We start from the raw sequence: 55,917 nt of genomic DNA, 5'->3' as shown, positions 1-55,917 counted from the left end.
GATCATCACCCTTGTGCGGCACAGGACCGCCCCCGAGGACGAGGACCCGTCCGAGACCCCGGACGTCATCGAGTACATGACGATGTGGATCGGCGTGGTGTACGCCATCGTCCTGGGTCTGGCCATCGCGGGCGTCTGGGAGGGCCGCAGCGCCGCCCAGGACCACGTCCAGGCGGAGGCCGTGGCGCTGCACGAGATCACGGAACGCGTCCGGGTCTATCCGCCCGAGGTCCGCGACCGCATTCGGGAGGATGTCAACGCCTATGTCGGACACGTCGTCACCACCGAGTGGAGGTCCATGGCGGACGACGGCGAACTCACCGACCGCGGCACCGCGCTGCTCCAGCGCCTCCGTGAGGACGTCACCGACTACGAGCCGAGGACCGACTTCGAGGCCCAGGCGTACCAGCCGCTCGTCGACCAGGTGACCGCGGCCGACCAGGCGCGGATCGCCCGCGGCGACTCCACCGGCGCGACCATGCCGGGCGTGGTGTGGTTCGGCCTGCTGGCGGGGGCGGTGATCACCATCGGCATGGTGTTCGCCCTGCAGATCCGGCGCACCCCGCGTGAGCTGATCCTCGCCGGGCTGTTCTCCGCGCTGATCGCGTTCCTGCTCTTCCTCATCTGGGACTTCGACTCGCCCTACGGCCACGGGGCCGCCGAGGCGGCGCAGCCGTTCCTCGACCTGTTCCCGCGCGCCAAGGGCTGACCGCGCCCCCATCCCGCCGCAGCGCCGGGGGACGTACGCCGCCGCACCGGCCGCGTCGCCCGGCCGCAGCAACGCGTTCCCCTGGGCGGCCCACACGGTTGCCCCATTCGTACGACAGCGATCGCGTAGGTGTGCGCACGTTCCTAGCGTTCCGGACATCGAGGTGCGTGTCCGGCGCAGGCGGCGCAAGGTCCGCCGCCGCTCCTCGGAGACCGGGAGGAACACCATGCGAGCGATACGCGTCGCGTCGGCCGCGCTGCTGGGCGTCAGCGCCCTCGCCGCGACCGCGCCGGCCGCCCACGCGCGCGGCGACGACTCGGGCTTCTGGGCCAGGGTGGTCCCCTCCGCCGTGGAGCCCGGCGGACGGGTGAGGCTGCACGCCAACGGCTGCGAGCAGAGCGTGACCGTCTCGTCCGGGGTCTTCGACACGGTCGTGATCCCCCGGTGGCGGACCACGGCACGGGTCACCGTCGACCCGGACGCGAAGCGGGGCGCGGTGTACGAGGTGTCGTTCTACTGCGGCACGTTCTGGCAGAGCGCCGACCTCCGGATCGCCGGCGGCCGGCCCGAGCCGCGGGCCCGTCCCGCACACCTGGACAAGGGCGTCAAGGCCGGTGCGGGCGGGACCCTCGCCGGGTTCGATCTCAAGGAGATCGGTCTGGGCGCCGCACTGGTCACCGGCGTGATCGGCACCGCGTACCACCTCTCCCGGCGGCGCGCCGACGAGAGCGACGCCTGACACCGCTCCCCCCTCCACGGACCTTCGCCCCGGCTTCCCCACAAGGGGGCCGGGGGCGAAGGTCCGTGGAGGGGCGTACGACGGACGAAGGGATGGCCGGTCAGATCTGCCTCTCCGCCCGGCGCCGCATCCAGAACACGCCGCCGCCCGCGAGGGCCACGGCGATGAGGCCGCCGCCGATGGCCATGTCGGTCGTCGTCGCCCCCGTCGACGTGCTGCCGCCGAGGCCGCCGCGGACACCGCCGACGACGGTGAAGGCGGCGGGGTTCGTCAGGGTCCGGCCGCCGCAGTTGACGGTGATGCTGTGCGAGCCCGGACGGGCCTTGTGGTCGACGGTGGCGGTGCCCCGGGCGCTGCCGCCGCCGGTCGGCGACAGCGTCGTGGGCCGGAACGCGTCCGAGGTCGCGGTGCCTCCCGAAGGGCAGCCGTCGACGGTGATGGTGAGCTGTCCGCCGCGGGCGATGACGCTGGGCAGCGCCACGATGTTGCTGGGGCCGGGCATGCCGTCCCGCGCGACGGCCGCCGGGGCGGCGACGCCGAGAGCGGCAACCGCGGTGGCAGCGGCCGCCAGGGTACGAGTGGTACGCATGTGATCCTCCGCGGAAGACGCCCCGGGTCCCGTCCCCGGTCCGATCGGCGAGAAAGCGCCTCCCAGAAAGACCCTCAGATGCCCTGCCCGGGGCCGCATTTCGACGCTGGTCCGTCCTGGTGAGGGGACACGCCGGGCGATGCCCCCGCGAGATGGATCACCGCAGGTCACGCACCGTCAGAATTTCTCGGCACCCGGCACCCCGTATGGCGCACCGAAAAATGCCGGGCCACCCGTTCGTATCCGCCCCGTCGCCGGTCCGCCGCCGGGGACTTAGCGTGCCGTTATGCGCGAAGGACGCGGCGACGGCCGGGTCGAGAGGGGTTGCCGAATGTGTGGGTCCGAGCTGGAGCGAGCGGAGGAGCGGCGCAGGACGCGCGCTCCCTGGGGCGTGATAGCGCTGGTGCTGCTGACCGGTCTCGCGCTCATCCGCAACGGGTCCGGCGAATTCGACGTCGGGCCGCCCCAGCCGGCGTCGGCGGCGGCGGCCGACAGCCACCTGCCCGGCCGGCTCGCGCGGGCCGTGCGGCCCCTGCCGTACGCCATGCCGAACCGGGTGCGGATTCCCGGCATCCAGGTGGACGCGCCGATCATCCCCGTCGGGCTGGACGCGGACGGCTGGGTCGCCGCGCCGCCGCCGGAGGACCCGAACCTCGCGGGCTGGTTCACCGGTTCCGTGACACCGGGCGAGAAGGGCACCGCGGTGATCGTCGGTCACGTCGACAACACCCAGGGGCCCGCGGTGTTCTACGGGCTGGGGTCGCTGGAGAAGGGCAAGCGCGTCGAGATCGCCCGCGAGGACGGCAAGACGGCCGTCTTCCAGATCTACGGCATCGAGGTGTTCGAGAAGAACGACTTCCCCGGCGACCGGGTGTACGCCTCGAAGGGCACCGCCGAGCTGCGGGTCATCACCTGCGGCGGCGGCTTCTCCAAGCAGACCGGCTACGACGGGAACGTGGTCGTCTTCGCCGGCCTGGTCGAGGTCCGCTGAGGGGTCCCGGCCGGCCGGCGGACCGGCCGCGTCAGAGGAGCCGCCGGTCGGGGACCGTCAGGTGGTACCCGGCGTCCAGCAGTCGCGGCAGATAGGTCCGCAGGGCCGCGACGCTCTGCGAACGGTCGCCCCCGGCGTCGTGCGAGAGCACCACGACGCCGGGGCCGGCGCCGTCCCACACTGCTTGAACGATTCTGCGGGTGCCCGGCGTGGTCCAGTCGAGGGTGTCCACGGTCCACGCCAGGGGCTCCATGCCCAGGTCGGCGCCGAGCTGGAAGGCGGTCCGGTTCCAGGCGCCGTAGGGGGCGCGGAACCAGACGGGGCGCACCCCGCAGGCGTCCTCGACGACGTCGCTGGTACGTTCCATCTCCTCGCGCATCCGGCGGCGGCTGAGCCGGGTCAGCAGCGGGTGCGACCAGGTGTGGTTGCCGACGACGTGGCCCTCGTCGGCCATGCGGGCCACGAGGTCCTTGTTGTAGTCGGCCATCTCGCCGCACACGAAGAACGTGGCGCGTACGTCGTATGCGCGCAGGGTGTCCAGGACGCGCGGGGTGTAGCGGCGGTCGGGGCCGTCGTCGAAGGTCAGCAGCATGACACGGCCGCGGCCCGGCATCCGCAGCAGGGGCGCGTGCCGCACGAGGGTCCGGTGGGGGGCGGCGCGCGGCGGGCCGTATCCGGTCAGAGGCTGCAGGCGGTAGGAGCTCGGCTTCCGGGCGGGGTGGGCCTGGGGGCCCGCGGGCGGGGCGGCGGCCCGGACCGGCTCGTCGTCGCCCGCGACCGCCGCGAGGACTCCGGCCGTGCCGGCGGCCGAGACGGCGGCCGCTCCGGCGACCAGCAGACGGCGGCGGGTGAGCAGACGCGGGGGCAGCTGATCCTTCGTCATGACTCATCAGTCGCCCGGTCACGGACCGGCGCACCAGTGCGGCACCGGGACGGCGGCATCGAAGCACCCGGGCGGCCGAGCCCCGGTCGTGGTCAGCGGCGCCGGACGAGCGGGAAGAGCAGGGTCTCCCGGATCGTCAGGCCGGTGAGGAACATGACGAGCCGGTCCACGCCGATGCCGAGCCCTCCGGTGGGCGGCATGGCGTACTCCAGGGCGTCGAGGAACTCCTCGTCGAGCTCCATGGCCTCCGGGTCGCCGCCGGCGGCCAGCAGCGACTGGGCGGTGAGGCGGCGGCGCTGTTCGACGGGGTCGGTGAGCTCGGAGTAGGCGGTGCCGAGTTCGGTGCCGAAGGCGACGAGGTCCCAGCGTTCGGCGAGCCGGGGGTCCTCGCGGTGCCGGCGGGTGAGCGGGGAGACGTCGGTCGGGAAGTCCTTGTAGAAGGTGGGCAGCCGGGTCCTCTCCTCGACCAGCCGTTCGTACATCTCCAGGACGACGTCGCCGTGGCCGTCGTCGGCGGTGTAGGGCACGCCCACGCGGTCGCAGTGCCGGTGCAGCCGCAGCAGTTCGGTGCCGGGGCCGATCTCCTCGCCGAGCACCTCGGAGATCGCGCCGTACACCGTCTTGACCGGCCAGCGCCCGGAGATGTCGTACTCCTCGCCGTCCTTGCGGGCGATCTCCGCGCCGAAGGCCGCCCGGGCGCAGCCCTGGACGAGGTCGCGGACGAGGTCGAGCATCACGTCGTAGTCGGCGTACGCCTGGTAGGCCTCCAGGATGGTGAACTCGGGGTTGTGCTTGTAGTCGACGCCCTCGTTGCGGAAGGTGCGGCCCATCTCGAAGACCTTCTCGACGCCGCCGACGCACAGCCGCTTCAGGTACAGCTCGGGGGCGATGCGCAGATAGAGGTCGAGGTCGTAGGCGTTGATGTGGGTGGTGAAGGGCCGGGCGTTGGCGCCGCCGTGGATCTGCTGGAGGACCGGGGTCTCGACCTCCAGGTATCCGCGGTCCAGCAGGCCCTGGCGCAGGGCCTGGACGGCGGTGGAGCGGGCCCGGACGGTGTCGCGGGCGGCGGGGCTGGAGACCAGGTCGAGGTAGCGCATGCGGATCTTGGTCTCGGGGTCGGCGAGGCCGCGGCGTTTGTCGGGCAGCGGGCGCAGGCATTTGCCGATGAGCTGCCAGGAGGTGACGAAGACGGTGGGTTCGCCCTTGTCGCTGACGCCGGCCCGGCCGGTGGCGCTGACGAGGTCGCCCATGTCGCAGTCGGCGGTGAAACGGTCGAGGGCGGCGCCGGACTCGGCGCGGGTGAGGGCGAGCTGGTGGTCGCCGGACCAGTCGCGCAGCACGGCGAAGACGAGTCCGCCGAAGTCGCGGACGAGCATGACGCGGCCGGCGACGGTGACCCGCTGGCCGGCGGGGACGTCGGCGAGGGCGTGGGTGCGCGCGGGGATGCCGACCGGGTAGGGGTCGACGCCCGCCTCGCGGAGCCGGTCGAGGGTGCGGTGCCGGACGCGGACCTGTTCGGGGAGTCCGGCGTCCGATGCGGCCGCCGCGGCCTCGTCCCCTCCGTCGAGGCCGAGGGCCGCGAGCGAGGGCAGGCCTTCGGTGGTCGCGGGGCGGGGCTCGTTGCGCGGGCGCCCCTTGCGGTGCAGCTTGTGGAGCGACGGTACGGGGACGAAGCCCTCGGCGATGCCGGAGGCCAGGCCGATGCGGGCGAGGGACGCGGCCTCGCCGTAGCACAGGAAGCGCGGGTACCACTGGGGCCGGTACTTGGCGTTGGAGCGGTACAGCGCCTCCAGCTGCCACCACCGGGAGAAGAACAGCAGCAGGCGCCGCCACATCCGCAGCACCGGCCCGGCGCCGATACGGGCGCCCTCCTCGAAGACGGAGCGGAAGGCGGCGAAGTTCAGCGAGATCCGGCGGATGCCGAGTTTGGGGGCGGCCGCGCACAGTTCGGCGACCATGAACTCCATGACGCCGTTGGGGGCGCGGCGGCGGTCGCGGCGCATCAGGTCCAGGGAGACGCCGTCGCGGCCCCAGGGCACGAAGGAGAGCAGCGCGATCAGGCCGCCGTCCTCGTCCCGGGCCTCCACGAGGAGGCAGCCGCCGTCGGCCGGGTCGCCGAGGCGGTCCAAGGCCATGGAGAAGCCGCGTTCGGTCTCGGTGTCCCGCCAGGCGTCGGCCCGGCCGGTGATGTCGGCCATCTCGGCCGCGCCGAGGGTGGAGTGGCGGCGGACCCGGCAGTGGGCGCCGGTGCGCCGGACCCGGTGGACGGCCTGCCGGGTGACGCGCATGTCGCGGCCGTCGAGGTCGAAGTCCTGGACGCGCAGGATCGCCTCGTCGCCGAGCTGGAGGGCGCCGAGCCCGGCGCGGGCGTAGGCGGTGGCGCCGTCCTCGGAGGCGCCCATCACGGCGGGCGCCCAGGCGTGGCGGCGGGCCAGGTCCTGCCAGGCGGCGATGGCGTGCGGCCACGCCTCCCGGTCTCCGACGGGGTCCCCGCTGGCCAGGCAGACGCCGGCCTCGACGCGGTAGGTGACGGCGGCCTTGCCGCTGGGCGAGAAGACGACGGCCTTGTCGCGGCGGGTGGCGAAGTAGCCGAGGGAGTCCTGGTCGCCGTAGGCGCGCAGCAGGGCGCGGATGCGGTCCTCCTCGTCGCCGTGCAGGGCGGCCTCCATGCGCTGCGAACGGAACAGGGTCGCGGCGGCGTTGAGAAGGGCGAGCGCGCCGAACAGGCCGAGCACGAAGTACAGCGGCCGGGGCGGGCGGCCGTCGTAGCTGGTGCCGGAGACGAGGCCGCCGCAGACCCGGTCGGCGGCCCAGGCGAGCCGCTGGCCCTGCGGCAGGGTGCCGGGGAACAGCTCGACGAGGCCCCAGCCGATCAGGATGCCGGCGGCGAGACCGGCGACGAGGACGCCGAGGGCCCGGCGTACGGCGGCCCGGCGGGACGCGGCGTAGAACTCCCCGCGGGCGACGATCAGCAGCACCAGGGCGAGCGCGCACACGACGAGGGAGGGGACGGAGTCGGCGTGGTCGCCGACGACCGTGCCGACGATGTCGGAGAGGACGAGCAGGCCCAGGTAGATCACGACCAGCCACCAGGCGACCTTCTTGCGGGCGGCGGTCGCGGCGGCGAGCAGGAAGAGGAAGACGGCGTAGGCCAGGTTCGCGCTGACGGGGACGACGATCTGGTCGAGTGCGCGGACGACGGGGCGCAGCCCCGTGCGCAGCGGCGGGACGAGGGCCAGCAGCACGCAGAACAGTCCGAGGGCGCCGAAGAAGGCCGCGAAACCCTGGGGGACCTTGCTGAGGACCCCGTTTCCGGGCGGCCTCGCCGAGCCCGTGGCGCCCTTCCTGCGGACGGTCTCCACGGTGGCAGTCATTCTTCGACTCTAGGAAGGCGGCCGCCTCCCCGCCCGTCGAGCGGCCTGCCCGGTCGGCCGGGGCCGGGGCTTCCGATAACCTCCGTGCCGTGACGGAACAGGACGCGCACCGGTTCGAGCGGGGTACCGACGGGCCCAAGGTCATCGTGGTCGGCGTGGACGGCTCGGACTCGTCGCTGCGTGCGGCGGCCTACGCCGCGGGGCTGGCCCGCCGGCAGCGGGCGCTGCTCGCCCTCGTGTACGTGCAGCCGGTGGTGACGGCGGGGGTCGCGCTCGGGGCGCCGGTCGCGGAGACGACGGACGAGATCGCCGAGGAGCTGATCGCCTATCTGCGGGAGGCGACCGAGCGGGTGAAGGGGATATTCGATCTGCGCTGGGAGTTCCACACCTTCCGCGGCGACCCCTACAGCGGCCTGGTGAAGGCGGCGGACGAACTGAAGGCGGACGCCGTGGTGGTGGGCGCCTCGGAGCAGGCCGGGCACCGGATCGTCGGCTCGGTGGCGGTACGGCTGGTCAAGGCCGGGCGCTGGCCGGTGACCGTGGTGCCGTAGCCCCGGGCCGGGGCGCGGTCAGAGGGTGCGCAGGAAGTCGAGCACGACCGCGTTGAAGTCGTCCGGCTTCTCCATGTTGAGGTAGTGGCCCACGCCGTCGACGGTGGCGGTGCGGCCGCGCGGGACGGCCCGCGCGAGCCGTTCGGCGGCGTCGAGCATGTCGGCGGGTTCCAGGGAGCCGTTGAGGGCCAGGAGCGGCACGTCGAGCTGGGGCAGCCGGGCCCAGGAGCCGGTCACCCGCACGAGCCGGTCCTTCTCGTCCGGGGTGTGCTTGGAGAGGGTGTGCAGGGCCATCTCGCGCAGGCGCCGGGCGATCTCCGGGTCGATGTCGGCGGCGTCGCGGTGTTCGCCGGGGATCACCCGCAGGAAGGCCCGCAGCCAGCCCTCGATGTCGCCGGCGCCGAGGGTGCGCGCGTATTCGGCCTGGATGCCCCTGGTCCACGGGTCGGTGTAGGTGAAGTCGCCGGTGGCGGCGCCGCAGGTGACCACGGCGCGGACCAGTTCCGGGTGTTCCAGCGCGGTGTCGGTGGCGATGACGCCGCCCATGGAGACGCCGACGAGGACGGCGGGGCCGGTGCCGAGGTGGCGCAGCAGGGCGGCGAGGTCGTCGGCCCAGCGGAAGGGCTTCGTGGCGTTGGCGGAGAGGCCGTGGCCGCGCACGTCGGGGGCGATCACCCGGTGGTGGGCGGCGAGCGCCGGTATCTGCCCGGCGAAGACGCGGTGGTCGACGTAGCCGGAGTGGAGGAGGACCACGGGGTCGCCGGAGCCGGTGTCGAGGTAGGCGAGGTCGCCGTCGGCCGAGGCGAAGTAGCTGGGTTCCGCAGCAACTGTCATGACAACCAAGGTGTCATCTTCTCGCCGTTTTGACAACCGAGGTGTCATGATGGCCGGGTGAACGACACCGGCAAGCCCCTTCCCCCCGACGAGCTGGCCCACCGGCTGACCGAGGTCTTCGACCTGGTGGGCCCGCTGTACCGGCTCACCCAGCACAGCGTCGAGCGGGGCGCGGCCGCCGAGGGCCTGTCCGTCACGGTCCGGGCGGTCCTGGACCTGCTCCACGGGCGTGGGCCGCTGACCGTGCCGGCGATGGGCCGCGCCCTGGCCGTGAGCCGTCAGTTCGTGCAGCGCACGGTGAACGAGGCCGCGGCGCGGGGGCTGGTGGAGAGCGTCCCGAACCCGGCCCACCAGCGGTCCGCCCTGATCCGGCTCACGGACCCGGGACGGCGGGCGATCACGGCCGTGCTCGCGCGCGAGCACCGCGCGCTGCGCGAGACGGACGGCGCCCTCACGGACGCGGACGTGACGGCGTGCGTGCGGGTGCTCGGCGAGCTGCTGCGGCTGATGGAGCGCGCCGACGGCGGCTGACCGCGGCTACTTCGCCATCTGCAGGCCGTCCTCCGCCGCGCCCCGGCTGAGGACGACGTCCCGGATGCGGTCGCGCACGCCCCGCAGGTCCGCGCCGCCGGCGATGGCCCGGTTGAGGTCGACCACCCGGCCGGCGTCGACGTCGAAGAGCTGCGGAAGGAACTCCGCCTTGGTCACCTCCCAGCGTCCGCCCTTCTCGGCGGGCGGCGCGAAGGTGAAGCGGCCGAGGGTGGACTCGTTGCCGCGCGGGTCCTGCACGCCCTGGTCGTTGTACATGGCGCCGGCGATCTGGTCGCCCATGCCGTAGACCACCCAGGTGCCGTTGACCTTCTCGTAGGCCTGCGGGACATGGGCGTGGGTGCCGAGGATCAGGTCGATGTCGGGACGGTCGCCGGTGCGCGCGGCGGTGAGGTCGCGGGCCAGGGTCAGCTGCTCGTCGTCCGGGGCGTCCTGCCACTCGGTGCCCCAGTGCAGGGACACCACCACGACGTCGGCGCCGGCCTTCCGGGCGGCGCGGGCGTCCGCCACGATCTTCTTCTGGTCGATCAGGTTGACCGCCCACGGCTGGCCGGGAGGCAGCGGGAGGTCGTTGACGCCGTAGGTGTAGGACAGGTGCGCCACCCTGGCCGGTCCCGCCCGCAGCACGGTCGCGGTGCGTGACTCGCCCTCCGCCCGCGCGGTGCCGGCGTGCTTCACCTTCGCCCGGTCGAGGGCGTTCAGCGTGCGCAGGATGCCGGCGGCGCCGTCGTCGAGGCTGTGGTTGGAGGCCGTGGAGCAGCCGTCGTAGCCGGTGGCGGCGAGACCGCGGGCGACCTCGGGCGGCGACTTGAACAGGGGGTAGCCGGTGTACTCGCCGTTCTCGCCGTAGACGGTCTCCATGTGACACAGCGCCAGGTCGGCGGCGGAGACGACGGGCTTGGCCCCGGCGAGCATCGGACGGAAGTCGTACCCCTTGCCCCCGGCGTCGAAGCGCGCGCGGTCGATGACGGACGTGTGCGGCAGCACGTCGCCGGAGGCGACGAGCGTGAAGCCGCGGGGACCGTCGGACGAACCCGACCGGCCCGCGACCTCACGGTTGTGGGCCTGGCAGGCGGCGCCTGCGGCGAGGACGGCTGTGACAGCGATGGCCACAAGCCGACTGCGTGCGATCATCAGCTCACCCCTTGTGGTCGTATATACGCATCAAATAGGTACGAAGCAGGACACCATCGCAAACAATTCGGCCACTCCGATTAGCCCGTCCGCGCACCCGCCGCAGGCGGAAGGGACCGTTCACCGCACCGTTCGCCGACGCGATCGACCGTCCGCCGCAGGCAGTTGCGCGCGCCCTGTCCCCCGATCCGGGCTTGCGCTGCGATACGGCCATGACGGCCGGAACCACCCTCACGAACAGGACGACCGCCGAGCACGAGCTCGCCGCACTGCAGCGCGAGCACGGCCGGCCCCTCTTCGCGCTCCTCCTCCGGCTCTGCGACGGAGACCGGCAGCGGGCCGAGGATCTGGCACAGGAGACGCTGGTGCGCGCCTGGCAGCACCCCGAGGCCCTGCGCGCCGACGACTTCGACTCCGTGCGCCCGTGGCTGATGACCGTCGCCCGGCGGCTCGCGATCGACGCGCGGCGGGCCCGGCAGGCACGTCCGGCCGAGGTCGGGGACGCGATACTGGAGAACGCCCGCGTCATGTCCGATCACGCCGAGCGGGCCGCCGAGGCGCTCGACGTCCGCGAGGCTGTGAAGACTCTCACTCCCGAGCACCGTGACGTCCTGGTACTGGTGTACTTCCAGGGGGCGAGCGTGGCGGAAGCGGCCCGGACCCTCGGGATTCCGCCCGGTACGGTGAAGTCGCGCGCCTACTACGCGCTCCGCGCCCTGCGCAGGGTGCTTCCGGGATACGCGCCCGACCTGCGGTGAAACCGACGGCCGAGTCAAACCTCCGTAAAGCGCCTTGCTGAACACCCCGGTTGAGTAATCGGCTGTCCCCATCCGTGTTCCGGATAGGGCAAGAGCCCACGACCCCGGGGTGGGGCGACGCACCCACCGGAGGAAGGCAGGAAGGGATGCTGCACACAGGTCAGGAGAGCACGGACGGCACAGGCGGCGGCGAACTCACCGTCCCGATGGCGTGGTTGTACGCCGAGTACATCGCCGACGAGCTGCTGCGCACCGGTGATCTGATGCCACCGACGTCCTTCGAGTTCCGCGCCGGCCGAGACGCGCTGGCGCTGACCATCTTCCTGTCGGACACCGACGGCGAGCTGTCCGGCATCCGGGTCGTCACCCAGCTGGAGACCTGGCTGTCCCTGACCGCCTACGACCAGCCGTGGCAGCACTGGGTGCGCGAGACGATGGCCGCGCTCGCGGCGCGGGCCGCCGAGTCGGGCGGGCCGGACCCCGATCTGCGGCTCGCCGAGGCGGCCTGGCGCTGGCTGCGGGAGACCGAGCTGCTCGCCCCCGACCTGAACGCGGTGCCGGGGGGCGGCACCTCGGCCGGCGAGGACGAGGGACCCAAGGTCTGGACCCCCGCGTGGCAGCTCGGGCTGCCCCTCGGACACCTGGCCATCCACCTTTTCTGAGAATTTCTCCCCCAGGACCAATCCTCGGCGCCGACCGCTCCGAATCCCCTGGTTGCGATTCTGTGTGCGGCTTGAGTGATTCGGCGGCCCGGTGCGTACCAATGGGCGCACGGAGTAACACACCCCACACCCAACGGCACGAGGATTCGGCATGAGGTCCCTGGAGAGGCATCGCGACGTCGCCGCGTACGCGCTCGGCGTGCTCAGCGAGGCGGAGGCGTTCCGCTTCGAGGACCACCTCATGGAGTGCGCGCGGTGCAGCGCACACGTGACCGAGTTCGGGCCCGTCACCCGCCAGTTGATGCTGTACCGGCGGTCCACGCCGCGCTTCGTGCACCCCATGACACAGCCGGGCCCGCAGATGCTGAACCGGCTGCTCGACACGGTGGCCGCACGGCACCGCGCCGGCCGCCGGCGCACCCTGTACACCCTGGCCGCCTCGGTGGTGATCGCCCTCGTCGGCCCCGGGGTGGCGCTCATGGCGACCGGTGAGGAGCACACCCGCCAGGTCGTCGAGGCCACGGACGCGCGCTCGGGGGTGTGGGCGCAGGTCAGAACGGAGAACGAGGCCTACGGCACCCAGGTCGAGCTCAAGGTCAAGGACGGCGCCGGGCCGCGCGCCTGCCACCTGATCGCCGTCGGCCGGGACGGCGCCGAGGAGACGGTGACCAGCTGGTCGGCCACCCGCGACGACGCCCGCGAGAACACCATGAAGGGCGCCTCGGCGATGCACACCGACGAGATCGCGCGCTACGAGGTGCGGACCTCGGACGGCGAGCACCTGGTGACGATCAAGCCCGGATGACACGGCATTCTCCTCAGCGACGCGGAAGCCGGCCCCGAACGGGGGCGGAGCCGACCGGTTGTCTGCTCCGGGAACAGCTCGACGTGGACCGGGTGACGGCCGTCCCGGGGAGCCGGCACCGCCCGGCGCGCGGGCCGTGGACCCCGCCCACGCCGGGCCCGGCCTGAGGGGCTACTTCAGGAGCCGTGACAGCCTGCGGTCCGCCAGTGGTTTTCCGCCCGTCTGGCAGGTCGGGCAGTACTGGAGCGAGGAGTCGCTGAAGGAGACCTCGCGGATGGTGTCGCCGCACACCGGGCAGGGCTCACCCGTGCGGCCGTGCACGCGCAGGCCGCTCTTCTTCTCCGCCTTCAGGCGCCCGGCCGCGATCCCGCGCGAGCGCTCGACCGCCCCGGTGAGCGTCGTCCGCAGCGCCTCGTACAGGCGGGTGACGTCCTCGGGACGCAGCGACGCCGCCAGCTTGAACGGCGACATCTTCGCGGCGTGCAGGATCTCGTCGCTGTAGGCGTTGCCCACCCCGGCGATCAGGCTCTGGTCGCGCAGGGCGCCCTTGATCTGGCGGCGTTCGTCCTTCAGCAGGGCGGCGAACCGCGCCTCGTCGAAGTCGTCCGCGAGCGGATCGGGGCCGAGACGGCTGACGCCGGGCACCTCCTGCGCGTCCGCCACCACGTACACCGCGAGCCGCTTCTGGGTGCCGGCCTCCGTCAGGTCGAAGCCGGCCCCGGTCTCCAGGGCCACCCGCAGCGCGAGGGGCCCCTTGCCGGGGCGGGGCAGGCCGCTGGGCAGCTGGTCCTTCCAGTGGAGCCAGCCCGCCCGCGCCAGGTGGGTCACGAGACGGGGCCCGCCGTCCGTCTCCAGGTCGAGGAACTTGCCGTAGCGGTGCACGGCGGTGACCCGGTGGCCCTCCAGCGCGCCGAGGGGCGGGTCGTACGTCTTCAGGACGCTGATCGCGACGGGCAGCGCCCGGACGATCTCGTGTCCGACCAGGTGTTCGGTGAGGAAGTCCTTGAGCGCTTCCACCTCGGGGAGTTCCGGCATACGTCAAGAGTGCCATCCGCCACCGGCAACGCCATCAGGCCCGCTCCGGCACCACGAACTCGCACCACACGGCCTTGCCGCCGCCGCGCGCCTCCACGCCCCACACGTCGGTCAGCAGGTCGACCAGGAGCAGGCCCCGGCCGGACACCCCGGACTCCCCCGCCTCGCGGCGCCGCGGCAAAGCGCTGGAGGAGTCCTCCACCTCGACGCGCAGCCGGCGGTCGTTGCCGACGAGGACCCGCAGGGTGACCACGGCGGCACCCTCGGTGTGCATGAGGGCGTTGGTGATCAGCTCGTCGGCGACCAGTTCGATCTCGTCGGCGCGGTCACCGGCGCTCCAGGCGCGCACGGCGGCGCGGATCATGTGCCGGGCGCCGGTCAGCGCCTCCGGGTCGCCGGGGGCGACGTGCTGCTGGAGCCGGCCGCCGGCCTGCGGGGTGTCGAGGACGCGGCGGCGCAGCAGAAGCAGGGCCACGTCGTCGTCGCCGCCGCGCTCCTCGGCGACGTCGATGAGCCGGTCGGCGAGTTCCCGGACGTCCAGGGGGCCGGCGCCGATGAGCCCGGTGAGGGTGCGCATGCCCTCGTCGAGGTCGGCGCCCGGCAGTTCGACCAGGCCGTCGGTGCACAGCAGGAGCGTGTGGCCGGCGTCGAGCTCCAGCGTGCCGACCGGGTACTCGAGGCTGCCGAACTCGGCGGACAGCCCGAGCGGCAGCCCGCCCTCGACGGGGACGCGGCGGCAGGCGCCGCCGGGCTCGCGCAGCATCGGGTCGATGTGGCCGGCGCGGACGACCTGGACGACCCCGGTGGACAGGTCGGCCTCGGCGTACAGGCAGGTCGCGAAGCGGTCGGTGTCGAGTTCGTGCAGGAAGACGGAGGCGCGGGCCATCACGGTGGCCGGGGTGTGGCCCTCGGCGGCGTAGGCGCGCAGCACGATGCGGAGCTGGCCCATGACGGCGGCGGCGTGCGTGTCGTGGCCCTGGACGTCGCCGATGACGGCGCCGACCCGGCCCCCGGGCAGCGGGATCAGGTCGTACCAGTCGCCGCCGATGTCCCGTCCGAGGGTGCCCGCGGCCCCGGCGGCGCGGTAGCGGACGGCGACCTCGGCGCCGGGCACGCTGGGGATGGTGCGCGGCAGCATGGCCTGCTGGAGGCCGGTGGCCAGGTCCTTCTCCTGTTCGTAGAGCATGGCCCGCTGGAGACTCTGGGCGATGCTGCTGCCGAGGGCGACAAGGACGTTGCGGTCCTCCGCGGAGAACGCGCCCCGGTCGCTGTAGAGGAGGCCGATGGCGCCGATCGGGCGGGCCTGCGCGATCAGCGGCATGTAGGCGGCGGCGGTGATGTGCAGGCCGGTGATGTGCGGCCAGAGGATCGGGTAGTTCTCGGCGAACTCCTCCGGCGACTCGATGAAGCGGGGGCTGAGGGTCCGGACGACCTCGCTCATCGGGTACGGGTCGTCGATCCGGGTGACCAGGGTGCCGGGGACGAAGCTGCCCGCGGGACCCTCGGCGACGAGCCGGATGCGGCTGCCGGCCTCGACGAGGCCCATGACGAGGCTCTTGGCGCCGAGGAGGGTGAGGCCCTGGGTGTCCTTGAGGATGTCGATGACGTCCTGGACGGTGCGGGCGTGCGCGAGAGCCGCCGTGGTGAGCTGCACGACGTTGGTCTGCCGGCGCCGCGCCTCGTCCTCGGCGGCCTGTTCGAGCCGTTCCTCGCTCTCGGCGAGTTCGTCGGTGGCGTCGCGGACGATGCCGATGATGCGGCGCGGCCGGCCGGTCTCGTCCCGCCGGATGTAGCCCTGGGTGTGCGTCCAGCGCAGCGTGCCGGCGCGGGTGCGGATGCGGAAGTAGGCGCCGTAGTTCTCGCTGCCGTCCTTCAGGGCCTGGGAGACCAGGCCGTCGAGGCGGAAGGCCTCGGCCCGCGGGACCCGCGCGGACAGGCTCTCGGGGCGGCCGTCGTACTCGTCGGGGCGCAGGTCGAAGACCTCGTGGGCCTGGGCGTCCATGTGGAACAGCCCGCTGTCCAGGTCCCAGTCGAAGCTGCCCATGCGGTTGAGCGCCAGGATCGGTTCCGGGTGGGTGGGCCAGTCGTCCGGGAGTGACAGGGCGCTCGCTCCCCGATCAACCATGGAGCCACCTTGCCAGCATTTACCCGATTCTTCGACTGGGACGGCGGGAGGGATCGCGTGCGACGCGCGAAGGAGTGACAGGCGGGGCGGCAGGTGTGCCCGGGGCGCGACCATGGCAGGGCGAGAGCATGGCGAGGCACCGGCACCGGGAGAGGAGGGCGCGGCTGTGGACTGGTTCGTCGCACCGGGATACGAGACGAGCCGGCTGGTGTTCCAGCGGGCGCTGGCCGGTGTCTACCTGGTCGCGTTCCTGACGGCGGCCCTGCAGTTCCGGGCGCTGATGGGGTCGCGCGGCCTGCTGCCCGTGCCGCGTTTCGTGGCGCGGGTGCCGTTCAAGGCCGCGCCGAGCGTGTTCCAACTGCACTACTCGGACCGCTTCTTCGCCGTCTGCGCCTGGTCGGGCTGCGCGGTGTCCGCCGCGCTGCTGGCCGGTGCGGACTCCCTGGTGCCGCTGTGGGCGGCCCTGCTGCTGTGGCTGGTGCCGTGGGCGCTGTACCTGTCGATCGTGAACGTCGGCCAGACCTGGTACTCGTTCGGCTGGGAGTCCCTGCTCCTGGAGGTCGGCTTCGCGGCGGTCTGGCTGGGCAACGACGAGGTGGCTCCGCCGGTCGTGATGCTGTTCCTGCTGCGCTGGATCCTGTTCCGCGTGGAGTTCGGCGCCGGGCTGATCAAGATGCGCGGCGACGCCTGCTGGCGGAAGCTGACCTGCCTGGACCACCATCACGAGACGCAGCCGATGCCGGGGCCGCTGAGCTGGTTCTTCCACCATCTGCCGAAGCCGCTGCACCGGGTCGAGGTGGCCGCCAACCACGTCACCCAGCTGGTGGTGCCGTTCCTGCTCTTCGCCCCCCAGCCGGTCGCGACGGCCGCGGCGGCCCTGATGATCGCCACCCAGCTGTGGCTGGTGCTGTCCGGCAACTTCGCCTGGCTGAACTGGATCACCATCGTGCTGGCCCTGTCGGCGGTCGCGTTCCCGGCCGATCCGCCGGACCGGCCGGACGCACCGCTGTGGTACGAGGTCACGGTGCTCGCGGTCGCCGCCGTCCTGGTCGGCCTCAGCTACCGACCGGTCGCCAACATGATCTCCCGCCGCCAGGTCATGAACCGGTCCTTCGACCCGCTGCACCTGGTCAACACCTACGGCGCCTTCGGCAGTGTCAGCCGGGTCCGCTACGAGGTCGTGATCGAGGGCACCGCGGACGGGACGCCGCGCGAGGACTCGGACTGGCGGGAGTACGAGTTCAAGGGCAAGCCCGGTGATCCCCGGCGCTGGCCCCGCCAGTTCGCCCCCTACCATCTGCGGCTGGACTGGCTGATGTGGTTCGCCGCGCTGTCGCCCTCGTACGCCGGGTCGTGGTTCGGGACGCTGGTGGAGCGGCTCCTGGAGAACGACCGCGCGACGCTGAGACTGCTGCGCCGCTCGCCGTTCCCGGCCCACGAGCCGCCGCGCTTCGTGCGGGCCCGTCTCTTCCGCTACCGGTACACGACGTGGCGCGAGCTGCGGGAGACGGGCGCGTGCTGGGAGCGGACGTATGTGCGCGAGTACCTGCCGCCGACCCGGCTCGCGGGCGGCTCCCGGAGGCCGTAGACGCGGACGGCCGTGCGCTCGAAGATCCGCCGGTGGCCGACGCGGTCGGTGAGTTCACGTGCCGCGTCGGGCACCTGCCCGTACGGGGTCGGCGGCGTGCACACCGGCCGGTCCCGACGTGGTGGTGGGCGTCGACGACCGTCACGGCAGCTCCCACACCACCGGGAGGCCGGCGTCGGCGCCGTCGCGGGAGTAGTCGTGCACCATGTCGAGCAACTGGGCCATGCGGGCCTGCCAGGCCACGTCGACGGGCGGTTCCTCCAGCTCGGCGAGGAGACGGCCGTAGTCCTCGCACTCCAGGACGTGGAAGAGGTCGAGGCCGCTGCGCCAGATCGTCCAGGAGGTCGCCCCGGCCGCGCGGATGGCGTCGGTGAGCTCCTTCGGGACGTCCCGGTGGGCGGCTTCGTACGCGTCGACACGGTCGGCGCGGACTGTGGTGTGCAGGGCGACTCTCATGGCGATGCCTCCTCGGACAGCAGACCGGACTCGAGCAGTTCCTGCCAGAACCCCGCCGGCACGGGCGCCGCGAACTGCTGGGCGCAGTCCGTGACTTCGGCGGCGGACCGGGCGCCCACGAGCACGCTGGCGACGGCGGGGTGGGCGGCGCAGAACGCGAGGGCGGCGGCCCGCACGGTGGTGCCGTGGCGTTCGGCGAGTGCCTTGACGCGCAGGGCCCGCTCCACCAGGTGCGTCGGCGCCTGGGCGTAGTCGTAGGTCGCGCCGGGCCGCGGGTCGGCCAGCAGGCCGGAGTTGAAGGCGCCGCCGACGACGACGGACGTGCGGCACTCGACGGCCAGGGGCAGCAGGTCGTCCAGGGCGCTCTGGTCCAGCAGCGTGTAGCGGCCCGCGCACAGCACCACGTCGACGTCGGTGTCCATGACGAAGCGGGTCAGCATGGCGGTCTGGTTCATCCCGGCGCCGATGGCGCCCACGACGCCCTCGGAGCGCAGCTTCTCCAGCGCGGGATAGCCCTCGCGGAAGGCCTGTTCGCCGTGGTCGTCGGGGTCGTGGAGGTAGACGACGTCGACCCGGTCGAGGCCCAGCCGTTCCAGGCTGGCCTCCAGGGTGCGGCGTACGCCGTCCGCGCTGAAGTCCCACACGCGGCGCCGGTCGGCGGGGACGGCGAACCCGTCGGCCAGGTCGTCGCCCGTGGCACCGGGCACCGGTTCCAGCCGGCGGCCGACCTTGGTGGAGATCGTGTACGCGTCGCGCGGGTACTGCCGAAGGGCGGCGCCGAGGCGGCGTTCGGACAGGCCCAGTCCGTAGTGGGGGGCGGTGTCGAAGTAGCGGACGCCCGCCTGCCAGGCGGCGGCCACCGCCTGGTGCGCCTGCTCCTCGCCGACCTCGCGGTAGAGGTTGCCGATGGCGGCCCCGCCGAAGCCGAGGGGGCTGACCTGGACGCCGGTGCGGCCGAGCCGGTTCACCGGGCGACCGGCCTGTGGCGCGGTCCCTGCGTGCCGCCGTCGACGGCGAGGGCGGTTGCGGTGGTGGCGCCGGACAGCGGGCACCGCGGATGCGGGTGCGCGGAGCGGGCCATGCCGACGACGTCGACGTCCAGGACCCGGTGCCGCTCGGTGTCGTCGTTGTGCCCGGCGGTGCCCTGGGCGCCGACGCCGGCGTTGTCGATGAGCACGTCGAGTCCGCCGAGCTCCGCCACGGCGTCAGCGCCGGCCGCGCGCACCGAGGCGTCGTCGGTGACGTCGGCGCGGTACGCGAGCAGCGGCTTGGCCAGGTCGGACGGGCCGGGGTCGAGGACGGCGACGCGGGCGCCGCGAACGGCGAGGAGGCCGGCCGTGGCCCGGCCGCTGCCGGAGGCGCCTCCCGTCACCAGCGCCGTGAGTCCGTCGAAGTCGGTCATTCCGCTTGCTCCTTCCGCTGCGTCCGGAGGTCGGCGGCCCGGAAGGCGCCGACCGGGTCCGTGGCCGCGATCCTGGAGGGCCTGTCGTCGCGCACCTTCGCGCCCGGGTGTGGCGCGGCTACCAGGAGGGTGCCTTCGAGCGCACCCGCCCCGAGCACGCCGCGATCCACCGCGCCCTGGCCGCCCACGCCCGGAGGCGGCCCGCCCCGCCGCCGCCTCACGTCCGCCGCAGCCGCAGCGTCACCAGCTCGAACGGCCGCAGCCGCAGCGCGACGTCCCGGCCGGTGTGCTCCGGCGTCTCCGGCAGGGGGCGTTCCAGCAGGTCGGTCGCCGTCACGTCCGCCACCTCGAAGCCGGCCCTCAGCGTGGCCCGCACCCGGCCGCCGTGCGCCTCGTGCAGACGGACCACCACGTCCCCGCTGCCGTCGTCCGCCAGCTTCACGGCGGTGACGACCACGGCGTCCCGGTCGACGGTCACCAGCGGGGCCACCTCGCGACCGCCGGTCAGCCGCCGCTCGGGCAGGTTGATCCGCCAGCCCTCCCGCACCGCGTCCCCGATCCCCGCGCCCGGCACCAGCGCGTGCCGGAAGCGGTGCACGCCCTGGTCGGTCTCCGGGTCCGGGAAGCGCGGGGCGCGCAGCAGCGAGACGCGGACCGTGGTGGTCGTGCCCCGGTCCCCGTCGGTGCGCACGGTCCGGGTCACGTCGTGGCCGTACGTCGAGTCGTTGACGACGGCGACGCCCCAGCCGGGCTCCTCCACGTGCACGAACCGGTGGTTGCACGCCTCGAACTTGGCGACCTCCCAGCTGGTGTTGGTGTGGGTGGGCCGGTGGAAGTGCCCGAACTGCGTCTCGGACGCATAGCGTTCGGCGTGCACGTCGAGCGGGAACGCCAGCTTCAGGAACTTCTCCGTCTCGTGCCAGTCGACCTCGGTGTCGAACAGCACCCGCCGCTCCCCCGGGGCCAGCGACAGCACCTGGACGACCCGGGACTCCCCGAAGGACCGCACGATCCGCACCGAGGTGCCGTCGGTGCCGGGCGCGATCTCGTCCGCGTCGGTGAGGTCGGTGACGGTGTGCCGGTAGAAGGCGTCGACGTCCCAGGCGTCCCACATGTTCGGGAAGTCCGGGTGCAGCTGGAGGAGGCCGGCGGCCCCGCCCGGCGCGACCGTCTCGCGCTCGGCCTCGACGTCGTACGCGGACACGACGAGTCCGCGCGCGTCGATCTCCACGCGCAGCAGGCCGTTGTCGAGGACGAAGCCGCCGTCCGGGCGCGGGGCGAGAGCCGTGCGGCCGTCGATGACCGGTGTGCGCGCGCCGCCCGCCGGCACCCCCAGGCGGGCGTGCGGCGCGGCGTTGAAGACGAGTTCGGTCCTCCCCTCCCCCGCCAGGGCGCGCTGGGCGGCGTCGACGATCGCCTCCAGCTCATGGGCCAGCCGGGCGTACGTGGCGCGGGCCTCGCGGTGCACCCAGGCGATGGAGGAGCCGGGCAGGATGTCGTGGAACTGGTGCAGCAGCACCGTCTTCCAGATCCGGTCCAGCTCCTCGTGGGGGTAGGGGAAGCCGGCGCGCACCGCGGCCGTCGCCGCCCACAGCTCCGCCTCGCGCAGCAGGTGCTCGCTGCGCCGGTTGCCCTGCTTGGTCTGCGCCTGACTGGTGAGGGTGGCCCGGTGCAGCTCCAGGTACAGCTCGCCGACCCAGACCGGGGCGTCCGGGTACTCGGCCTCGGCCTTGCGGAAGAAGGCGTCCGGGGTCTCCCAGACCACGGTCGCCGAGCCCTCCAGGTCGCGCAGCCGGGCCGCCTTGGCGATCACCTCGCGGGTCGTGCCGCCGCCTCCGTCGCCCCAGCCGGTCGGGGCCAGCGAGTGCCGGGCGCGGCCCTTGTCCTTGAAGTTGCGGGCCGCGTGCGCGATCTCGCTGCCCTTCATCGAGCAGTTGTAGGTGTCGACGGGCGGGAAGTGGGTGAGGATCCGGGTGCCGTCGATCCCCTCCCACCAGAAGGTGTGGTGGGGGAACTTGTTGGTCTGGCTCCAGGAGATCTTCTGCGTCAGCAGCCACTTGGAGCCGGCGGCCCTGATGATCTGGGGCAGTCCGGCGGCGAAGCCGAAGGTGTCGGGCAGCCACGCCTCGTCGTTCTCGATGCCGAACTCGTCGAGGAAGAACCGCTTGCCGTGCACGAACTGCCGGGCCATCGCCTCGGAGCCGGGCATGTTGGTGTCGGACTCCACCCACATGCCGCCCGCCGGGACGAACCGCCCGTCGGCAACGGCCTTCTTCACCCGGGCCCACACCTCGGGCCGGTGCTCCTTCACCCACGCCCACTGCTGCGCCTGGGACATGGCGAAGACGAAGTCGGGTTCGTCCTCGATGAGGGCGGTCATGTTGGAGGTGGTGCGGGCCACCTTGCGCACGGTCTCGCGCAGCGGCCACAGCCACGCCGAGTCGATGTGCGCGTGCCCGACGGCGCTGAGGCGGTGGGCGGACGGTACGGCGGGCGCCGCGAGGACGTCGGTGAGGCGGGCGCGGGCCGCGGCCGCGCTGCCGTTGACGTCCTGGAGGTCGACGGCGTCCAGGGCCCGTTCCACCGCCCGCAGGAGGTCCCAGCGCCGGGCCGAGTCGACCGGCAGTTCGGCCATCAGCTCGCCGAGCACCTCCAGGTCGACGACCAGCTGCCAGACCTCCTCGTCGAGGACGGCGAGGTCCATCCGGGTCAGGGTGTACTGCGGTGCGCTGCCCGCGGTCTCCTGGTCGCCCAGCCGCGTGGGCAGGAAGGGGTGGTAGTCGAGGATAACGGGGTTGGAGGCCGCCTCGATGTGCAGCCGCACCTCCTCGCCGCCCTCGGCGGGCGCGGCCACGCGCACCCACTGGTTGCGGGGGTTGAGCCCCTTCACCGGGGTGCCGTCGGGCCGGTACACCAGGCCCTCGCACTGGAAGCCGGGCATGTTCTCGTCGAAGCCGAGGTCGAGCAGCGCCTCGACGGTCCGCCCGGCCCACGCCTCGGGGACGGTCCCGGTGACCCGGAACCAGCTGGTGCCCCAGGGAGCGCCCCAGCGGGCGGAGACCTCGATCGGCTCGGGCGTGGCGGCGAGCCCTTCCGCGACCGGCACCGGCTCGCCCGGCGCGTGCCACACGGCCACGTCCAGCGGCACGGACTCCGGGTACACGGCGGGGCGGATGCGTTCGTCGAGGACGCGCTTCAGGCGGGCTTCGACCAGGTTGCGGTCGTCATGCATGCGGGATGCTCCATCGGTAGGTCGTCCGGGGGGTCACCAGCGGTAGGTCACGGTCACGGGGGCCGACGTGCTGTACAGCTCCCCTACGGCGCGCAGTTCGAACCGTGCCGCCGTCTCACCCGGTTCGGGCCGCAGCCCTCCGGTGAAGAAGGCGTGCTGGCAGGTGCCGCCGAGGAAGCGCCGGGTGCCGTCGGGCAGCACGCGGTGCAGCGTGTGGTGGCGTGTCGCGCCGGGCGCGGGGGTCCAGGCGAAGCGCAGGTCGCCGCCGGACGCGCCGGTGACGCGGAAACCCGAGGGCGCGGCGGGCGTGGGGGCCGCGTCGTGCACGGCGATGCCGCCGAGCCGCCAGCGCACGGGACCGCCGCCGGCCGGGGTGAGCCGCACCCCGAGGGCGTGCACGGTGCCGGTGAGGCCGGTGAGCCGTACGGTCGTGGTCGTCCAGCCGTCGCCGGTGGTCACGGGGTGGTAGGTGTACGGCGGGGCCTCCCCCGGCCCGCCCGGGTCGGCGGTGGCGACGGCGAGCTCCACGTCGACGCGTCCGGCGTCGGTGCGGTGGGTCAGCTCGACGACCGTGTCCCGGGTGAGCGGCAGCCGGGTCGCGTACAGGTCCAGGACGGCGGGCCGGTCGAGTTCCCCGGCGGCGAGCACGCTGGACCCGCCGTGCCAGGCGTCCTCGAAGTCGAAGGCCACCGTGGGCCGTTGCCCGTCGGTGCGGACGACCCAGCGGCGGGAGGGCAGCCGGTCCTGGAGTCCCAGGTGGTTCCAGGGCGTGTCCGAGGTCACCACCCCCTTCTCGTACCAGCGCAGCCCGTGCCCGGTGTTGAAGACGCTGGCGAACGGCAGCCGGGTCACCGTGGACCGGTCGGCGACGGAGACGGCCGGGGCCCGCCAGCCGTCGGTGGCGTCCGGGCGTGACGGGTCGAGGGACCGCCCGGTCCAGAAGCGGTCGTCGGCCCGGTGGAAGTCGCCGGGCGTCCTGCGGTCGGCGGGCAGGTGGTTGCGGGTCCACTCGGGCCGGTAGAAGCCGAGCGACACCACGTGGGAGCGGTCGCGGGGCACGATGGCGTCCCAGTCGACGGACGTGTTCCAGCCGTTGGACTCGACGTCGACGCCCGCCCACAACTCGTGCCGGTCCCGGCCCAGTCGCTCCGCCCGCTGCCCGGAGGAGGCCAGCTTCGCCGCGGTCCAGCGGAAGTCCACGAACAGGTCGTCGGCGGACTGGAAGAAGGGCTCGTTGTGTGCGTTCAGCGCGCCCTGCCAGCTCACGGAGCCGTTCACGGTCATCGCGTCGTACCAGGTGACCCGCTGCCCCTCGGCGCGGGCGCGGGTCCTCAGCTCCCCGAGGAAGCCGAGCATGTCGGCGCCGAGCGCGGCGTCGCCGCCTCCGGTCTCGGCGTTCACGAACCAGCCGTCGAAGCCGTACGCCTTCGCCACCTCGACCAGCTTCGCGGCCAGCGGATACCGCCCCGCCGCGTCCCGCTGCACCAGGTCCCGGGTCCACCGCAGCTGCCCGCCGTAGGCGACGGGCGGCAGGAAGACATTGCCGAGGACGGGCACGCCGTGCCGGTGGGCCGCGTCCACGATCGGCGCGTTCGGCGCGAGGATCAGGCCCTCGCCGGAGGAACCGCCCCAGAACACCAGCTCGTCGAGGTACGCCCAGTGGGTGAGGGCGTAGTGGTCGGCGGTGGCCGACCCCTGCGACGGGTTGCCCGCGGTGGGCCCGAAGGACACCAGGGACTGGATGCGGGCCTGGCCCGCGCGTGCGGTCGGGTTGGCCGGGGCCGGCGTGAAGCGGGGGGCGAGCGGGACGGTGGACGCGTTGAAGGCGAGGTCGGTGTCGTCGGCCGGGCGCCAGGACTTCAGGCCGCGCCAGGTGATGCCGGGGCCCGGCGTCCCGGCGGGCAGGGAGTCCGGGTACCAGTAGGACGCGTACGGCGGGCCCGCCGGGGCCTTGGAAGCGGCGTGCGCGGGGAGCGACGGCAGGAGCGCGGCCGTGGCGCCGGCGATGAGGACGGTGCGTCTGGTGGGGTTCACGAGCGGGTGCCTCCTTGGGGGGTGGGGAGTACCTGATCGGGAGCGACGACCTCGGTGATGCCTCGTGCGCGGAGGTGGGCGCGGTCGTCCGCGCGGGTGTCGAGGACGGTGGTGGGGCGGGCGCCGTCGGCGGTGAGCCGGAAGAAGGCGTCGAAGACGGGGCCGCCCGGGGCGCAGAGCGAGCGGCGGGCCGGATCGGCGGGGACGATCAGGGCCGTCGTGCGGGGCGCGGGCGTGCGGGGTGTCCCGCGGGCCGCCCGCTCCAGCACCCGGGCGGTGTCCTTCGGGGTGCGGTCGTTGGCCAGCAGGCCGAGCCCGTACTCGAGTTCGGGGAAGTCGGCGAGGTCCCGGGACACGTCGTGGGAGCACCACCAGGTGACGCCCCACAGGCCGGGGCAGTCCAGGGCGTTCGCGACGGTCGCCTCGGTGAACGCGGCGGCGTGCTCGGGCGGTACGAGGGGCGCGGGCGCGCCGACCTCCTGGAGCCACACCGGGCGGTGCGGGTCGTCGGCCCACGCCTTGCTGAGCTCGATCAGGTAGGCGGCGTGGTGCTCGGAGGGGACGGAGGAGCGGCCGTGGCGCTGGGCGGTGCCGTTGAACACCCAGGAGTGGACGGCGGTGACGGCGCCGTGCCGGGCGGCCTGGGCGGGGGTGAACGGCTGGTCGTCCTGGTACCAGGTGGCGTCGTACTCGGCGTGCAGGTGCAGCCGGCCGGGGGCGCCCTCCTCGCAGGCGGCGAGCATGCGGGTGAGCCAGCGGTCGATGTCGTCCTCGGTGGCCCGGTCGGGGTCGGGGTGGGGGCCGGCGGAGAACTGGTTGACCTCGTTGCCGAGCGTCATGCCGAGGAAGTTCGGCCGGCCGGCGAGGGCGGCGGCGAGGGTGCGGAGGTAGGCGGCCTGGCCGTCGAGGACGTCCGGGTCGGTGAAGAGGTTGCGGCGGTGCCAGGTGCGGGTCCAGGCCGGCAGGAAGTCGAAGCTGCTCAAGTGGCCCTGCAGACCGTCCACGTTGACGTCGAGACCGCGTTCGGCGGCGGCGTCGACGAGCTGCAGCAGATGCTCGACGGCCCGTCCCCGGATCAGGGTGCGGTTGGGCTGGAAGTAGGGCCACAGCGGGAAGACCCGGATGTGGTCCAGGCCCAGCGCGGCGATGGAGTCGAGGTCGGCGCGCACGGAGTCCAGGTCGAAGTCCAGCCAGTGGTGGAACCACCCTTCGCTCGGGGTGTAGTTGACGCCGAAGCGCACGGCAGGAGGCATGCGGGTCCTTGTGACGGAGGTGCGAGGAACGTCGTGGTCAGCCCTTGACGGCGCCCTCGCCGACCCCGCGGAAGAAGTACCGCTGGAGGCAGGCGAACAGGGCGATCAGCGGGGCGACGGCGATGATCGTGCCGGCGGCGACGAGGCGTTCGTCGTTGGCGAAGGTGCCGTGCAGATAGTTGAGGCCGATGGTCAGGGTGAACTTGGACGGGTCGCTGAGGACGATGAGCGGCCACAGGAAGTCGTCCCAGGCGCCCATGAAGGCGAAGATCGCGACGACCGCGAGGGTGCCCTTCACGGACGGCACGGCGACGCGCAGGAAGCGCTGCCAGACATTCGCGCCGTCGACGAAGGCCGCCTCCTCGATCTCGTACGGCAGATTGAGGAAGGCGTTGCGCATCAGCAGCACGTTGAGGGCGCTGACGCAGCCGGGCAGGACGACCCCGATCAGGGTGTTGTTCAGGCCGAGCTCCCGCATGGTGGTGAACTGGGCGATGATGATGCCCTCCACCGGGACGAGCATCGCGAGGACGAAGACGAGCGTGGCGGCCGTGCGGCCCCGGTAGCGCAGCCGGGCGAGCGCGTAGCCGGCGAGGGCCGCGCCGACGCAGTTGGTGACGACGTTGGCGGCGGCGACCTTGAGCGAGTTGAGGGCGTAGTCCCAGACCGGGATGGTGTCGGCGACCCGTTCGTAGTTGTGCGGGGTGGGGTCGGCGGGCAGGAAGCGGGGCGGGGAGCTGAAGATGTCCTCGGTGGGTCCCTTGAGGGACGTCGACAGCTGCCACAGGAACGGGCCGACGGTGAGGGCGAGCACCCCGAGCAGGAGCAGGTAGCGCAGGGCGAGTTCCCAGACGCGCACGCTGCGGCCGTGTTCGTCGGTGATCCGGGGTTCGCGCGGGGCGGCCGGCCGCGCGGGGGCGGGCGGCGCCTTGTCGATGACGCTCATGACGCGTCCTTCCGGTCGGCCCGCAGCACGAGCAGCATCAGGGCGACGGTGACGGCGAAGACGACGACCGAGATCGCGGAGGCGTAGCCGACCCGGCCGGTCAGTCCGGTGCCGGTGCGCTGGACGAGCATGACGAGGGTGGTGTCCTCGCCCGCCGGGCCGCCGCTCGGGCCGGCCATCAGGTACACCTCGGAGAACACCTTGAAGGCGGCGACCGAGGACAGCGCGCCGACCAGGACCATGGTGGAGCGGACGGCGGGCACGGTGACGGTGAGGAAGCGCCGGACGGCGCCCGCCCCGTCCACGGCGGCGGCCTCGTGCAGTTCGCGGGGCACGTTGGCGAGCGCGGCCAGGTAGATGATCATGTAGTAGCCGAGGCCCTTCCAGACCGTCACGGCCATGGCGCTCAGCAGGAGCAGCCACTGGTCGCTGAGGAAGCCGACCCTGCCCACACCGACCGCCTCCAGCAGGGAGTTCACCAGGCCGCGTTCGTCGAGCAGCCACACCCAGATCAGTCCCACGACGACGATCGAGGCGACGACCGGGGTGTAGAAGGCGGACCGGAAGAAGGTGATGCCGGGGATGTTCTTCTGCACGAGCAGCGCGAGCAGCAGGGGCAGGACGACGAGGGCGGGGACGACGACGAGGACGTACAGCGTGCTGTTGCGCAGTCCGATCCAGAACATGTCGTCGTGGAGCAGTTCCCGGAAGTTCGCGAGGCCCACGAAGCGGCCCGGGATCAGGGTGCGGCGGTCGGTGAAGGCGTTGACCAGGGTGGAGACGAACGGGTAGAGGATGAACGCGCCGGTGATCAGCAGGCCCGGGGCGGCGAACAGCCAGGGGCTGGACGGCAGTTGGCGCCGCACCCGGGACACGGTCGGGCTGGCCATGGTCGGCTAGCCCTGCTGCTGGAGGAGCCGGTCGCAGGCCGCGACAGCGTTGTCGAGCGCTTCCTTCGGGCTCTCCTTGCCCTGGAGCGCCTTGGCGACCTCGTTGCGCAGCGCCGTCTTCATCTGCTCGCTGAACAGCACGGGCGTGTAGTTCACCGCGTTCTTCAGCGACTTGGCGGCGGCGACCCGCACGCGGGTCTCGTCGGTGCCGTCCTCCTTGGTGAAGTACGGGTCGTCGAGGGAGCCGGCGGTGCTGGGGAAGATGGCGACCTTCTTGGCGAAGGACATCTGGTGCTCGGCGTCGGTGACGTAGTGCGCGAAGGCGACGGCGGCGGGGGTGCGCTTGGTCTGCGCGTTGACCATCACGCCCATCACGTACATGTTGACGTGTCCGGTGCTGGTGATCTGGTCGGTGATCCCGATGTTCTTGTACAGGTTCGGCGCCTGCTTCTTGAAGTTGCCGAGGTCGAGCGCGCTGCCGGGGTTCATGGCGACGGCACCGGTGAGGAACTTCTTGCCGGAGGACTCGGGGGTGGCGGTGAGCGCCTGCGGGTCGAGCGCCTTGGCGTCGTACAACTCCTTGTACTTGGTGAGGAGTTCCACGCCCTTGGCGCCGTTGAAGGCGAAGGCGGTGCCCTCCTTGTTCATCAGCGGGACGCCGTAGCGGCCGAAGTCCTCGATGGTGGGGACGTTGGCGAGGGTGGCGACCTTGCCGTCCGTCTTCTCCGCCATGGTGAGGGCGGCGTCGAAGACCTCGTCGTAGGTCTTCGGCGGCTGCTCGGGGTCGAGGCCGGCCTTCTCGAAGAGCGTCTTGTTGAACTCGGTTTCTCGGTGCCGGCGGACGTCTCGGTGGTCTCCTGGGAGGACTCGGCCCTGTGCCGCATGGTCAAGCCCTGGCTGTCGGCCCTGTCCAGGGACAGCGGGGAGTTCGGCCGTACGGCGGCCCGCGAACTGATCGCCCTGCTGGACGGGGGGTCGGCGCGGGCGGTGGGGGTGCCGGTGCCGCGGCTGATCGAGCGCGGGAGCACGGGGGTGGCGCGGAACGTGTGACGGACCGGCCACACGGCGCCCCCGTCGCACCGCTCAGCGGCCCAGTCCCTGAAGCCCTTCGTACGCCGCCGTCACGATCTCCATCCCCCGGGTGTCCTCGGCGGGCTCACGCATCTGGTGGGTCACGTAGGCCACCACCAGCCGGCTGTCGGGATCGATCACCACCAGCGACCCGCCCCAGCCGCCCCAGCCGCACGCGCCGCCGAACAGGCCGTACCCGAGACCCCACCGCGTCGGCATCCCCAGCACCCGGTCGTCACCGTCGAACTGCTCCTCACGGGCGCGGTCGCAGCCGGCCGGTGACAGCAGGCGTACGCCGTTCACCTCTCCCCCGCAGGCCAGGACCGACTGCGTCAGCGCGACCGAGCGGGCGTTGCCGTATCCGCTCGCCGCGGGGATCTGCGCGCGGCGCCAGGCCAGGCTGTTGCCGTCCCGGACGCGCATTCCGTTCCCCGCCTCGGAGTTCGCCGGATCGCCGGGCGCGCTCGACGCGTAGTCCTCGTCCCGGCCCGCCGGAGGAATCGCCGGGGCGACCCGGTGGTCGTGCTCGGCCGGCAGCCCGATGTGGAAGTCGGCGCCCAGCGGCCCGGTCACCTCTTCGGCGAGGAACTCCCCCACCTCGCGGCCGGTGATCCGGCGCAGCACCTCGCCGACGAGGAAGCCCTGGGTGAGTGAGTGGTATCCGGCGGCGGTGCCCGGCTCCCACCGGGGCGCCCGCGCCGCCAGCCGGACGGTGACGGCGGGCCAGTCGTACAGGTCCTCGACCGACCCGTCCCAGTCGGGCAGTCCCGCGGTGTGCGCCAGCAGATGCCGTACGAGCACCTTGTCCTTGCCCGCCGCCGCGAACTCCGGCCAGTACCTGGCCACGGGTGCGTCCGGGTCGAGTTCGCCCCGGTCGATCAGGACGAGGGCACACAGGGCCGTCATCGTCTTGGTCACGGACCAGACGTTGACGAGGGTGTCCCGCTCCCAGGGGGCGGTCCGTTCCGCGTTCGCGTACCCGCCCCAGACGTCCACCACCGGCTCGCCGTCCACGAAGACGGCGGCGGAGCCTCCCGCGTCACCGGCGTCCAGCATGCCGGCGAGTGCGTTCGGGACGGCGAGGAAGAGGGTGTCGTACGAGCCCTGAATGTCGGCCATGTGCCCATCCAGCCCCCACTGCACCCCTCCGGTCAACCGGATTTCGCGGCCGGCGGCCACACCCGGGCATGACCCGGCCGCCGGCACCCGGCGCCGCCCTGAGAAGTCCCACCGGACACTCCCGGACATCCAAGCCCGGCGCCCCCTCGACTCGGGGCCCGGAGAGGGGCAGAGTTCTCCTGCATACCCGTCAGTACGCAGAAGGAGCGCCCGTGACCAGCTGGGTCGGCCGGACCGCCGCCGAGATCGCCGCCGCCGTACGCGAGAAGCGGGCCACGCCCCGGGAGGTGGTGGCCGAGCACCTGTCGAGGATCGAGCGGCTCGACGGGCGCGTGGGCGCCTTCCGGGTGGTCCGTGCCGAGGCGGCGCTCGCCGAGGCCGACGAGGTGGCCTCGCGTGCCGATCTCGCCGAACTGCCCCTGGCCGGTGTGCCGGTGGCCGTCAAGGACAACCTCGCGGTGCGCGGCGAGTCGATGCGGGTCGGCTCGGCGGCGACGCCGGACGCCCCGGCCGCCGAGGACCACGTCACGGTGGCCCGGCTGCGCGCCGCCGGCGCGGTGGTGGTGGGCCTGACGAACGTGCCGGAGCTGTGCGTCTTCGGCACCACCGAGGGCGTCCACGGCACGGCCCGCAATCCCTGGGACACCTCGCGGACGGCGGGCGGTTCGTCCGGCGGCAGCGCGGCCGCGGTCGCCGCGGGCCTGGTGCCGCTGGCCCTCGGCAACGACGGCATGGGGTCCCTGCGCATCCCCGCGGCCAACTGCGGCCTGGTCACGATCAAGCCCGGCAGCGGGGTGGTCCCGGCCGGCATCGGCGACGGCGACTGGTTCGGGATGTCGGAGAACGGCCCCCTCGCCACGACCGTCGAGGACACCCGGCTGATGCTGTCGGTCCTCGCCGGCACCGAGGTGGCGGCGCCGGCGGCGCCGGAGACGTACCGGATCGCGGTGTCGCTGCGCAGTCCCATCGCCGGCGTCACCATCAGCAAGCCGTACGCGAGCGCCGCCCGGGAGGCGGCGGCGCTGCTGATGAAGGCCGGTCACCAGGTGCGCAGGGCCGATCCGCCGTACCCGATGTCGCTGGGCGTCACCTCGCTGACGCACTGGACGGCGGGCACGTCGGTGGACGCCCGGGGCGTGGACACCGCGCTCCTCACCCGCCGGACGCGGGTGCACGCGGCCGTGGGCCGGCGGTTCGTCGGCCGGGCGCGGACCGGCGAGGACCGGGAGCGGCTGCGCACCCGGCTGGAGCCGTTCTTCGCCGAGCACGACGTGCTGCTCACCCCGGCCCTCGCACGCCGCTCGCCCCGGTCCGTGCCCTGGCACGAGCGGGGCTGGCTGCGCAACGTGCTGGCCAACACCAACTACTCGCCGCTGACCCCGCCGTGGAACCTGACCGGATGGCCGGCGATGGCGGTGCCGTTCGGGACCCTGCCGTCCGGAGCGCCCACCGCCGTGCAGCTCGTGGGGCGCCCCGGCTCCGAGGCGGCGCTGCTGGCCCTCGCGGAGACCGTCGAGCAGCTGCGTCCGTGGCGCAGGACGGCGCCGCTGGACTGAGCGGGCCGGCCCGTCCGGCTCACACCTCCGGTGCGAAGGGCCCGTCGACGCCGAAGACCAGCTTCGCGAACCGCTCACCCATCCGGCGGTGGGTCGTCGGGTCGGGGTGCAGGTCGTCGGGGAGCGGGAGCTCCTCGAAGTCGGCCTCGCCGTAGAGCTCGCGGCCGTCGAGGTAGTGCAGGTGCGGGTCGTCGGCGGCCCGCTCCCGCACGATCCGGGACAGCTCGTCGCGGATGACGTTCAGTGTCAGTTTGCCGGCCGCGCGCTCCGCCGGGTCGCCCATCGCCGCGAACCGCAGCCGGCCCTCGCGCAGACCCGTGAGGTCCGGGGCGCAGGGCCCGGGGGTGTCCTCGTGGATCGGGCACAGGATGGGCGAGACCACCAGCAGCGGTGTCGTGGGGTGCCCTTCGCGGACGGTGTCGAGGAAGCCGTGGACGGCGGGCCCGAAGGCACGCAGCCGCATGAGGTCCAGGTTGACCAGGTTGATGCCGATCTTGAGGCTGATGAAGTCGGCGGCGGTGTCGCGCAGGGCGCGGGCGGTGAACGGGTCGAGCAGGGCGCTGCCGGCCAGACCCAGATTGATCAGCTCCACGTCGCCGAGGGCGGCCGCGGCGGCGGGCCAGATGCCGGTGGGACTCGCGGCGTCGGAGCCGTGGCTGATGGAACTGCCGTGGTGCAGCCACACCTTGCGGCCGGGGTCACGGGCGGGCGCGACGGGCGCGTCGGTGCGCAGGGCGATCAGCTCGGTCGTCTCGTTGTGCGGCAGCCAGATCTCGACGTCCTTGTCGCCCTCGGGCAGCCCGTCGAAGCGCACGGTGCCGGGCGGTCCCGAGCGGTGCTCGTCGGTGCCCGCCGCCATGTCGACGGTCACGACGTTGCCGCCGCCGACGCTGCCCTGGGCCACCAGGTGTCCGTCGACGAGCAGGTCGTACACGCCGTCGGGGCGCTCGGGCACGCCGACGTAGCTGCGCCGGGTGCGCAGGGCGTCGAGCTCGACCCTGGTCGCCCGGGTGCGGAAGGCGAGCCGTACGCCGGACGGGTGCGACTCGGCCATGGCCAGCTGCCCGTCGGTGTTCTGCGCACGGGCCCGGGCGGGCAGCCGGTGCGGCAGCAGCCCGACCTCGGTCCGCTCGGTGTCGAGGGCGCCGCGCAGCAGGTCCGCGGTGACCGTCGTGGTGATCCAGTCGTGCTCGGTGTTCATGTCCTCAGCCTGTCGATCAGGAGGTGGGCTCGGTGGGCCAGTTGCGCAGCAAGGAGTCCAGGGCGTCCAGGATCCGGTTCCAGGTCTCCTCGGAGTCGGGCGCGCTGTGCCGGAAGCCGCCCGCCGACTCCAGGCTGGAGTACCCGTGGAAGACGCTTCCGAGCAGCCGGACCGCGTGGGTGGCGTCCGGTTCGGCCAGGTCGTAGCCGCGCAGGATCGCCCGGGTCATCTGCGCGTGCCGCGGCCCCGCACTGGCGGCGGCCGTATCGGGGTCGAGCGGCATGCGCGCGGCGGCGGCCCGGCCGGGGTGCTCGCGCTCGTAGTCGCGGTAGACGTTGGCGAAGGCGACCAGGGCGTCCTTGCCGGCCCGTCCGGCGACGGCGTCGGCGGCCCGGTCGGCCATCTCCTCCAGCGCGAACAGGGCGATCCTCGTCCGCAGGTCCTGGGTGTTCCTCACGTGCGAGTACAGGGACGCGACCTTGACGCCGAAGCGCCGCGCCAGTTCCGACGCGGTGACCTGCTCGAAGCCGATCTCGTCGGCCAGCTCGGCGCCGGCGCGGACCAGCCGGTCCTGGGTGAGTCCTACGCGTGCCACAACCATCCTCCCGCTTGCCATAACCGAGTATGCGTTCACCTAAAACCTTTAGGCAAATGCGTACGCGATCAAGGGAGGGGTCACGTGGGGGGGGACGGACAGGCGGTGACGATCCGGGGCGGGAAAAGCGGGAGCCGCGGCCGTGTCCCGGCCGCGGCTTCTCCCGTCGGCATGGGCGCGTGTCCGGCACGTCCATGCGGTCGGCGAGGTGAGGGGTCCGCCCGTCAGTCGACGCTGGGCAGGATGTGGGGCTCGGCGAGGTCCTCCTCGTAGCCCGCAAGCCGGATGGGGGCGGACCGGGCCCACACGTCGAGACTGCCGATCTCCTTCGGCCTGCGGCCCACACGCTCCGTGCGTTCCTTGGGGCGTTGTTCGGCGTTCGTCTTCTCAGGTGTCACCGCGCACTCCTTCTGTGTCGGATCACCCTCGGGGGGCGCAGCCGGTCGCTCTGCGGTCCGGTGCCTGACACCCCTTCGGGTCCAGCTCAACGTCGATTCGGACGCGGTGGCGTCAGTGACAGGTGTGCAAGCAGGCCGTTGTGCACCGGCTTGTCCCGGGACGGACCATGGGTGTGGGTTGGGACCCTTGGCGCTGTCCGTCCACTCCAGATTAACCAAATGAGCGCATGCCTGCTCGATGGGGCTGCAAACAACGTGTAAATCTCCGAAGTCGACTGGTAACCACCCGCCCGACATCGCCTGTTCTTCCCCTGGACACGGCTTTTGCGTATCACTCGCTCGGCGCAGCACGGCCCCGATCCGGGATTCAACTCACCCCGGACCGGGGCAGCACCCCGCCGGATCCGGCCAACACACCCCGAACCGTCGCGATTCGGGGCGGTGCGGGCGTCACCACTTGCCGGGCGCGTAGTCCTTCAGGAAGACGCCGTAAAGGTCCTCGCCCGCCTCGCCGCGCACGATCGGGTCGTAGACGCGGGCCGCTCCGTCGACCAGGTCGAGCGGGGCGTGGAAGCCGGCCTCGGCGAGCCGGAGCTTGTCGTAGTGCGGGCGCTCGTCGGTGATCCAGCCGGTGTCGACGGAGGTCATCAGGATGCCGTCGCTCTCGAACATCTCCTGCGCGCTGGTGCGGGTCACCATGTTCATCGCGGCCTTGGCGGCGTTGGTGTTGGGGTGCCCGGCACCCTTGTAGCCGCGGCCGAAGACGCCCTCCATCGCGGAGACGTTCACCACGTACGCCCGCCCGCTCGTCGCCTTCTTCGCGGCCTCGGCCATGCTCGGCCGCAGGGCGCTGATCAGGATGAAGGGCGAGGTGTAGTTGCAGAGCTGGGTCTCCAGGAGCTCGACCGGGGAGATCTGGTCGATGGTCTGCACCCAGGTGTTGGACTCCACGACGTCGGGCACCAGGCCGCCTGCGTCGATGGCGGTGCCGTCCAGGTGCCGGGCGACGCTGGCGTTGCCCGCGACCAGGGCGAGGTCGGCCACCTTCTGGGCGTCCAGGCCGCCGGCGACCACCGGCAGCGCGGTGAGACCGTCGACCGCGCCGGAGCCGAAGGCCCCGATCACCTGGTGGGCGGGGAGCTCGCCGGCGGGCAGCGGGGCGCTCTCGCCCTCGATCAGCGCGGCGTAGGCGGAGGGCAGCCGGCGCACGGTCTGCGTCGCGTTGTTCACGAGGATGTCGAGCGGGCCCGCCTCGGCGACCCGCTCGGCGAGGGCCACGGCCTGCGCCGGGTCGCGCAGGTCGATGCCGACGACCTCCAGGCGGTGGATCCAGTCCCCCGAGTCGTCCATCGCCTTGAACCGGCGGATGGCGTCCTTCGGGAAGCGCGTGGTGATCGTGGTGTGGGCGCCGTCCCGCAGCAGCCGCAGGGCGATGTACATGCCGATCTTCGCGCGGCCGCCGGTGAGCAGGGCGCGCTTGCCGGTGAGGTCGGCCCGCGCGTCGCGCCTGTCCCGGTTCAGCCGGGCGCAGTCCTGGCAGAGCTGGTGGTAGAAGTAGTCGACCTCGACGTACCGGGTCTTGCAGGTGTAGCAGGAGCGCGGGCGCTGGAGTATCCCCGCGATCCGGCCCTCCTCGGTGCGGGAGGACGGCAGCAGGCCCTCGGTCTCGTCGTCGATGCGCTGGGCGGAGCCGGTCGCGGTGGCCTCCGTGACCGTCTTGTCGTGCGCGGTCTTCGCCGCCCGGCGCTCCTGGCGCCGGCGCTGCTTCACGGTGCGGTAGACGCCCGCGGTGGCCCGGCGCACGGCGATCGCGTCGGGGTGGTCGACCTCCAGCTTGTCGAGTTCCTCGAGCACGTCGAGGCAGACCGCCAGCCGCTCGGGGTCGATGCCGGGGCCGTACACGACGCCGTCGGCGGGCTCCTGTCCGGCCTCGGTCCTGGTCGCCGTCGAGCCGTCGTCTGTCACCGTCATCGCCGCTGCCGTTCCCTGATCACCCGCGGCGCTCCGGTCGCGCTCGCTTTCAAACGGGGAATTGTACGGAGCGCCGGGCCCCTCCGCCAAAATCCGGCGGAGGGGCCCGGGGGCCGACGGGTCAGGGATCGCAGGCGGTGATCAGCCCGGCCACCTCCTCGGAGATCGCCCGGGCGAGCACGTCGAGGTCCGGTACGGCCTCCGCGTCGGCGACGAGGCCGAAGTGCACACCGTTCCGGTACGTCGAGATCGCGACGGCCAGGGACTGGCCGCGGGCCAGCGGGGCGAAGGGGTAGACCTCGGCCACGGGGTGGCCGCCGAGCTTCAGCGGGATCCCGGGCAGCGGCACGCTGGTGACGAGGATGTCGAACCAGAGCCGTGCGGCCTGGGCGACCAGCGGTCCGGCGAAGCGGTGCCCGAGCGCCGGCACGTGGTCGGCGAGCAGGGCGACGGCCCCGGCGCCCCGGTAGGGGCCCGCGTCCTTGTTGCGGTCCATGGCGGCACGGACCGCGGCGAGGCGGCGCAGCGGGTCCGGGTCCTCCACCGGGAGCCGCATCAGATAGCCGGAGAGACGGTTGCCCTGGGGGTGCGCGGTGCGCGGGCGGCGCCGGGAGACCGGGATCAGGGCGCGGGGCGCGACGCCCGCGCTGCCGTCGCCGCGCTCGTCGAGCCAGCGGCGCAGCGCGCCGGCCACGACCGCGATCAGGACGTCGTTGACGGTGCCGCCGACGACCTTGCGGACGAGGTGGACGTCGTCGATGTCGACGACGACGCCGGCGGTACGGCGGGTGCCGCTCGGCTCGGCCGTGAGCGCGGCCGTGGAGCGGGTGGCCAGGGTCGACACGGCGACGGAGGCCCCGATGTCCAGGGCCCGGCCCACGTCGGACACGGCGCCGCGCACCAGGTCGGGGAGCCCGCGCACATCGGGCAGACGGCCGCGCGCGGGCTCCTCGGGGCGGGGCCGGCGGGTGGGCAGGTCCATCGGGTCGAGGACGGCGGCGGCGAGCGTCAGGGCCCGCAGGCCGTCGGCGAGGGCGTGGTGGAACTTGAACAGCACGGCGAACGACACTCCGTCCTCGCCGGGCAGTACGTGCGCCTCCCACGGGGGCCGGCCGCGCTCCAGGGGGCGCTCCATCAGCCGTCCGGCCTCCGCCTGGAAGTCGGCGGCCGGCGCGTGCAGCCGGACGTGGTCGAGCGGGTCGAAGTCGGGGGCGGGCTCACGGGCGGCGCCGCCGAAGGAGAACGGCGCCCGCAGCAGACCGCGCGGGCGCCAGGCGTCGCGGATGCGCATGCGCAGCCCCGGCACGGCCGCGGCCCGCGCGGCGAGCAGGTCGGCCGCGTGGGCGCCGGCGGTCGGTGTGTGCGCCGCGAACACGCCGAGCGCCCCGAGGTGCATCGGGTGTTCGGCGGACTCGATGTTCCAGAACGCAAGGTCGAGAGGTGCGAGCAGGTCGGAAGTCAATGGCTTGCCTCGCGTCGGCGAAGGGTGGATCAGCAGTCAATCGCTCGTTGGCGATTACAGTCAAGTACGATCAGGCTACGCACAGTTAACACCAGATTACATCCCGCCTCGCGTGGAGGCAGCGGACTCATGGTGCCTGTGAGGTCACCCCACCACAGGGAGCGGCACCGGGCATCTCGTGCGTGTCACCCGGGAGGCGTCATGTCGCGGCCGTCGCCGACGGCCGCTACGACACCCGCTGGCCCTTGCCGAGCGCGATCACACCGCCCTGGGAGACCGTGTAGAGCTCCACGTCCCGGTCGGGGTTGACGCCGATCGTGGCGCCCGGCGGCACGTCGACGTTCTTGTCGAGGACGGCGCCGCGCACCACCGCGCCCCGCCCGATGTGCACGTTGTCGTGCAGCACCGACCCCTGCACGACCGCCCCCGGGTCGACCACCACACCCGGCGACAGCACCGACCGGGTGACCTGCCCGCGGATGAGGCAGCCGGCGCTGATGATGGACTCGCCAGCGATGCCGCCCGCGTTGAAGCGGGCCGGGGACAGCTGGCCCGAATGGGTGTAGATGGGCCAGCTGCGGTTGTACAGGTTGAACGCGGGGCGCTCGGCGATCAGGTCCATATGGGCGTCGTAGTACGCGTCCAGGGTGCCCACGTCCCGCCAGTAGCCGCGGTCGCGGCTGGTCTCGCCGGGGACGTGGTTGGCGCTGAAGTCGTACAGCTGGGCCTCGCCCCGCTCGGTGAGCTGGGGCAGGATCGAGCCGCCCATGTCGTGCACGGAGTGCTCGTCCTCGGCGTCCCGCTGGAGCGCCTCGATGAGCGCCTTGGTGGTGAAGACGTAGTTGCCCATGGAGGCGAACACGCGCTCCGGGTCGTCCGCGAGGCCCGGCGGGTCGGCCGGCTTCTCCAGGAAGCTCCGCACCGTCTGCCCGTCCGGGCCCGGGCTGATCACCCCGAAGGCCGAGGACTCCGCGCGCGGCACCCGGATGCCCGCGACCGTGACGCCCGCGCCGCTGTCGATGTGCTGGTCCAGCATCTGGCGCGGATCCATGCGGTACACATGGTCGGCGCCGAAGACGGCGACGTACTCGGGGCGTTCGTCGTGGATCAGGTTCAGCGACTGCAGGATGGCGTCGGCGCTGCCCAGGTACCAGCGCGGACCGAGCCGCTGCTGGGCCGGGACCGGGGTGACGTAGTTGCCGAGCAGGCTGGACATCCGCCAGGTCGTGGTGATGTGCCGGTCCAGCGAGTGCGACTTGTACTGCGTGAGGACGCAGATGCGCAGGATGCCGGCGTTGACGAGGTTGGACAGGACGAAGTCGACGAGCCGGTAGGTGCCGCCGAAGGTGACCGCCGGTTTCGCGCGGTCGGCGGTCAGCGGCATCAGGCGTTTGCCCTCCCCGCCCGCAAGGACTATGCCGAGTATCGAAGGTCCACCACCGCGCATGGCCGCTCCCTCACCCCTGGTTGATTCCCAGCCTGCCCGGAGCGGCGCGCGCTAAGCCTGTTTCAGGATCTCCTCGTAGAGCCGGACCGTGCGGCGGGCCACGGCGTCCCAGCCGAACTCCCCCACCGCGCGCTCCCGCCCGGCCTCGCCCATCCGCCGGGCCGCCTCCCGGTCCCCCACCACCGCGTCCAGGGCCCGTGCGAGGCCCGCCTCGAAGTCGTCGTCCAGCGGGACCAGCAGTCCCGTCCGGCCGTCCTCGACGACCTCCGGGATGCCGCCGACCCGTGACGCCACGACCGGGGTGCCGCAGGCCATCGCCTCCAGGTTGACGATGCCCAGCGGCTCGTACACCGAGGGGCAGACGAAGACCGCCGCGTGCGTGAGGAGTTGGATGACCTCCGGGCGCGGCAGCATCTGCGGGATCCAGTGCACCCCCGCGCGCACCCGGCTCAGCTCCTCGTACAGCTCGCGGAACTCGCGGTCGATCTCCGGGGTGTCGGGGGCGCCCGCACAGAGCACGACCTGCGCGGCGGGGTCGATGTGCCGTACGGCGCGCAGCAGATGGGGCACGCCCTTCTGGCGGGTGATGCGGCCGACGAACAGCACGTAGGGACGGTCGGCGTCGAGTCCGAAGCGGGCGAGGACGTCGGTGCGCGGGTCGGGGCGGTACAGGGCGGTGTCGATGCCGTTGTGCACGACGTGGACGCGGTCCGGGTCCAGCGCCGGGTAGCAGCCGAGGATGTCCTCGCGCATGGCGCCGGAGACGGCGATCACCGCGTCGGCGGACTCGACGGCGGTGCTCTCCGCCCAGCTCGACAGGGCGTACCCGCCGCCCAGTTGCTCGGCCTTCCAGGGCCGCAGCGGTTCCAGGGAGTGCGCGGTCAGCACGTGCGGAATGCCGTACTGGAGCTTGCCGAGGTGGCCGGCGAGGTTGGCGTACCAGGTGTGGGAGTGGATCAGCTCGCGGCCGGCGAGCGCGGCGGCCATCGCGAGGTCCACCGAGAAGGTGCGCAGCGCGTCGTTGGCGGTGTCGAGCGCCGGCCAGGGGCGGTGCCGTCGCACGCCGACCGTGCGGCCCTCACCCCAGCAGTGCACCTCCAGGTCGACGAGCTCCCGCAACTCCCGCGCCAGGAACTCGACATGGACGCCCGCGCCACCGTACACGTCCGGCGGGTACTCCCGGGTCAGCAGTCCCACTCGCACCCGGAACCCCCTGTCTCAACGGCTGGTTGTTCTCATGGTCACCCAGATGGGGCGTGTGGGGAAGAGCGCGGGGGCCGGGTGAGGCAGCAGTCGCCGCACAGGCCGCCGCCGGGCACCCGGTAGTAGAGGCAGCAGCTGCGGCGCCGGAAGGCCGTCCCCGTGAGGGTGCCGGTGCCGGCGAGCAGGGGGTGGGCGAGGAGCCGGGCGGTCAGGTCGCGGGCGCGGGCGGCGGCGTCGGACCGGCCGTGGGCGCGGGCCCACCCGTCGAGCTGACGGGCGGCCGCCACGAGGGCCGATCCGGCGTTGCCCCACAGCAGCCCATGTGCCACCCGGTGCCGTCGGCCCAGCGCGCCGGCGAGGGGTTCCAGGTGCCCGTGCAGGACGACGTCGGCGACGGTCCCCGGGTCGGCGCGCCGGGCGCGCACCTCGCCGAGCCACAGGTCGTCGGGGGCGGCGGCGCCGGGGTCCCAGTGCAGCAGCTCCGGATCGAGGTCGGGGACGCTCCCGTACAGCGCGGCGCAGCCCAGGGTGACCGACCAGAGGCGGGCGGCCAGGCCCTGCTGGGCGACGGACGCCGCGACCCGGTCCTCCCCGGTCCGCAGCACGCGCGCGACATGCCGGACCCGCAGGTCCAGGGGGTCCCCGTCCGCGTACGCCCGGGCCAGGGCCGTCCCGGCCCGCGGCACGTCCAGGGAGGTGCGCAGGACGAAGAAGCCGCCGAGCGGGCGGAGCGCGCCGAGGCCGGGGTCCAGGTCCACGAGGAGCAGTAGTACCAGGCCCCTGCGGGCACACCGGCCACGGGTGTCCTCCCCCCGGACACCCGACCGGAGGATGACACCGCCGCCGTCGTACTCCATCAGCAGTACGACACAGTGCGTGCTCTGGGACGACGACGGGAAGAGCCGCGCGCGGCATCGTAAGGGTCATGATGGCCGACCGTTCGCCGCGCCGGGGTCACGGCCCCCGCCCTGCGCAGAGGAACTGCCCATGAGCGCCCTCGCGTTGTCCGTGCTGCTCTCCCTGGTCTCGGCCGTCGCCTACGCGGGCGGCGCGATCGGGCAGGAGCGGGTCGCGGAGTCCTCCCCCGGGCAGCAGTTCGCGCCGCTGCGCCGGCCGGGCTGGTGGGCCGCGGTCGCGCTGAACGGCCTCGGCGGACTGCTGCACGTGGCGGCGCTGGCGTTCGGCCCGCTGAGCCTGGTGCAGCCCCTCGGCGCGCTGACGATCGTGTTCGCGCTGCCGATGGCGGCGCTCTTCGTGGGCCGCAGGGCCGGCGCGACGGCCTGGCGGGGCGCCGTGATGGCGACCGTCGGCCTGGCGGGCCTGCTGTCCCTGGTCGCCGCGTCCCCGGCGCAGTCGCTGGACACGGCCGAGCGGGTGGCCGTGGCCCTGGTGACCGGTGGAATCGTCGTGGCGCTGATGGTGGCGGGCCGGGCCGCCCACCGGCACCCGGCGGTGCGCAGCACGCTGCTCGCGACCGGGTCGGGCATAGCGTTCGGCATGTCCTCGGTGTTCACCAAGGTCGTCGCGGTCGACTGGGACGGTGGGGTGTCCCTCGGCGACCTTCCGGCGCTCGGCACCATCGGGGTCTTCGCGACGGCCGGCCTGCTGCTGTCGCAGGCCGCCTACCGGGGCGCGGGCCTGGCGGCGCCGCTGGCCACGCTGACGGTGGTGAACCCGGTCGTGGCGGCCGCCGTCGGCCTCACCCTGTTCGGCGAGGCCTTCCGGTACGGCACCACCGGGACGGTGCTCGCGCTCGGCTGCGGTGTGGTGGCCGCGGGCGGCCTGATCCTGCTGACGACGGAGCGCCTTGTGTCCGCCGCACCCGTCCCGGCTCCGGAGGCGGTCCCCTCCCCGCCGCGCGAGGAGGTCGTCGTCCCGGACGTCCTCGACGACCTGCTCGTCCCGGCGCGGGCGCCCCAGGCGGCCCCGGGGGACCCCTGGCCGCAGCCCGTCTGCCTGTACGGCCTGTTCCCCGGCCGCCACGACCCGCCGCCGGCGCTCGACCCGCACCGGGTCCGGGTCACATCCTGACGCCGCCCGCCCGCAGATAGGCCACCGGGTCGACGTCCGAGCCGAAGCCCGGGCCCGTACGCACTTCGAAGTGCAGGTGCGGGCCCGTGCTGTTGCCGGTGGACCCGGACCGCCCGATGCGCTGCCCGGCGCCGACGGACTGCCCGTCCTTCACGGAGATCGCGGAGAGGTGCGCGTACTGGGTGTAGCGGCCGTCGGCGTGCCGGATCACCACCTGGTAGCCGAACGAGCCCTCCCAGCCGGCGCTCACCACCGTCCCGGAGCCGACGGACCGCACGGATGTGCCGGTCGGAACGGGGAAGTCGACCCCCGTGTGGTAGCCCTTCGACCAGGACGAGCCCGCCTTGCGGTAGGGCGTGCCGGTGCTCGCGCCGACCGGCGCGACCAGCGATCCGCCGCTCTTCGTGACGCGTTCCTCACGGTCGGTGGACGGCTTCGCCCGGGCCGGCTCCTCGGCGGGCTTGCGGGCGGGGGCCTTCGGGGCGGCCTTGCCGCGCAGCGCGAGGCGCTGGCCCGGCAGGATCAGGTCGGGGTCCGCGCCGACGGTCGCGCGGTTCGCGGCGTAAAGGCCCCGCCAACCGCCGCGCACCTTCCGCTCTTCCGCGATCCGGGACAGCGTGTCGCCCGCCACCACCGTGTACATCTCGGCCCTGCCCGCGCGGGACTGGGGCGTGGTCTGCGGCTGGACGTCCTGGACGGAGGTCTTCCTCGTGGCGGCCGAGGCCGGGTGGACGCCGGGGTCCTCCTCGCCCCTGGTCAGCCCGGCCCGGACCGAGCACACCGGCCAGGCGCCGGGCCCCTGCCCGTCGAGCACCTTCTCGGCCACGGCGATCTGCTGGTCCCTGGTGGCCAGATCGGCGCGGGCCGCGTACCGGGTGCCGCCGTACGCCTCCCAGGTGGACTGGGCGAACTGCAGGCCGCCGAAGTAGCCGTTGCCGGTGTTGACGTGCCATCGGCCGGTGGACTCGCAGGCGGCGACCTTGTTCCAGGTGTCCATGTCGGCGGCCTGCGCGACGCCGGTGCCGATGAGCGGGAGCGCGATCCCCGCGCCGCCCGCGGTGACGGTGAGCGAGGCGCGGTTGATCCTGTTCGGCTGGTACCGGCGGTGCCGGCCGCGTACGGCCATGGAGGAGCCCCCCTCGACGTGCGTCAGGAGGGGCAAAAGTAAGCGCCGCGAACAGGCCATGACAAGACGGCAAATCAGCCGCCTGTTCGCGCCAAGTGGCGCGGAAGGGGCGCTCTTTGGCGTACGCGCGGTACGGCTGAGTGCGCCGGGCCCTTCCGTGCGTATGTGCCTGCGACATCACGCCACCCTGATGCGCGGTCGCCGTAGCGGCACGTCAGGATGGACGAGGGGCAATACTGGCGGGCGTGACCGGCACCGCTGCCATTTCGAGATCACTAGGAGCCAACGGCATGAGCACTTCGGCGCAGATCGGCGTCACGGGTCTCGCGGTCATGGGCCGCAACCTCGCCCGCAACTTCGCCCGCAACGGCTACACGGTCGCGGTGCACAACCGGACGCCCGCGCGCACCCGGGCCCTGGTGGACGAGTTCGGCGATGAGGGCGACTTCATCGCGGCCGAGACCGCCAAGGAGTTCGTGGCGGCGCTGGAGCGCCCGCGGCGGCTCGTCATCATGGTGAAGGCCGGTGAGCCGACCGACGCCGTGATCCAGGAGTTCGCGCCGCTGCTCGAGCCCGGCGACATGATCATCGACGGTGGCAACGCGCACTTCGCGGACACCCGCCGCCGTGAGCGGGACCTGCGGGAACAGGGCATCCACTTCGTCGGCATGGGTGTCTCCGGTGGTGAGGAGGGCGCCCTCCACGGGCCGAGCATCATGCCGGGCGGCCCGAAGGAGTCGTACGACTCGCTGGGCCCGATGCTGGAGAAGATCTCCGCCAAGGCGAAGGACGGGGCGCCCTGTGTGACGCACGTCGGCCCCGACGGCGCCGGGCACTTCGTGAAGATGGTGCACAACGGCATCGAGTACGCCGACATGCAGCTCATCGGTGAGGCGTATCAGCTGCTGCGGGACGTCGCCGGCTACGAGCCCGCGCAGATCGCGGAGATCTTCCGCACCTGGAACCAGGGCCGGCTGGACTCCTACCTGATCGAGATCACCGCCGAGGTGCTGTCCCACGTGGACGCGGCGACCGGCAAGCCCTTCGTGGACGTCGTCGTCGACCAGGCCGAGCAGAAGGGCACGGGGCGCTGGACCGTGCAGATCGCGCTCGACCTCGGAGTGCCGGTGTCCGGCATCGCGGAGGCCGTCTTCGCCCGGTCGCTGTCCGGGCACGCGGAGCTCCGCGAGGCGTCGCGGGGGCTGGCCGGCCCGAAGGCCTCGCCGCTGAGCGAGTCGGAGGCCGCGGCCTTCGCCGACCGCGTCGAGCAGGCGCTGTACGCCTCGAAGATCGTGTCGTACACGCAGGGCTTCCACGAGATCGACGCGGCCCGCGCCGAGTACGACTGGGACATCGACCTGGGCGCCGTCGCGGCGATCTGGCGCGGTGGCTGCATCATCCGCGCGGCGTTCCTGGACCGTATCCGGGCCGCCTACGACACCCGCCCCGACCTGCCGAGCCTGCTGTCCGACGAGACCTTCGCGCAGGAGATCGCCGACGCGCAGGACGACTGGCGCGAGGTGCTGATCGCCGCGACCCGCCAGGGCGTGCCCACGCCGGGCTTCGCGGCGGCCCTCGCCTACTACGACGCGCTCCGCGCGGAGCGGCTGCCTGCCGCGCTCACCCAGGCGCAGCGGGACTTCTTCGGCGCCCACACCTACCGCCGGGTCGACCGGGACGGCTCGTTCCACACGCTGTGGGGCGGGGACCGCTCGGAGGTCTCCGCCTAGCCTCCGCGTCCGCCTCGTCGGTTCGTCCGCCCCGCGCCCGGTCCTCCACCCGGGCGCGGGGCGGACGGCTGTCCGGGTGAGCCCGACCGCCCCCAGTGGCGCCCCCGGGTGGTGGGCGCCCGGGTCTTCTGCCGGGGGTGGACACCGTACGAGACCGAGGCCGACGTGATCTGCGCCTGGCGGCGCGCGTTCCCCTCGTTCCCTCGCTCGCGCCGTAGCCGCCCGGACCGGCGGTCAGCTCAGCGGCGGGCCGGGCTCGGGGTTCGGCACCGGTTCCGGCCCCGGCGGGATCGGCGACGGGGCGGGCCCCGGCGGCACGGGGTCCGGCGGTGACGGCGGGCCCGGCGGCACCGGATCCGGGGGCGGGCCCGGCGTGGGCGGCGGCGGCCCGGGCGCCGGGGGCTGGGGAGCCGGCGGGGGCTCCGGGGTCGGGACCGGATAGGGCTCCGGGTGCTGCGGCTCCGGGTCCGGCGCCGGTCCGGGGACCGGATCCGGATACGGGTTCGTCATGGCGTCCTCCACCCACTCGACGCACGTCGGCTCTGGACTACTGCTGCCCCGCATACCCGGGACGGGTGCGGACAGTCACCCGCCCGCACCAAGCACGCTCAGGCCCGAGACCGTCAGAACCGCCCGGGATGCGCCCGCAGCCAGTCCTTCGCGGCGGCGACCAGCTCCGGGTCGGCCGCGGGGGCCTCGTCCGGGTGCCGCTCGGCCCACTTGGCGACGTACGGGCAGAGGGGTACGACGACGAGGCCCTCGCGCTCCGCCATGCGGTACAGCTCCCGGGCGAGGGAGCCGGCGATGCCCTTCCCCTCGTGCGCGGGCTCCACGACGGTGTGAACGGGGACGAGGGCACGGGACGGTTCGTCGAGGACGAAGTACTCGATACGGCCGACCACCTCGTCGCCCTGGACTGCCTCCAGGCGGCCCGCCGCCCGGTCGTCGCGGATCTCGGTGTCGCTCATCGCACGCTCCTGCTCCTGGGACTCAGGCCACCGGCACGGCCTGCGGGCTGCGCTCCTGGTCGGAGCCCGGCACCGGCTCGGACGGGTCCGCGCCGAGAGCGACGATCCGGTTGGCGCCGTCCACGTGCACGACGCGCGGCTCGAACTCCCGCGCCTCGGCGTCGGTCATCTGAGCGTAACTGATGATGATCACCAGGTCGCCGGGGTGGACGAGATGGGCGGCGGCCCCGTTGATCCCGATGACGCCGGACCCGCGCTCGCCCTCGATGACGTACGTCTCCAGACGGGCGCCGTTGGTGATGTCGACGATGTGGACGAGTTCACCGGGCCACAGATCGGCGGCGTCGAGCAGATCCGCGTCGATGGTCACCGATCCCACGTAGTGCAGGTCGGCCTGGGTGACGGTGGCGCGGTGGATCTTGGACTTGAACATGGTGCGCAGCATTTTCAACTCCTGGAAGACGGCTCCCTGCCCGCTTTGTGCAGGTCAAGGGCGGTCTTCACTGTACACGGGCACGCGTTGGAGTCGATGTTTGTGAGGAACATCGAGGGCAGGTCCAGCGTCACCGGCTCGACCGGGGGCTCGTGGCGCCCCGGCGAAGCCGGCCCGGACGCGTCGCCTCGCCCTGAGGTCGAGGCCGCGAGGCGAAGTGGGGGGACTGCCTGCCAGGCAGGCAGGTCCCTCTCAGTCTCGTTCCGGAACGGCCATTTCCCCGAGCAGTGACCAACCCTCCTGCGGAACCGTGACGTTGACGATCTCCGGGGTCCGTACGAGGTGGGGCGGCAGGGTGCTCCGTGCCGCGGTGAAGTGGTCCGAGGTGACGTGGGCCAGGCCGGCCTCGTCATCGCGGAAGGCTTCGACCAGCACGTAGACCGTGGGGTCCTCGACACTGCGGGACCAGTCGAACCACAGGCATCCGGGCTCGGCCCGGGTGGCCTCGGTGAACTCGCGGGTGATGTCCGGCCAGGTGTCGGCGGATTCGGGCAGAACGTGGAACTTGGCGGTGATGAAGATCAAGGGGGGTCTCCCTGAGGCGTATCAGTCGGCAATCCGTTCACGGCACGAGGATTGCCCGTCCTCGTACCCGTCCGGCGTCGAGGTCGTCCAAGGCGTCCTGGAAGCGGTCAAGGGGGTACGAGGTGGTGTGCAGCCGTACCTTACCCCGGGCTGCGAGCACCATCAGTTCGCACAGGTCGTTGTAGGACCCGACGAGGTTTCCGATGAAGTTGATCTCGGCGGAGATGATGTCGATGGTGGGTACGTCGATGTTCTCGCCGTAGCCGACCACGTGGTAGTCGCCCGCCCGCCGCAGCATGCGCACACCGTCGCGCGTGGCGCCGCCCTCGCCGACGAAGTCGATCACGGCTTCGGCTCCGCGCCCGCCGGTGAGGGCGAGGACCTCCTCGACCTGGTCGCCGCCGCTCAGGACGCCATGGTCCGCCCCGATCGAGAGGGCCAGCTTCAACGCGTCGGGATTGCGGTCGACGACCACGATCTCGGCGGCGGTCAGTGCCTTGAGGACCTGCACGCCGATGTGTCCGAGTCCGCCCGCACCGATGACCACGCACCGGTCGCCCGGGCGGAGACGGCGGGCCGCCTTGGCCACGGCGTGGTAGGCGGTGAGACCGGCGTCGGCCAGCGCCGCGACGTCAGCGGGTTCCAGAGAGTCGTCGATACGGACGACGCTGCGGGCGGAGGTCTTGAGGTACTCGGCGTAACCGCCGGCGGTGTCGATGCCGGGGAACTGGCTCTGCTCGCAGTGCACGTCGTCGCCCGAGCGGCACGCCCGGCACAGCCCGCAGGTGATCAGCGGGTGGACGATGACCTTGTCGCCCTCGGCGACGTTGGTGACGGCACTGCCCACCGCGTGCACCCAGCCGGCGTTCTCGTGCCCGATCGTGTACGGCAGCGTGACGCCCGACTTCTCGGCCCACTGGCCCTCGAGGATGTGCAGATCGGTGCGGCAGACGCCGGCCCCGCCGATCTTCACGATCACGTCGTACGGGCCGGTGACCGAGGGAGCCGGTACGTCTGCCATCTCGAGGGTGCGGTCGTATCCGACGACCTGGACTGCCTTCACGGGGTGTGCTCCTTTTCGGGGGTGATGAGAGTGGTGTCTTCCTGGCGGGGCGACTGGTCCGGGGCGGCGTCCGGGTAGCGGGTACGCAGAAGGGCACGGCAGAAGTGCGCGTTGCCGTCGATCGACAGGCGGACCGACCGGGCGAAGCGCAGCCGCAACGGGATCTCGCCCGCCGGATGGGGCCGTCCATGGTCGTCGACCATGGCGGGGTCGGAAGGTGATGTGCCGAGCCCCAGGGCCTCGCGGCGTTGCAGCAGTGCGCGGGTCGCCTCGGTGCCCGGGAGATCGCCGAGCACGATGCCGTGCAGTCGTTCCTCGGTGAGTGAGGTGTCCTGCCGCAGCAGCGCGGTGAGCGCGCGTTCCATGGCGGCGGCGTGGGCTTTGCGGCGGAAGATCAGCCGCAGTTCCTCGAGGTCCTTCTCCGCCTCGGCTCCGAAGGTCCCGCGGTAGCCGGCGTCCGCGGCCAGTCCCCGGTTGATCAGGTCCGAGTCGTGATGGTCGTCGAGCAGCACCGTGACCGCGCCGACGCCGGGGAGGGCCGTCAGGACGTCTTTCGCGTCGGACGCCATGAGGTAGGCGAAGTTCGGCGCGCAGAACGAGGTCGGCAGCCGCAGGTGCACGGTCAGCCGGTGATCGCCGTCGGTCTCGATGGACCGTACGAAACCGAGGTCCGTGATCGGTTCGTCCAGCTCGGGATCGAGGACCTTGTCGAGCGCCTGCCGGGCCCGCTCCTCCAGTGTCGCGGCACGTGTCTCGCGCGCCGGGGCATGGGCCGCCATCTCACACTCCCGCCGACTGTGCCAGGGCGTGTTCGGCGGGGACCGGGATGTCGTACAGCGCCGCCGCGTTCAGCCCGAGGATCTTCTTCTTCTGTTCCACGGTGATCGGCGGGTACTCCTCCTGCATGTCCTCGGGGATCTGGAAGTCGACGAACCTCTCGATCAGCCAGCGGGGAGTCCACAGCGCGTAGTCGCTGGAGAACTGGATGCGGTTCTCGTCGAGCCAGAACAGGAGCTCGCCGATGATCTGTGCGAAGTACCGGGGACGGCGGTGGATGAAGGGCATGGCGACCGCGAGGCCGGCGTGCACGTTCGGTTCCTGCGTGGCTATCCAGCAGAAGTCCTCGAGGCGGGGCAGTCCGCAGTGCTCGACGACGAAGTTCAGTTCCGGGAAGTCGCTCGCGGCCTTGTCGACGTCCGCGACGTCGAACGCGTCCCTGTCGAGCGGCCGGATCGTCGGACCCTTGTGGATGTGGATGTTCTTGATGCCCACTTCCTGGGCTGCCTCCAGGTAGCGGTACGACCACTTGTCGTCGAGCTTGTAGCCGCGTGAGTCGCCGTGCCATTCCGCGGTGTACAGCTTGGCGCCCTTGAGCCCGAAGCGTGCCGCGTCCCGGCGGAGCTGTTCGAGCCCCTTCTGCTCGAGACGTGGGTCCCAGCAGTGGTTGTAGGTCAGCCGCTCGGGGTGCTGCTGCGCCAGCGCGAAGGCTTCTTCGGTCTGGCCGAAGCCGTTCCCGAAGAACGCTCCGAGATGGGCGGGCTGGAAGATCGCGTGGTCGACGTGCCCGTCGTCGAAGAGGTCCTTCATCAGGCGCCGGCCGCCGTAGTAGAGGAAGTCCTCGTACGGCCACAGCTCAGCCTCCGGGCTGAGGTTGCGGTGGTAGTCGTAGAAGCAGTCGATGAACTGCTTGCCGTGGATGTTCAGCTGGTTCGAGGGGCGTGCGTCCCACAGTGCGACGTGCGCGTCCACGATGAAGTAGTTCTCGCCGTCCTTGGCGTACATGTCGGTCTCCGTCCCGGTGACGACCGTGTTTCGGAGAGCGACGTTAGGCAGTGTCACGGCGACGGGGCAGGCCCGTACCGTCTCACTTTGAGACAGTCGGCCGGGAACGCTGTCCGGCACCCGCGTCGTAGCCTGATCGCAGATCGACGCACGGGCTCAGTGTGGAGGCCGCAGTGGACCAGAACCGCAATCCGGCGCCCGTCGCCCGCCACAAGGACGAGGCGACGGCCGCAGAAACAGCCCTGCTGACGCCCCGCCTGCAGGCGTCATGGCAGCGCAGCCGACGGTACGGCCTGAGTCCGGAGGACCTGCAGCCCGACTTCACGGGCACGGTGGACACCGAGTGCCTGCTCTACGAATGCGGCCACGAGGTGCTTCAGGGACTCAAGGACACGCTGGCCAACGAACCGGTCGGCATGATGCTCACCAGCAGCGACGGCCTGGTGCTGTCCCGGTTGTGCAGCGACTCCTCGGTCAGCCGGTCCCTCGACCGAGTCAACCTCGCCCCCGGCTTCTCCTTCTCCGAGAGCAACGCCGGCACCAACGGGATGGGCCTCGCCCTCGCCGACCGCGCACCCTCGCTGGTACGCGCCGAGGAGCACTACTGCACCAGCCTGCGGCAGTACACCTGCGCCGCGGTACCTGTGCTCGATCCCCTCACCGGGGAACTCGCGGGCAGCATCAACCTCACCACATGGTCGGACTCCTCATCGAAGCTGCTCCTGGCACTGGCGCAGGCTGCGGCGGGGAACACGGCCGCCCTGATGCTCGCCCGCACCACCGGCAGGAAGCCACGTCCGGCTCCTCGCGGCGAGGTGTTTCAGGTGTTCGCGCATCGAGCCCAGCCGGGGAGCGAGTCCCTCCTCCTCTCCTCACGCTGGACGGACGCGGTCGCGGAAGCCCGTACCGCCCTGGCCGAGGGCCGGCTCCTCGCCGTGGTGGGAGAGTCGGGAACGGGCAAGTCGACCCTTGCGGCCCTCGCCCGGCGCCAGGTCCGGTCCCGGGAACGCATCCTGTGCGCCCGTCCGCCGCTGGCCGACGACATCACGTCGTGGATGGGGATGTGGGCTCCGGAGCTGGCCAAGACCGACACCTGCGTCATCACCACAGGGGTCCACACACTGCCCGCGTGGGCAGCCGAAGACCTGGCCGAGCTGCTCTCCGGCAGACCGCGCGGGAACACCGCGGACCAGCACCCGTACCTGCACCCGGCCATCATCACCGCCGACAACTACGCGCGCATCCCCCAAGCCCTGCGCTCACTGGTCGGCGCCGTGGTCGAAGCCCCCACCCTGCGTTCCCGCCCCGACGACATCCTTCCCCTGGCGGACCACTTCGCCCGCGGGTTCCGGGGCCGTCCCGTCACCTTCTCCCCTGCGGCCGCCCGGGCGCTGTCCGACTACCACTGGCCGGAGAACAGCAGGCAGCTCCAGCGGATCGTGCGCGACGCCGCTTCCCGCACCGACGTCGTCGACCTCCGGCACCTCCCCGCCGAGGTCTTCGTCGGCACGCCCCATCGGCTGAGCCGTATCCAGGCCCTGGAACGGGACGAGATCGTCAGATGTCTCACCGAGCCGGGCACCACGGTGGCGCAGGCTGCGGACGCCCTCGGCATGAGCCGGGCGACCATCTACCGCAAGATCGCCCAATACGACATCACCATCCCCGCGCGTACCCGATGAGCAGGGACAACCAGTCCCTGCAGTGGTCTCGCGTTGAGCATCGCGGCCACTTGCGGATCCTTGTACGTGTCGACGCCCAGAATCACGTCGACACCTTGATCCGACGGCCGCGATTCTGGAGCCACCGCTCTCAAGATCGTGCCTGACCGGCCCGGTGAGCTGCCGGAGGCTGATGCCTGACGCAGGACGCCCACCCACGAATGCGGTTCGGTGATCACCCGCCCTCCTCTGCCCAGGAGGAGCACGAGAGGGTGGCATCGCCGCACGCAGCACCTGTTCGACGGCTCCTGACAGCCAGGGCGTGTGCGAGTTCCGGCGTCGTGTCGCTGGTCGGATTGTGACCGGTTGGGGCTCATGGCAGAGCGGGCGCGGGGCCTGGTGGTGACCCTCTACAACTGGGCACGCCCGCGCGACCTCGCCCACTACGAGGACTTGCTGCACCGTGCTCTTGCTGAGCGGCCGGTGGCTGGTGTTGCGAGTGAGCCACTCCGCCGCCGACCGGCACCCCCGGCTGGATCAGCCCAGAGCAGTACCGTCAGGGCACCGCGGGTCCGGCGGGCGACGTGTTCGCCGGGGGGCGCTCGTGGCCTACGCGGCCACCGGGCGGCTGCCGTTCGGGGTCGGCGCACCCGACGTGGTGGCCTTCCGCGTGATGTCGGGTGAGGCGGATCTGGACGGCGTCCCCACCGCCCTGCGCGGGGTCGTGGAGAAGGCGCTGTCCAAGGAACCCGCTGACCGCCCGTCGGCCGCCGAAGCCGCCCATGAGTGCGCTGTCCGGCTGGCCTCCGAGGCGACCCAGGTGGGGAGCGCCGGCTCGGGACCGGCGACGGCCGTGGACATGGTCGCGGCCGTATGGGCCGTGCCGGCCGGGGACGATCCGTCATGGCACCTGACCGCGGACCGGAAGCGGCCGAGGAAGCGGCTGGTCGGCGGCCTGGTCCTGGCGGCGGGCGTCATCGGCGGCCTGGCCGGAGGGGTGGTGGCGCTGCTGCCCGGGGACAGGTGGACCGACACGCACACGTCGTCGGTGGCGGCCTCGGCCTCGTCGTCCTCGTCGGCCGGATCGGCGCAACCGTCCACAAAGACGGTGAAGGGCGACACGGCGGCGAGGCAGCAAACTGCGAGTGGCGACTCGGCGGCCCCGGAGAGCTGGAACCAGGCGCGGGCGGCGCAGGGGGCTGGCGAGCACGACGTGGCGCGCGCCCTCCTGCACGACGAGGGCGTGGAGGCACGGGACCTCGGTGACGGCATCGACTTCGCCCCGGGGACCGTGCGGTTCCACGAGTCGCGCCGGGAGGTCTACCTGTCATACACGCTGGCCTCCGACGAGGAGGGGGCGCTGTACGCCGAGACGGAGATCGCCCGGACCATGTGCCTGTCGCTGCGGGACGTCGTCCTCCGCCTGCACCCGGATCTGCCCTACCACACGTACGTCATGGTGAAGACGCAGAACGGCCGGGATCCCCAGGTGATGTGGCAGGACGACTTCGTCACCAACACCGAGTGCCGGGTGGCTGCCGACGACGGCACCGGGCAGGGGTCGGACGCCACCACTCAGGACTGGCAGCCGGACGAGGACGGTCTCGGCCAGGCGATGATCCCCAGTACCGACCGCGACGAGATCCGGGTCGCGGACGGCGCCACCAGACAGATCATCGCGGGCGCCAACGGCATGCGGCAGAGCCTCGACACCGACCATGTCCTGGGCAACGAGGAGATCAAGGTCGGCTTCGACCCGGTCGATTCGGTGATGTACGTCTGGTCGGACTACGTGCGGTGGAACGAGCAGCAGGTCGAATCCTGGGCGGACATGGCCGCCGGGAGGGCTTGCCGCGCCCTCGTGCGCCAGTCGCAGAGCTCGGGCGGCGAGTGGCCGTACCACCGCTACGCCGTGGCGGAGATCGGCGGATCCGGCTACCTGATGATCCGTTGGGGTACGGCCGCCGCGCAGGCGGACTGCCCGGCCTGAACGGCAACTCCGGGCGGGGCCGGGGTTGACCCTCGACCTGGTCGAGGGATCAGAGTTCCGGGTGTGGAGAGCGAGATGCGCAGCATTGGGGAAATGGCCCGGGACGGCGGACTGAGCGTGAGTGCGCTCCGGTTCTACGACCGGGCCGGTGTACTGGTACCCGCCTGGGTGGACCCGGTCAGCGGCTACCGCTGGTACCAGCCCGAGCAGGTGGAGGAGGCCCGCTTGCTGGCCCGTCTGCGCCGGGCGGGTATGCCCCTGGCCGACATCCGGCTCGTCCTGGCCGGCTGGTCCGGCTCGGACGGCGATCTCGTGCGAGGTCTGCTCCAGGCACACCTGCGCCGTCTCGAACGGGGGTTGTCCGACGCCCGCGGTGAGTTCTCCACGCTCCGAGCCCTACTCGACCACAGGGAGAATCCCATGACGTCGCTCCGCACCGCCACCGCCCGACTGTCCCTCTCCGCCCCGGCGCTGGCCGCCGCGCTGGACGCGGTCCGTTTCGCCGCCACTACCGACACCGAGCTGCCGACGCTCGGCGGGGTCCTGTTCGACGTCGAGGGGGAAGAACTCCGCCTCGTGGCCACCGACCGCTACCGGATGGCTGTCGCACGAGCACGCACGACCGGACACGTCGGGTCCCGGACACAGGCGGTCGTGCCCCTTCCGCTCGCCGACGCGATGCGGGCGCTGCTGACCGGGGAGGAACCCGTCCAGCTCACGGTGGACGGTGACCGCGTGACGCTGGAGGCCGGGGATCGCCAGGCGGCCGGCCAGAGCCTGGGACACGAGTTCCCCGACTACCGCCGCCTCACCGGTCTCCCGGCCGGCCGGCGGGCGCACGTCGACACGGCGGCCTTCCGCCAGGCGCTGGAGACCGGTCCGGTCCGCGCCGGCGAGACCCGCGAGCAGGACCACACGACCCATGACGTCAGTGTGCTCGGAGTGACGGAGAGCGGAACCGTCGTCGTGTGCGCCGACGGTGACGACGACCAGGGCAACGTCGCCGTCACCCGCGATTTCCTGCTGCACGCGCTCGCGGCCGGGGCGCGGGAGGAGCTGGTCCTGGAGCTGGGCGCTCCCACGGCGCCCCTCGCGGTCCGCCGGCCCGACGACGAGGGGACGTTCTCGATCCTGATGCCGGTCCGCCTGGAGAACTGACCTCCGCACGGGCCGGATCCGTCCTCGGTCACGTACGCCCGCCTCAGCCCCGTGCCGGCGTCAGGGCACCTCGTCCCGTACGAGTGCCCTGACGAAGGGCTCGCCGCTGCGCCGGGCGTACGTCTCGAAGGGAAGAAAGACCGGCTGATGCCCCTGGGACCCGCCCAGGACGGCGGTCTGCACCTTGCGGTTGTCCTCTTCGGTCACGTCCGAGGCCATCTGCACGCACCCTCGTGTGTCACGCGGAAGTCACTGGCGTCCACCCGCTGTCCGAGCGTGGCGGACGTTCAACGCTCACTCAGCCTCGCTCGCCGCTTCCTCCTCGCCCCCGCGCAGACGACGCGCACGCTCGGCGATCTCGTCGGCGATCCTGTCCTTGACCGAGCCGGCGCGGTCGAGCGTCAGCTTGCCGCGGCTTCGAGCGGCGTCGACGCCCTTCGCTCCCGTCTCGAGCGCCTTGTCCCGCACCTCGGTGGCCGCTTCCACCCATCGTCTCGCCTCCGACGACCGGCGGCCGGACTCGATGCCGAGCCGCTCGTGGAAGTCATGGACTCCGATGGCCATCTGGTTGCTCGACTGGACCACGGCCGGGGACTTGGCCGGGTGCAGCAGCACCTTCGCGTTGGCCGTGCCGGCGACCGCGTCCATCCGCGCCACCAGACGACCTCGTCGAGCCCACGGACCGTAGCTGACGCTCCGGAGAGGAGTTGGGAAAGCCGGCCGCTTATGCGGACCGAGCCCGCACCACTCCACGGCCGTGCTTCCGGAAAATGCATCCCATGGACCGTCAGACGATGTGCAGCCAACGCGCCTCACGGGCTCAGTCCGCGAGGTCGGCCTTGCCGAACAGGACCGCGTAGCTGGAGGGGAGCTGGCTGAGGATCTGATTCAGTTCTCCGCCGGTGACAGCGTCGGCGACAGTGGTCAGGACCGCGCTGGCGTCCCATTCCGCCGTACGAGGCCGGGCGTCGGTGCGCTCGGCGACCCGGCGGTAGAACTCTTCGATCCCGAAGCTTCGCGCCTGCTGCGGCATGGCATCGTCCAGGACCTGTCGCAGCGGGCCGGGCAACTGGGAGGCGAGGTCCTTGACCTCTCCCGGACTGATCCGTTGGGCCAGCACTTCCAGCACGGCGTTGGTGACGTCCGCGGCTTCGCCCTGGTCGTGGTATTCGCCTCGCTCGCGCACACGGGCGAGGAATCCGTCGTATTTCATAGCTGACTTCCTTCTGCCTTGGTCACCGCTGGCTCATAGGGGGCGCCCTGTGCGTCGTCGGGGCGGGCCGGGTCCGTCCGCCGGCGCGCAGCCGCCGTTCGCGGGGCCCTTGGCCCGGTCGTCGTCGAGGCGTTGTCCGACCGCGGCGGACGCACGACGTGCCGTGCCGCGGTGCCGGCCGTCCTCGGCGCATACAGGGTGCTGCCCGGTCCGGTGCCCGGGCGGTGACGGTGGGCTCCTGATCGCCTCCTTCGTCCTTCTCTTGATCTCATCGTCCGCCGTTCGTCATGCGAGCCAGGCGGACTCCTTGTGACGTGTGTGGGGGGAGACGTCCGAGTGGCCTGCGACGGCTGACGTGCCCGTGGTGCCGGGGACGGCCGCGTGTCCCAGGTGTCGGTGGATGTAGTGGATGCTCATTGAGCCTTCGCCGGCTGCGGAGGCTACGCGTTTGACGGAGCCGCTGCGGACGTCGCCGACGGCGAAGACTCCGGGGAGGCTGGTTTCCAGGCTCATGCAGGTACGTCCGCGGCTGTGCCAGATGTCGGGGGAGGTGCAGGCTTCCTGGGCTTCGGGTCCGGTGAGGATGAAGCCGCGGGAGTCCAGGGCGAGGGTGTC

The 55,917-nt window shown here is 72.6% G+C and carries 48 protein-coding genes and 5 pseudogenes (1 of these 53 only partly in view); 17 read left to right on the top strand and 36 right to left on the bottom strand.

Annotated elements, in window-relative coordinates; genetic code table 11:
• Positions 1-709 carry the 3' portion of a hypothetical protein gene (locus tag ACFRAC_RS14560; protein WP_382924235.1) on the top strand. It extends 56 nt beyond the left edge of the window, so 709 of the gene's 765 nt are visible here — the last part of the coding sequence; its start codon lies off the left edge, out of view; the stop codon is at positions 707-709.
• 226 nt (positions 710-935) lie between these two features.
• A complete protein-coding gene (locus tag ACFRAC_RS14555; RefSeq protein WP_382924234.1) occupies positions 936-1,448 on the top strand; it encodes a hypothetical protein in 513 nt (170 codons plus the stop codon).
• A 100-nt stretch (positions 1,449-1,548) separates the two neighbouring features.
• Here ACFRAC_RS14555 and ACFRAC_RS14550 read toward each other — a convergent pair whose 3' ends face one another.
• Positions 1,549-2,037, bottom strand: a complete 489-nt coding sequence (locus tag ACFRAC_RS14550) for a hypothetical protein (RefSeq protein WP_382924233.1) — start codon at positions 2,035-2,037, stop codon at positions 1,549-1,551.
• A 331-nt stretch (positions 2,038-2,368) separates the two neighbouring features.
• Between ACFRAC_RS14550 and ACFRAC_RS14545 the strand changes: the two genes are divergently transcribed.
• On the top strand, positions 2,369-3,028 hold the full coding sequence (locus ACFRAC_RS14545; protein WP_382924232.1) for a class F sortase: 660 nt from the start codon (positions 2,369-2,371) through the stop codon (positions 3,026-3,028).
• 31 nt (positions 3,029-3,059) lie between these two features.
• Here the strand turns inward: ACFRAC_RS14545 and ACFRAC_RS14540 are convergent, their stop codons facing one another.
• Together ACFRAC_RS14540 and lysX are read right to left on the bottom strand one after the other, a co-directional pair.
• Complete coding sequence (locus ACFRAC_RS14540) at positions 3,060-3,911, bottom strand: polysaccharide deacetylase family protein (protein ID WP_382924231.1); 852 nt, start codon at positions 3,909-3,911, stop codon at positions 3,060-3,062.
• 92 nt (positions 3,912-4,003) lie between these two features.
• Positions 4,004-7,285: a bifunctional lysylphosphatidylglycerol synthetase/lysine--tRNA ligase LysX gene (lysX, locus tag ACFRAC_RS14535; protein WP_382924230.1), complete on the bottom strand. Its 3,282-nt coding sequence runs from the start codon at positions 7,283-7,285 to the stop codon at positions 4,004-4,006.
• An 89-nt stretch (positions 7,286-7,374) separates the two neighbouring features.
• Here lysX and ACFRAC_RS14530 point away from each other — a divergent pair, with 89 nt between their 5' ends.
• Positions 7,375-7,836 carry a universal stress protein gene (locus tag ACFRAC_RS14530; RefSeq protein ID WP_382924229.1) on the top strand — a complete coding sequence of 154 codons (462 nt, stop codon included), beginning with the start codon at positions 7,375-7,377 and terminating at the stop codon, positions 7,834-7,836.
• Positions 7,837-7,854: 18 nt separating this feature from the next.
• On the opposite strand, the gene ACFRAC_RS14525 is transcribed toward ACFRAC_RS14530, so the two are convergent.
• Entirely contained in the window at positions 7,855-8,670 is an 816-nt protein-coding gene (locus ACFRAC_RS14525) for an alpha/beta fold hydrolase (protein ID WP_382924228.1), read from the bottom strand.
• Positions 8,671-8,727: 57 nt separating this feature from the next.
• Here ACFRAC_RS14525 and ACFRAC_RS14520 point away from each other — a divergent pair, with 57 nt between their 5' ends.
• Positions 8,728-9,201 (top strand): MarR family winged helix-turn-helix transcriptional regulator, encoded by a 474-nt coding sequence (locus tag ACFRAC_RS14520; protein ID WP_382924227.1) that lies wholly within the window; start codon positions 8,728-8,730, stop codon positions 9,199-9,201.
• 6 nt (positions 9,202-9,207) lie between these two features.
• On the opposite strand, the gene ACFRAC_RS14515 is transcribed toward ACFRAC_RS14520, so the two are convergent.
• A complete protein-coding gene (locus ACFRAC_RS14515; RefSeq protein WP_382924226.1) occupies positions 9,208-10,353 on the bottom strand; it encodes a CapA family protein in 1,146 nt (381 codons plus the stop codon).
• A 212-nt stretch (positions 10,354-10,565) separates the two neighbouring features.
• Between ACFRAC_RS14515 and ACFRAC_RS14510 the strand changes: the two genes are divergently transcribed.
• From ACFRAC_RS14510 to ACFRAC_RS14500, 3 genes are all read left to right on the top strand, one after another.
• Complete coding sequence (locus ACFRAC_RS14510) at positions 10,566-11,111, top strand: sigma-70 family RNA polymerase sigma factor (protein WP_382924225.1); 546 nt, start codon at positions 10,566-10,568, stop codon at positions 11,109-11,111.
• A gap of 146 nt (positions 11,112-11,257) precedes the next feature.
• On the top strand, positions 11,258-11,773 hold the full coding sequence (locus ACFRAC_RS14505; RefSeq protein WP_382924224.1) for a hypothetical protein: 516 nt from the start codon (positions 11,258-11,260) through the stop codon (positions 11,771-11,773).
• Positions 11,774-11,924: 151 nt separating this feature from the next.
• Positions 11,925-12,578, top strand: a complete 654-nt coding sequence (locus tag ACFRAC_RS14500) for a zf-HC2 domain-containing protein (protein WP_382924223.1) — start codon at positions 11,925-11,927, stop codon at positions 12,576-12,578.
• A gap of 171 nt (positions 12,579-12,749) precedes the next feature.
• Here the strand turns inward: ACFRAC_RS14500 and ACFRAC_RS14495 are convergent, their stop codons facing one another.
• Entirely contained in the window at positions 12,750-13,613 is an 864-nt protein-coding gene (locus tag ACFRAC_RS14495) for an Fpg/Nei family DNA glycosylase (protein ID WP_382924222.1), read from the bottom strand.
• Between the two features lie 34 nt (positions 13,614-13,647).
• Complete coding sequence (locus ACFRAC_RS14490; protein WP_382924221.1) at positions 13,648-15,738, bottom strand: SpoIIE family protein phosphatase; 2,091 nt, start codon at positions 15,736-15,738, stop codon at positions 13,648-13,650.
• A gap of 166 nt (positions 15,739-15,904) precedes the next feature.
• On the opposite strand from ACFRAC_RS14490, the gene ACFRAC_RS14485 reads away from it, so the two are divergent.
• Complete coding sequence (locus tag ACFRAC_RS14485) at positions 15,905-17,326, top strand: lipase maturation factor family protein (protein WP_382924220.1); 1,422 nt, start codon at positions 15,905-15,907, stop codon at positions 17,324-17,326.
• 141 nt (positions 17,327-17,467) lie between these two features.
• Here ACFRAC_RS14485 and ACFRAC_RS14480 read toward each other — a convergent pair whose 3' ends face one another.
• From ACFRAC_RS14480 to ACFRAC_RS14470, 3 genes and pseudogenes are all read right to left on the bottom strand, one after another.
• On the bottom strand, positions 17,468-17,782 hold the full coding sequence (locus ACFRAC_RS14480) for an L-rhamnose mutarotase (RefSeq protein WP_382924219.1): 315 nt from the start codon (positions 17,780-17,782) through the stop codon (positions 17,468-17,470).
• Positions 17,779-18,750 (bottom strand): aldo/keto reductase, encoded by a 972-nt coding sequence (locus ACFRAC_RS14475; RefSeq protein ID WP_382924218.1) that lies wholly within the window; start codon positions 18,748-18,750, stop codon positions 17,779-17,781. The genes ACFRAC_RS14480 and ACFRAC_RS14475 overlap by 4 nt, the downstream gene beginning before the upstream one ends.
• An 83-nt stretch (positions 18,751-18,833) precedes the next feature.
• Positions 18,834-19,184 (bottom strand): annotated as a pseudogene (locus ACFRAC_RS14470) (SDR family NAD(P)-dependent oxidoreductase); the annotation flags it as partial.
• 60 nt (positions 19,185-19,244) lie between these two features.
• On the opposite strand from ACFRAC_RS14470, the pseudogene ACFRAC_RS14465 reads away from it, so the two are divergent.
• Positions 19,245-19,404 (top strand): annotated as a pseudogene (locus ACFRAC_RS14465) (GntR family transcriptional regulator); the annotation flags it as partial.
• On the opposite strand, the gene ACFRAC_RS14460 reads toward ACFRAC_RS14465, so the two are convergent.
• The 6 genes and pseudogenes from ACFRAC_RS14460 to ACFRAC_RS14435 form a co-directional block, all read right to left on the bottom strand.
• The gene (locus tag ACFRAC_RS14460) at positions 19,402-22,416 is read right to left on the bottom strand and encodes an alpha-mannosidase (RefSeq protein WP_382924217.1); all 3,015 of its coding nucleotides are present in this window, start codon (positions 22,414-22,416) and stop codon (positions 19,402-19,404) included. The pseudogene ACFRAC_RS14465 and the gene ACFRAC_RS14460 sit on opposite strands and share 3 nt — an antisense overlap.
• Positions 22,417-22,449: 33 nt before the next feature.
• Positions 22,450-24,450 carry an endo-beta-N-acetylglucosaminidase gene (locus tag ACFRAC_RS14455; RefSeq protein ID WP_382924216.1) on the bottom strand — a complete coding sequence of 667 codons (2,001 nt, stop codon included), beginning with the start codon at positions 24,448-24,450 and terminating at the stop codon, positions 22,450-22,452.
• Positions 24,447-25,703: a glycosyl hydrolase gene (locus ACFRAC_RS14450; protein ID WP_382924215.1), complete on the bottom strand. Its 1,257-nt coding sequence runs from the start codon at positions 25,701-25,703 to the stop codon at positions 24,447-24,449. The genes ACFRAC_RS14455 and ACFRAC_RS14450 overlap by 4 nt, the downstream gene beginning before the upstream one ends.
• Positions 25,704-25,740: 37 nt before the next feature.
• Positions 25,741-26,649, bottom strand: coding sequence for a carbohydrate ABC transporter permease (locus tag ACFRAC_RS14445; RefSeq protein ID WP_382924214.1), 909 nt, complete (start codon positions 26,647-26,649; stop codon positions 25,741-25,743).
• Positions 26,646-27,539 (bottom strand): carbohydrate ABC transporter permease, encoded by an 894-nt coding sequence (locus ACFRAC_RS14440; protein WP_382924213.1) that lies wholly within the window; start codon positions 27,537-27,539, stop codon positions 26,646-26,648. Before ACFRAC_RS14440 ends, ACFRAC_RS14445 begins: the two co-directional genes overlap by 4 nt.
• 6 nt (positions 27,540-27,545) lie before the next feature.
• A pseudogene (locus ACFRAC_RS14435) lies at positions 27,546-28,358 on the bottom strand (extracellular solute-binding protein); the annotation flags it as partial.
• Here ACFRAC_RS14435 and ACFRAC_RS14430 point away from each other — a divergent pair.
• Positions 28,356-28,589: pseudogene (locus tag ACFRAC_RS14430) on the top strand (substrate-binding domain-containing protein); the annotation flags it as partial. The pseudogenes ACFRAC_RS14435 and ACFRAC_RS14430 sit on opposite strands and share 3 nt — an antisense overlap.
• Before the next feature lie 33 nt (positions 28,590-28,622).
• Here the strand turns inward: ACFRAC_RS14430 and ACFRAC_RS14425 are convergent.
• Positions 28,623-29,729 (bottom strand): serine hydrolase domain-containing protein, encoded by a 1,107-nt coding sequence (locus ACFRAC_RS14425; RefSeq protein WP_382924212.1) that lies wholly within the window; start codon positions 29,727-29,729, stop codon positions 28,623-28,625.
• Between the two features lie 212 nt (positions 29,730-29,941).
• Here ACFRAC_RS14425 and ACFRAC_RS14420 point away from each other — a divergent pair, with 212 nt between their 5' ends.
• Positions 29,942-31,285 carry an amidase gene (locus tag ACFRAC_RS14420; protein WP_382924211.1) on the top strand — a complete coding sequence of 448 codons (1,344 nt, stop codon included), beginning with the start codon at positions 29,942-29,944 and terminating at the stop codon, positions 31,283-31,285.
• Between the two features lie 19 nt (positions 31,286-31,304).
• On the opposite strand, the gene ACFRAC_RS14415 is transcribed toward ACFRAC_RS14420, so the two are convergent.
• The 8 genes from ACFRAC_RS14415 to ACFRAC_RS14380 all read right to left on the bottom strand — a co-directional run bounded on the left by ACFRAC_RS14415 (position 31,305) and on the right by ACFRAC_RS14380 (position 40,320).
• The gene (locus tag ACFRAC_RS14415) at positions 31,305-32,486 is read right to left on the bottom strand and encodes a GDSL-type esterase/lipase family protein (protein WP_382924210.1); all 1,182 of its coding nucleotides are present in this window, start codon (positions 32,484-32,486) and stop codon (positions 31,305-31,307) included.
• 16 nt (positions 32,487-32,502) lie between these two features.
• Positions 32,503-33,081, bottom strand: coding sequence for a TetR/AcrR family transcriptional regulator (locus tag ACFRAC_RS14410; RefSeq protein WP_382924209.1), 579 nt, complete (start codon positions 33,079-33,081; stop codon positions 32,503-32,505).
• A gap of 224 nt (positions 33,082-33,305) precedes the next feature.
• On the bottom strand, positions 33,306-33,479 hold the full coding sequence (locus ACFRAC_RS14405) for a hypothetical protein (protein ID WP_361351367.1): 174 nt from the start codon (positions 33,477-33,479) through the stop codon (positions 33,306-33,308).
• 450 nt (positions 33,480-33,929) lie between these two features.
• Positions 33,930-35,450: an SDR family NAD(P)-dependent oxidoreductase gene (locus ACFRAC_RS14400; protein WP_382924208.1), complete on the bottom strand. Its 1,521-nt coding sequence runs from the start codon at positions 35,448-35,450 to the stop codon at positions 33,930-33,932.
• Positions 35,451-35,571: 121 nt separating this feature from the next.
• Positions 35,572-36,912 carry a wax ester/triacylglycerol synthase family O-acyltransferase gene (locus tag ACFRAC_RS14395; RefSeq protein ID WP_382924207.1) on the bottom strand — a complete coding sequence of 447 codons (1,341 nt, stop codon included), beginning with the start codon at positions 36,910-36,912 and terminating at the stop codon, positions 35,572-35,574.
• Positions 36,913-37,138: 226 nt separating this feature from the next.
• Positions 37,139-38,359, bottom strand: a complete 1,221-nt coding sequence (glgC, locus tag ACFRAC_RS14390) for a glucose-1-phosphate adenylyltransferase (RefSeq protein WP_382924206.1) — start codon at positions 38,357-38,359, stop codon at positions 37,139-37,141.
• A gap of 51 nt (positions 38,360-38,410) precedes the next feature.
• Positions 38,411-39,562, bottom strand: coding sequence for a glycogen synthase (gene glgA, locus ACFRAC_RS14385; RefSeq protein ID WP_382924205.1), 1,152 nt, complete (start codon positions 39,560-39,562; stop codon positions 38,411-38,413).
• 38 nt (positions 39,563-39,600) lie between these two features.
• On the bottom strand, positions 39,601-40,320 hold the full coding sequence (locus ACFRAC_RS14380) for a (2Fe-2S)-binding protein (protein ID WP_382924369.1): 720 nt from the start codon (positions 40,318-40,320) through the stop codon (positions 39,601-39,603).
• 229 nt (positions 40,321-40,549) lie between these two features.
• On the opposite strand from ACFRAC_RS14380, the gene ACFRAC_RS14375 reads away from it, so the two are divergent.
• The gene (locus tag ACFRAC_RS14375) at positions 40,550-41,593 is read left to right on the top strand and encodes a DMT family transporter (RefSeq protein WP_382924204.1); all 1,044 of its coding nucleotides are present in this window, start codon (positions 40,550-40,552) and stop codon (positions 41,591-41,593) included.
• Here ACFRAC_RS14375 and ACFRAC_RS14370 read toward each other — a convergent pair.
• Complete coding sequence (locus tag ACFRAC_RS14370; protein WP_382924203.1) at positions 41,583-42,719, bottom strand: transglycosylase family protein; 1,137 nt, start codon at positions 42,717-42,719, stop codon at positions 41,583-41,585. The two genes, ACFRAC_RS14375 and ACFRAC_RS14370, sit on opposite strands and share 11 nt — an antisense overlap.
• Positions 42,720-43,009: 290 nt before the next feature.
• Between ACFRAC_RS14370 and gndA the strand changes: the two genes are divergently transcribed.
• Positions 43,010-44,449, top strand: coding sequence for an NADP-dependent phosphogluconate dehydrogenase (gene gndA / locus ACFRAC_RS14365; RefSeq protein ID WP_382924202.1), 1,440 nt, complete (start codon positions 43,010-43,012; stop codon positions 44,447-44,449).
• A 623-nt stretch (positions 44,450-45,072) separates the two neighbouring features.
• Here gndA and ACFRAC_RS14360 read toward each other — a convergent pair.
• The 6 genes from ACFRAC_RS14360 to ACFRAC_RS14335 form a co-directional block, all read right to left on the bottom strand.
• Positions 45,073-45,417 (bottom strand): GNAT family N-acetyltransferase, encoded by a 345-nt coding sequence (locus ACFRAC_RS14360; RefSeq protein WP_382924201.1) that lies wholly within the window; start codon positions 45,415-45,417, stop codon positions 45,073-45,075.
• A 22-nt stretch (positions 45,418-45,439) separates the two neighbouring features.
• Positions 45,440-45,862: an aspartate 1-decarboxylase gene (gene panD / locus ACFRAC_RS14355; RefSeq protein ID WP_382924200.1), complete on the bottom strand. Its 423-nt coding sequence runs from the start codon at positions 45,860-45,862 to the stop codon at positions 45,440-45,442.
• Between the two features lie 240 nt (positions 45,863-46,102).
• Complete coding sequence (locus ACFRAC_RS14350) at positions 46,103-46,435, bottom strand: putative quinol monooxygenase (RefSeq protein WP_382924199.1); 333 nt, start codon at positions 46,433-46,435, stop codon at positions 46,103-46,105.
• Between the two features lie 37 nt (positions 46,436-46,472).
• Positions 46,473-47,498, bottom strand: coding sequence for an NAD(P)-dependent alcohol dehydrogenase (locus tag ACFRAC_RS14345; protein ID WP_382924198.1), 1,026 nt, complete (start codon positions 47,496-47,498; stop codon positions 46,473-46,475).
• On the bottom strand, positions 47,495-48,277 hold the full coding sequence (locus ACFRAC_RS14340; RefSeq protein ID WP_382924197.1) for a metal-sulfur cluster assembly factor: 783 nt from the start codon (positions 48,275-48,277) through the stop codon (positions 47,495-47,497). Before ACFRAC_RS14340 ends, ACFRAC_RS14345 begins: the two co-directional genes overlap by 4 nt.
• Position 48,278: 1 nt before the next feature.
• Positions 48,279-49,280 (bottom strand): amidohydrolase family protein, encoded by a 1,002-nt coding sequence (locus ACFRAC_RS14335; RefSeq protein WP_382924196.1) that lies wholly within the window; start codon positions 49,278-49,280, stop codon positions 48,279-48,281.
• A 173-nt stretch (positions 49,281-49,453) separates the two neighbouring features.
• On the opposite strand from ACFRAC_RS14335, the gene ACFRAC_RS14330 reads away from it, so the two are divergent.
• From ACFRAC_RS14330 to ACFRAC_RS14320, 3 genes are all read left to right on the top strand, one after another.
• Positions 49,454-50,962: a GAF domain-containing protein gene (locus ACFRAC_RS14330; RefSeq protein WP_382924195.1), complete on the top strand. Its 1,509-nt coding sequence runs from the start codon at positions 49,454-49,456 to the stop codon at positions 50,960-50,962.
• A gap of 583 nt (positions 50,963-51,545) precedes the next feature.
• Entirely contained in the window at positions 51,546-52,931 is a 1,386-nt protein-coding gene (locus tag ACFRAC_RS14325; protein WP_382924194.1) for a hypothetical protein, read from the top strand.
• A gap of 75 nt (positions 52,932-53,006) precedes the next feature.
• The gene (locus ACFRAC_RS14320; protein ID WP_382924193.1) at positions 53,007-54,089 is read left to right on the top strand and encodes a MerR family transcriptional regulator; all 1,083 of its coding nucleotides are present in this window, start codon (positions 53,007-53,009) and stop codon (positions 54,087-54,089) included.
• A gap of 60 nt (positions 54,090-54,149) precedes the next feature.
• Here ACFRAC_RS14320 and ACFRAC_RS14315 read toward each other — a convergent pair whose 3' ends face one another.
• The 4 genes and pseudogenes from ACFRAC_RS14315 to ACFRAC_RS14300 all read right to left on the bottom strand — a co-directional run.
• Positions 54,150-54,308 carry a hypothetical protein gene (locus ACFRAC_RS14315; RefSeq protein WP_382924192.1) on the bottom strand — a complete coding sequence of 53 codons (159 nt, stop codon included), beginning with the start codon at positions 54,306-54,308 and terminating at the stop codon, positions 54,150-54,152.
• Between the two features lie 75 nt (positions 54,309-54,383).
• Entirely contained in the window at positions 54,384-54,746 is a 363-nt protein-coding gene (locus tag ACFRAC_RS14310) for a hypothetical protein (protein WP_382924191.1), read from the bottom strand.
• A 163-nt stretch (positions 54,747-54,909) separates the two neighbouring features.
• Positions 54,910-55,302 (bottom strand): DUF2267 domain-containing protein, encoded by a 393-nt coding sequence (locus ACFRAC_RS14305; protein WP_382924190.1) that lies wholly within the window; start codon positions 55,300-55,302, stop codon positions 54,910-54,912.
• Positions 55,303-55,587: 285 nt separating this feature from the next.
• Positions 55,588-55,917, bottom strand: a pseudogene (locus ACFRAC_RS14300) (cyclic nucleotide-binding protein); the annotation flags it as partial.

Origin of the sequence: Streptomyces sp. NPDC056628 (assembly GCF_042792555.1) — a bacterium.
In the GTDB taxonomy this organism is placed as follows: Bacteria; Actinomycetota; Actinomycetes; order Streptomycetales; family Streptomycetaceae; genus Streptomyces.
This window is presented reverse-complemented; position numbering and strand designations above follow the sequence as displayed.

Excerpts from the sequence above, each read along its gene's own strand:
- ACFRAC_RS14555 (WP_382924234.1), top strand. The coding sequence starts at position 936 with ATGCGAGCGATACGCGTCGCGTCGGCCGCGCTGCTGGGCGTCAGCGCC.
- ACFRAC_RS14550 (WP_382924233.1), bottom strand. The coding sequence starts at position 2,037 with ATGCGTACCACTCGTACCCTGGCGGCCGCTGCCACCGCGGTTGCCGCT.
- ACFRAC_RS14545 (WP_382924232.1), top strand. The coding sequence starts at position 2,369 with ATGTGTGGGTCCGAGCTGGAGCGAGCGGAGGAGCGGCGCAGGACGCGC.
- ACFRAC_RS14540 (WP_382924231.1), bottom strand. The coding sequence starts at position 3,911 with ATGACGAAGGATCAGCTGCCCCCGCGTCTGCTCACCCGCCGCCGTCTG.
- lysX (WP_382924230.1), bottom strand. The coding sequence starts at position 7,285 with ATGACTGCCACCGTGGAGACCGTCCGCAGGAAGGGCGCCACGGGCTCG.
- ACFRAC_RS14525 (WP_382924228.1), bottom strand. The coding sequence starts at position 8,670 with ATGACAGTTGCTGCGGAACCCAGCTACTTCGCCTCGGCCGACGGCGAC.
- ACFRAC_RS14515 (WP_382924226.1), bottom strand. The coding sequence starts at position 10,353 with ATGATCGCACGCAGTCGGCTTGTGGCCATCGCTGTCACAGCCGTCCTC.
- ACFRAC_RS14510 (WP_382924225.1), top strand. The coding sequence starts at position 10,566 with ATGACGGCCGGAACCACCCTCACGAACAGGACGACCGCCGAGCACGAG.
- ACFRAC_RS14505 (WP_382924224.1), top strand. The coding sequence starts at position 11,258 with ATGCTGCACACAGGTCAGGAGAGCACGGACGGCACAGGCGGCGGCGAA.
- ACFRAC_RS14500 (WP_382924223.1), top strand. The coding sequence starts at position 11,925 with ATGAGGTCCCTGGAGAGGCATCGCGACGTCGCCGCGTACGCGCTCGGC.
- ACFRAC_RS14495 (WP_382924222.1), bottom strand. The coding sequence starts at position 13,613 with ATGCCGGAACTCCCCGAGGTGGAAGCGCTCAAGGACTTCCTCACCGAA.
- ACFRAC_RS14490 (WP_382924221.1), bottom strand. The coding sequence starts at position 15,738 with ATGGTTGATCGGGGAGCGAGCGCCCTGTCACTCCCGGACGACTGGCCC.
- ACFRAC_RS14480 (WP_382924219.1), bottom strand. The coding sequence starts at position 17,782 with ATGAGAGTCGCCCTGCACACCACAGTCCGCGCCGACCGTGTCGACGCG.
- ACFRAC_RS14460 (WP_382924217.1), bottom strand. The coding sequence starts at position 22,416 with ATGCATGACGACCGCAACCTGGTCGAAGCCCGCCTGAAGCGCGTCCTC.
- ACFRAC_RS14450 (WP_382924215.1), bottom strand. The coding sequence starts at position 25,703 with ATGCCTCCTGCCGTGCGCTTCGGCGTCAACTACACCCCGAGCGAAGGG.
- ACFRAC_RS14445 (WP_382924214.1), bottom strand. The coding sequence starts at position 26,649 with ATGAGCGTCATCGACAAGGCGCCGCCCGCCCCCGCGCGGCCGGCCGCC.
- ACFRAC_RS14440 (WP_382924213.1), bottom strand. The coding sequence starts at position 27,539 with ATGGCCAGCCCGACCGTGTCCCGGGTGCGGCGCCAACTGCCGTCCAGC.
- ACFRAC_RS14425 (WP_382924212.1), bottom strand. The coding sequence starts at position 29,729 with ATGGCCGACATTCAGGGCTCGTACGACACCCTCTTCCTCGCCGTCCCG.
- ACFRAC_RS14415 (WP_382924210.1), bottom strand. The coding sequence starts at position 32,486 with ATGAACACCGAGCACGACTGGATCACCACGACGGTCACCGCGGACCTG.
- ACFRAC_RS14400 (WP_382924208.1), bottom strand. The coding sequence starts at position 35,450 with ATGACGGTGACAGACGACGGCTCGACGGCGACCAGGACCGAGGCCGGA.
- glgC (WP_382924206.1), bottom strand. The coding sequence starts at position 38,359 with ATGCGCGGTGGTGGACCTTCGATACTCGGCATAGTCCTTGCGGGCGGG.
- ACFRAC_RS14375 (WP_382924204.1), top strand. The coding sequence starts at position 40,550 with ATGAGCGCCCTCGCGTTGTCCGTGCTGCTCTCCCTGGTCTCGGCCGTC.
- ACFRAC_RS14370 (WP_382924203.1), bottom strand. The coding sequence starts at position 42,719 with ATGGCCGTACGCGGCCGGCACCGCCGGTACCAGCCGAACAGGATCAAC.
- gndA (WP_382924202.1), top strand. The coding sequence starts at position 43,010 with ATGAGCACTTCGGCGCAGATCGGCGTCACGGGTCTCGCGGTCATGGGC.
- ACFRAC_RS14360 (WP_382924201.1), bottom strand. The coding sequence starts at position 45,417 with ATGAGCGACACCGAGATCCGCGACGACCGGGCGGCGGGCCGCCTGGAG.
- panD (WP_382924200.1), bottom strand. The coding sequence starts at position 45,862 with ATGCTGCGCACCATGTTCAAGTCCAAGATCCACCGCGCCACCGTCACC.
- ACFRAC_RS14340 (WP_382924197.1), bottom strand. The coding sequence starts at position 48,277 with ATGGCGGCCCATGCCCCGGCGCGCGAGACACGTGCCGCGACACTGGAG.
- ACFRAC_RS14335 (WP_382924196.1), bottom strand. The coding sequence starts at position 49,280 with ATGTACGCCAAGGACGGCGAGAACTACTTCATCGTGGACGCGCACGTC.
- ACFRAC_RS14320 (WP_382924193.1), top strand. The coding sequence starts at position 53,007 with ATGCGCAGCATTGGGGAAATGGCCCGGGACGGCGGACTGAGCGTGAGT.
- ACFRAC_RS14315 (WP_382924192.1), bottom strand. The coding sequence starts at position 54,308 with ATGGCCTCGGACGTGACCGAAGAGGACAACCGCAAGGTGCAGACCGCC.
- ACFRAC_RS14305 (WP_382924190.1), bottom strand. The coding sequence starts at position 55,302 with ATGAAATACGACGGATTCCTCGCCCGTGTGCGCGAGCGAGGCGAATAC.